Source organism: Proteus sp. TSJ240517, assembly GCF_047921575.1.
Lineage (GTDB): Bacteria > Pseudomonadota > Gammaproteobacteria > Enterobacterales > Enterobacteriaceae > Proteus.
Genome location: NZ_JBLRMH010000009.1, coordinates 115344 through 173014 on the forward strand (window position 1 = coordinate 115344; position 57671 = coordinate 173014).

The following is a 57671-nucleotide window of genomic DNA, read 5'->3' on the forward strand; positions in this document are numbered from 1 at the left end:
TCCAATCGCATAGCCACGGCTCTCTTCATTTAGCCCACTTAAGCGCCCATGAAGAATAAATTCATTTTCATCATGCTGGATCACGCGATTAGCTTGAGAACTACGAAATGCGCGTCCGTGGCCTAACGTGTAAATCGCTTCAAGTATACTTGTTTTACCACTCCCGTTAGGTCCAACAAGGAAATTAAAGCCATCCGCTAATGGCAGATCCGCCTGTTCAATATTTCTAAAATGACGGATCAATAAACGGGATAAAATCATGTTAGTGACTATTATAAACGCATTGGCATTACAACATAAGCAGCCGCAGAACTTGCTACATTCTCTACTTGAACACTTGAAACAGCATCTGTTAGTAGAAGTTTAACTTCTTCACATTTCAATGTATTAAGTACATCAAGGAGATAACTGACATTAAAGCCAATTTCCATTTCTTCACCTTGATATTGAACATCAACAATCTCTTCTGCTTCTTCTTGCTCAGGGTTATTAGCTGTAATTTTCAATTGACCGTTGGTGAGGTTTATACGCACACCACGGAATTTCTCATTGGATAAAATTGCAGCACGAGAAAATGCCTGTTTAAGAATATCACAACCCGCAGTCACTGTTTTCGTTGGATTTTTCGGTAATACACGACGATAGTCAGGGAAACGACCATCAACCAACTTCGAGGTGAAAATAAAATCCCCCACATGAGCACGTATATTATTACTACCGATTTGCAATTGCAGTGAGCTTTCACCACCACCATCAAGTAAACGCATCAATTCAATAACACCTTTACGAGGAACAATAACAGAATGTCCTGGTAAAGATTGCCCAATATCCATTGAACATACCGCTAAACGGTGTCCATCTGTTGCAACTGTGCGTAACTCTGTATTTTCAGTTTCAAACAACATGCCGTTGAGGTAATAACGCACATCTTGATGCGCCATTGAAAATTGAGTGGCCTCAATCAGACGTTTTAATGTTGCTTGAGGCAAAGTAAATTCAACCTCACTTTGCCAATCATCTAAATTAGGAAAATCAGATGCAGGTAATGTTGATAAGGAGAAACGACTACGACCTGAACGCACTAATAGGCGATCACCATCGAGCTCAACACTAATTTCAGCACCTTCTGGTAGCCCACGCCAAATATCAAAAAACTTACGCGCAGGAACAGTTGTGGCGCCAATTTCATGAGATTGGCTAAGATTAACTCTTGCCACCATCTCCATTTCAAGGTCAGTCCCCGTTAGCGATAAGATATTTTCAGTGACCTTAAGCAATAGGTTACCTAAAATAGGTAATGTTGGACGACCACCTAAAGGGCCACTTACTTGTTGTAGCGGCTTAAGAAGCTGTTCACGTTCAATGATAAATTTCATAGCGCTAGGATGATAATGTTCTGATTAAGTTAGAAAAATCTTCTTTGATGTCATGACTTTCTTCACGCAATTGCTCTATTTTTCGGCATGCATGAAGGACTGTTGTATGATCACGACCACCAAAGGCATCCCCGATTTCAGGCAAGCTGTGGTTTGTTAATTCCTTCGCCAGCGCCATTGCCATTTGCCTCGGACGGGCAACCGATCGGGATCTCCGCTTTGACAGTAAATCAGCGACTTTAATTTTATAATATTCAGCAACCGTTTTTTGAATATTATCGATAGTGACTAATTTTTCCTGCAAAGCGAGCAGATCACGTAATGCTTCACGTACAAAGTCGATAGTAATCGCACGACCTGTAAAGTTTGCGTTAGCAATTACTCGGTTTAATGCACCTTCAAGCTCACGGACGTTAGAACGAAGTCTTTTAGCAATAAAAAAAGCCACTTCGTCAGGTAACTGAATTTGGTTTTCATCCGCTTTTTTCATCAAAATCGCCACTCGGGTTTCAAGTTCAGGTGGCTCAATAGCAACCGTTAATCCCCAACCAAAGCGTGATTTTAATCTGTCTTCAACACCATTTATCTCTTTAGGATAACGGTCTGACGTTAAAATAATTTGCTGATTTCCCTCTAACAATGCGTTAAAGGTATGAAAAAATTCTTCTTGTGAACGCTCTTTATTGGCGAAAAATTGAATGTCATCAATTAATAGTGCATCCACAGAACGGTAATAGCGTTTAAAGTCTTCTATCGCATTATTTTGTAATGCTTTTACCATATCTTGTACGAATCGTTCAGAATGCATATACACGACTTTTGCATTCGCTTTGCGTTCCATAATGCTGTTACCCACGGCGTGTAACAAGTGCGTTTTACCAAGCCCTGTTCCACCATATAAAAAGAGTGGGTTATAAGCTCCACCTGGGTTATCAGCAACTTGTCTTGCCGCTGCTCTTGCTAACTGGTTTGACTTACCTTCAACGAAGTTATCAAACTTATGTTTAGGGTTAACGTTAGAACGATAATTGAGTTCAGGCAGCTGAGATACCGGTTGATTATCCCAACTAGGACGAACAGGCTGACTATGTGTTGGAGCGGTATTCACTGTCGGATGTACAACAGCTTTAGGAATACTTTCTGTAGTACGTGCAGATGCGGGTTTATTACCCACTTCAAAACGTAAAGAAGGGACTTCAGAGCCACAAAAATCCACTAATAATGCGTTGATATTATTAATGTATTTTTCTCTCACCCAATCTAAGACAAAACGATTAGGTGCATACAGCGCCAGCGTATTATCGCTTAGTTCTGCCTGCAAGGGACGTATCCACATACTAAATTCAGTGGCAGGTAACTCATCCTGCAATCGGGCAAGACAATGCTGCCAAAGCGAAAGTGACACGGCGAACTCCCCTAAAAAAACAAGACTAAAAAATAAACAGGAAAAATGCAGTTAAACACTGTGCGCCTAAATACAAAGTGCACAACACCGTTCCTCTTCAATTCTTAATAAGGAACAACTCTTGGTGACAACGATTTTTTTACATCGTGACTCACGATCGCAGACTGGCTATTCTGATCGTGACGGGGGATCATATCGCAAAATGAAACGAAGATCCTCTTTCTTTTGCACAGTTTTTATGGTTTTTATCCACAGGCTTGCCGATTTGTGATAATTCACCAAATGAAATATGCAAAGGCGTTCTAGTGTACTTGAGTCGTCCTACAAATAGCAATTGGGGATAACTTTCTCTTTGCATAAATATCTCTTTCTTATAGTAAGTGATCAAATATCTCTCATTTGATCCGCTAAAGATCCTTGCGCTTTCACCGTGAGTCCGTATAATCTTGCACCCTGCGTGCTTGTACCAACAAAGTCACTTATTAAGACTTTTTTAGGTCGCTAATAAGCGTACTCGTTGCGCATAAGTCAGGATTGATTATCGGGTTTGCTAAAAAAGACGACAAAAATCGGTACTTAAAGCGTCATCTTCATTGACGCATTTGAGTGATTTTATTACAATCCCGCATCTTTCCATCATTGATGCTGCGATTGAAGTACTGGTTTGTTTATTTATTGCACGCCTGTCTGTCAACGCATTTGCTGAATCAGTAATTATATTAAGTAGGTAGAAATCGCCATGAAACGCACTTTTCAACCGTCTGTACTGAAGCGCAACCGTAACCACGGCTTCCGCGCTCGTATGGCCACTAAAAATGGTCGTCAGGTTCTGGCTCGCCGTCGTGCGAAAGGCCGCGCTCGTCTGACCGTTTCTTCGAAATAATAAAAGCTAACCATTCCGTGGTTAAGCTCGCTTTTCCAAGGGAGTTACGTTTGTTAACTCCCAAGCATTTCAATTTTGTTTTCCAGCAGCCACAACGTGCGAGTTCTCCAGAAGTTACTATTTTGGGTCGCCAGAATGAGCTGGGGCATCCCCGCATCGGTCTAACAATCGCAAAGAAAAACGTTAAACGTGCTCATGAGCGCAATCGTATTAAACGATTAGCCCGTGAATACTTTCGTTTACATCAGCATGAATTACCGCCGATGGATTTTGTGCTATTAGTAAGAAAAGGGGTTGCTGAACTTGATAACCATCAATTGACGGAAGTGTTGGGTAAATTATGGCGTCGTCATTGTCGCTTGGCTCAAAAGTCCTGATCTTGCTGATTAGGGGCTATCAACTGGGGATTAGTCCTCTGTTGGGGCCTCGTTGTCGTTTTAATCCTACGTGCTCTCATTACGGAATTGAGGCATTGCGCAGGTTTGGAATGATAAAAGGTAGTTGGTTAACAGTGAAACGCATATTAAAATGCCACCCTTTACACGAAGGTGGTGATGATCCTGTCCCACCTAGAAAAAACGACGATAACAGAGAAAATTAACGATGGATTCGCAACGCAATCTTCTATTCATCGCTTTGCTGTTCGTTTCTTTCCTGATCTGGCAGCAGTGGGAGGGTGATAAAGTTTCACAAAACACCACCACTACCGCACAGGTCTCGCAACAAGCGGACGTGCCAAGCAGTGATAGTCTTGCTGTAACTGGTAACAGCAATGAGCAGGCAAAATTGATTACCGTAAAAACTGACGTACTTGATCTTCGCATCAATACTCAGGGCGGTACTATCGATGAGGCTGATTTGTTAGCCTATCCCGCCGAGCTTAATTCGACAACACCTTTCCGTTTACTGGAAACTACACCACAATTCCTGTATCAGGCTCAAAGTGGCTTAATCGGCCCAGATGGTCCAGATCAGAAATCTCGCCCAGTTTATAGTGCTGATAAAAATGAATTCGTACTTGGTGAAAATCAAGATGAATTACGCGTACCTATGACTTTCGTAAATGAAGAAGGCGTAAAATTCGTCAAAACCTTCATTCTGAAGAAAGGTCAGTACGATATCGGTATTGATTACAAAATTGAGAATACAACAGATAAAACATTGACCATGAACTTCTACGGTCAGTTAAAACAATCTGTTAAATTGCCAGAAAGCCGTGATACAGGTAGCAGCAACTTTGCGCTACACACTTATCGTGGTGCGGCATACTCATCAGATGAAACCAACTATAAAAAATACAGCTTTGGTGATATCGAAGATAAAAACTTATCTATAACCACCAACAATGGTTGGGTTGCAATGTTACAACAATACTTTGCAACAGCATGGGTTCCTTCTAAAGAGAGTCAGAACAATAGCTTCTACTCAATCACTTTAGAAAACAAATCTATTGCTCTGATTGGTTATAAATCAGCACCAGTGACAATTGCACCAAATAGCAGTGCTGATATCAGCTCAACATTATGGGTTGGTCCTGAAATTCAATCAGAAATGTCAGCCATTGCGCCACATTTAGACCTATCTGTAGACTACGGTTGGTTATGGTTTATCTCTCAACCACTGTTTAAACTGCTGAAATTCCTTCACAGCTTTATCGGTAACTGGGGCTTCTCCATCATCATGATCACCTTTATCGTTCGTGGTATCATGTACCCGCTGACTAAAGCGCAGTACACCTCCATGGCGAAAATGCGTTTACTGCAACCAAAACTGGCTGCACTGCGTGAACGTATTGGTGATGACAAACAACGTATGAGCCAAGAAATGATGGCGTTATACAAACAAGAGAAAGTGAATCCTCTGGGTGGTTGTTTACCACTAATTATCCAGATGCCAATCTTCCTTGCGTTGTATTACATGCTGATGGGCTCTGTTGAATTACGTCATGCGCCATTTATGTTATGGATCCAAGACTTATCTGCGCAAGATCCGTACTACATCCTGCCATTATTAATGGGTGTGACAATGTTCATCATTCAGAAACTGTCTCCTACAGCAGTGACTGATCCGATGCAACAAAAAATCATGACCTTTATGCCGGTTGTGTTTACTGTATTCTTCCTGTGGTTCCCATCAGGTCTGGTTCTGTACTATATCGTCAGTAACTTAGTGACCATTATCCAGCAGCAGTTAATTTACCGCGGTCTGGAAAAACGTGGCTTACACAGCAGAGACAAAAAATAAGGTCACATGAGGAAAAACCTCTTCCTTGGTTACATTCAAAGGAAAGTGACATAAAATAGCGAAGGCGGTCTACAATGACCGCCTTCTGTTTTTTTATATTGATATGATTATTCTGATTAAGCGAGTACACCATGCATAGCACTGATACTATCGTCGCTCAGGCCACACCTCCGGGAAGAGGCGGTGTTGGTATCCTACGCGTTTCTGGCCCTAAAGCAGCACTTGTGGCACAAACTGTCTTAGGTAAATTACCTAAACCTCGTTATGCCGATTATCTGCCATTTCGCAATGATGATAACTCCGTGCTTGATCAGGGTATCGCTCTTTTCTTCCCAAATCCGCACTCATTTACAGGCGAAGATGTTCTAGAACTACAAGGTCATGGCGGCCCCGTTATTCTGGATTTATTACTAAAACGTATCTTACAAATTCCTGGTGTGCGGATTGCCAATCCAGGTGAATTTTCTGAACGCGCATTCTTAAACGACAAACTCGACTTAGCACAAGCCGAAGCCATTGCTGATTTAATAGATGCCAGCTCAGAACAAGCGGCACGTTCAGCGATTAATTCATTACAAGGTGCATTCTCCTCTCATATTAACGAGATGGTAGAGTCATTAACTCACTTACGCATCTATGTTGAAGCGGCCATTGATTTCCCTGATGAAGAAATTGATTTTCTTTCTGACGGTATCATTGAAGGAAAACTTAACGCTGTTATTGCAGAATTAGATGATGTTCGGGCTCAAGCACGCCAAGGCAGCTTACTGCGTGAAGGGATGAAAGTAGTTATCGCGGGTCGCCCTAATGCGGGTAAATCAAGCTTATTGAATGCATTAGCAGGCAGAGACGCGGCGATTGTTACGGATATTGCTGGTACAACGCGTGATGTATTGCGTGAACATATTCATATCGATGGTATGCCTTTGCATATTATCGATACAGCGGGTTTACGTGAAGCCAGTGATGAAGTTGAACGTATTGGTATTGAGCGTGCTTGGAAAGAGATTGAGCAAGCAGACAGAGTGTTATTTATGGTTGATAGCACCACAACTGATGCAACAACCCCTGAAGATATCTGGCCTGAATTTATGGCTCGTTTACCAAATACCTTGCCTGTTACTGTTATTCGTAATAAATCAGACTTAACGGGTGAGAATGTTGAGATCACGGCTCAAGGTAATTACCCGATGATCCGCTTATCCGCACGCGATGGAATGGGTATTGAATTGCTGCGCGATCACCTAAAAGAAGCTATGGGTTTTAATAGTAATACTGAAGGTGGTTTCTTAGCGCGTCGTCGCCACTTACAAGCCTTAAATACCGCAGCAGAGCACTTACAGCAAGGTCATGAACAATTGGTTTATGCAAAATCAGGTGAATTATTGGCAGAAGAGTTAAGACTAGCTCAACAAGCGTTAAGTGAAATCACTGGTGAATTTACCTCTGATGACTTATTAGGCCGTATTTTCTCTAGTTTCTGTATTGGGAAGTAAAGTAACTCATCAATCAGAGAAATGTGGTGAAATCCTTCAAAACAAATCAAAATAATTAGTTGTTTTCAATGAAAATTATTTATTTTTGATTACGAAGCGGTTTTACTGCATTTCACATACTTTTATTCCGTTTTACTAAAAGTTGATCCCTATTTCCTCCCAGTCAAGCTGATAGAGCCGTCAAGTTCATCATAAAATCACTTTTCGGTGGCTTTTTGATAAAGTAAGTATCCCACCGCTATCATCGGAACGCCCTGATGATATAAAGAAATGTTTTTTTTGATTGCTTTTCAATCTGTGAGTCGTATTTTGATCAAACATGCTTGGTGATCTTGATTATAAAACTATTTCTATTAAAGCATAAGCTTAAAGTTCTTTAATTTTGAGACGAAACTTGGAAGTTTCTGCTTTTGCAAGCAAGCTAAAAACTCATCTTGAGTCATTGGTGGTCTTTTCAACGAACCTCGTTGTTGCTGGGCAGCCTTGACGCAAGCACTGCTATCTAGCTCAAACATATCACATAAAAACTCATCTGGATGTATTGCAGAAAGACCTAGCGGATCAAGCTCCGTTGTAGGGAAGTCTTTTAGATTGAAGGTGATGATAGACTCCGCTCGTCCTTTAATAGCAGCGGCAACAACATGTCTATCATCAATGTCTGGCAAGGTTAAACCATCAACCAATGACTCATAACCTTCAACTAAGCAGTCAGGTACATGAGCGTTCATTAACTGCTTGGTTCTTTCTAGCCGCCCAAGATCGGCATCTGGGTTGTTCTTGATAAGATTACGAATCCATTCATCATGTATTTGCTCTGTCCATCGTGCTCTGAATAGCCCAGTGTTGGATAAATACATTAGGTAACTGCGAAGCGGAGCAGGATACATAACACATGCGTCTAAAATCACCGTATATGATGTCATTAATATCCCATATCCATTTCTTGATCTAATGCGGATAGTTCAGCAAGAGCTGCCAGTCGGTTTTCTTCTAAACGGTTTTTGTATTCCATAAGGTCAGCATAGGCTACCTTCCTACGGTTACCTGTGCGACTAAACGGGATCTCTTTAGAATCTAACAGCTTAATAAATGTAGGACGAGACATATTTAGCATGTCAGCACCTTCTTGCGTTGTTAGTTCAGCATGAATGGGTGTAATGCTAACAGAGTTACCCTGACCTAATTGAGTAAGCACCTCAATCATCATATTTAATGCACTTGATGGGATCATGACTTCATGAGTCTTACCTAATTTATCGATAACATTGATCCTTTGAGCTCCGCCATTGGTTTCCATTACGGCTGACAACTCTTGACTACCAAGCTTAGCCAGCGCAATTTCTTCAGCGCTTGGTAATTTTGTAATAGTATTCATCGTATTTCTCTCTAGTTTCAAATTTAGATTATACAAATCAGTACATCACAACATTATCCGAAATATTCGAAAAAGTCAATATTCGAAATATTCGCAATACCAAGAGAGTTTACTGCATGAGATATCCCTAAAAACTTACCTCCAGAAGCGATTCGTTCCTTTCAATAAAGGGTTCTTCATGGTAAAACCTAACAAAAGGTTGCACTCCACATCTGCGCCAATAGCTTTCTAACACTTTGAGTGGTTTTACATTTTTAGTTTCTGTATCGGGAAGTACTCACTAAGATTGACCTGCTATACCGTGTAAATATGCTTTTAACGGTTATAGCAGGTAAATAATAAGCGATCGACATTGCACTTGGTAACGAATTTTTTCAACAAAGAGCAAATTAAAAAGAATTCACTTATTTTCTTTTTACCTTTTATATTCATATTAATAAATAATAATTGTTTATTTGTTTGCTAATTAACTAATTATTTCAACAACGCAAACGTTTACTTTATCTTCTTTATTTTTTCTAATAAAAATAGATTTTAAATATCGCATAAATACGCATCTTAATTATGCTTTTTAATGATCTAAATATAGTAAATCAACTAATGATAATGCTAAACTTCGTTTTTAGTTAACTGGGTAAATATCCCCCTTTTATTTAAGAGTCTATCGTGAGAACGCTTTACTTTACTGCACTGACAACAGGCATTCTTTCTGCCATTTGGGCATTTGTTGCTAATCAATTTGACTTATTAAGCTGGGCTGGCTTTTTAGGTTGTACCGCCTATTTTGCTTATCCTAAAGAGGGTATTAAAGGATTAGCCGTTACTATGGCAACCATTATGAGTGGCGTAATTTGGGCATTGGCGATTATTTATGGTAGCCAAGTCTTTAGTGATATATCTATTTTTGGGTATGCAGTAACAGGTGTTATTGCCTTTGTGATGTGTATTCAAGCTAAAAGTGCATTACTTGCTTATATCCCCGGTACATTTATTGGGGCATGTACAATATTTGCAGCACAAGGGGATTTAGCTCAAACTATCCCTTCATTAATCGTTGGTGTTTTATTTGGTTATTCGATGAAAATGAGTGGGCTTTGGGTTGCCAATAAATGGCCGAAAACAGCGTAATTTATTTATGCTAACGCAAATCTAAAAGCGGTGTTTAGTCATGCTAAAGCCGCTTTTTTATCTCCTCAAAAGACATTATCTAAAATCAATCTAAGGTATATCCATAAGCGCTAATATTGATATTTTAAATTAATTTAATTAGAAGATAATTTATATTTAAAAAATCATATATTGGTCATTTAAAATGATAAAAATAAAGACATTTGTTATTAAAATTATAATTAACTAACAATATTTAATATTGTGCTTATTTTAAATTTCCGTCAAAAAATAAAGGGAGAAAAACACATTTAAAAGGAAATTAATTATGAGTGCAACACAATCAACAAACTACAATATTATCGTGATGTCAGATCCTCAGCCTTGGAGGCTAGACTTAGATAATAATGATCCTAATGATGATCAATCTCGTTGGGAATCAACGATAAAAAAAGTAAGGGATAGTATTCAATTATTACACCATGAAAAATCTTTTGTTTTTGGCATTATTAATGGTGATTTGACAGAGTTTGGTCGCCGTTATCAACGTGAAAGTTTTCGCTCTTTTTTTGCCCCTTCCCCCTTAGGGTTTATTACTTATGTTGGTCTTGGTAATCACGATTATCAAAATAACGTGGGTGATTGCTCTGAACCCAGTAATTCTGATTTAAGTATGAATGCTTGTGCGCGAGGCATGGTATTTGATATGCATTATCGTATTGAAGAATACCGTGGTTATTCGACTTCAGGTAATTTTAGATATGACAGTAGCGAATATTCAGGCAGTAAAGCGTATTCGTGGGAATATGGTGATATTCATTTTGTCCAATTACAAAATTATCCCACTTATCATGTCGTACTCGACCACTGGGCAGCATCGACTATTAATGTGACAGACTCTATTGATTGGTTAGAAAAAGATTTAATCCAAGCACGGAATCGCAATAAAACTATTATTTTAAACTTTCATGATGGTCACCAACATTTTCCTGAAAACTCCTCACAAGAAGAACTCTCATTCTTTAAATATATGCTTGAGCATTATGGCGTGAAAGCGGTGTTCGTCGGCCATACGCATTATGTTGGGCAAGATAACCGTTATGGTGGTAGTGAAATATTTGGTGATGTTCCCGTTTATAACAGTGGCGCTTTATTTAAAGGGGATTACTTATCTGTTGGAGTTAATGGCTCACAACTCTCTATTGCTGTTTATAACGGACTATCAGGACAACCTCAATTAATCGAACAATGGAACTAATTTTAAACAAGGAGCGTTTGTTATGTATTTAAACCCATTAAAAGTCGCCATTAGTCCTTCATCACTACCCGCAACACAGCCATTAATCTGTATCGACTACCAAGAACTCCAAGAAGGTATGTTGGATATGATTAACCGTAACAGTAATGTCTTACCCACCATTGTAGATAAATTCAATGAGCAAGATCCTTTAAATGCCCCCATGATTGTAGGGCAAACCGTCATCGGGCATATTATTGGCTTAATCCCTGTTGTCGGTGGTGCATTATCAAAAATCACCTCTGCGCTCTTTGGTTTGATGAATAAAAATATGAAAGATAGTTCGTTAGCTAATCAAATTATCGAACATGTCTCTCGTATTATTGACGCTAAAATCGCTGATAATAACGTTAAGATAATCAAACTTACCACAGAGGGAATATCTGACGTTTATCAGTTATTTTCTGATTCACTTGCTCGTTATCTTGATCCCACAATGCGTTATTCGGCTCAACAAAAACAAGATTTACGGGAACAAGTACTCAACCGTTTTGATGATGTCATTACTACTATTGTTTCTCAACAACCCTTAGTATTAAATTTAGCGCAATCAGCAGGCTTACCTTTTTATTGTCACTGTTGCGCCCTTTTTGTTGCGGCACACTACGATATTCTCACCAATAAAGATAAACTCGAGTTAAGTGATAATTACTTTAAAAGCAATCTAAAAACATTAAGAGAAAGTATAGATAAATTTAATAGTGCTATTCACACTACAATTTATCAGCAAACCTCTGGTGTATTTAAAGATGATTACAATAAAAGTAATACCTTTTTATCTGGTATTTATATATCAGGATTATCTTTTTATCAGACTTGGATAAAAAAGAGTTTTGAAATCGAATTTAACACTCCTTTTTCTCGTTGGAATAGCTTAGAGCTATATGGAAACGATTATAGCCATGATCCTAAAATCAGCTATTACAAAGCTTATTTTGATATAGGCAAAGATATATTACACCGAACATCAATGTTACAGAGTATCGAAACCTATTCTCATATTGATGCCGTTATTCGTATTAAACACAACTACTTAAGTATTGAAAAAATAGCAGATAGTTCTCAATATGAAGGCTGTTATGGTGTAACCGGTGATAGCCGTGATGTATTAAAAACAGAAACCTTTTTTACGCCAGATAGCAGTAAGTCATATTTATCACCCAATCAAATTTTACCTTCTGTACGTTATATTTCTGACACCCCTTGGGGCGCATTACACTATATGGTACTTGATGACGTAAACAATAATAGTTTTACCATTGGTCAAGGCGGTCGCGAGAACAAGTCTTATCTCAATATTCCTGGTTACTGTTTTAATGGCGTAAACCTTTATTTAAGCCGACATAATGGCAAACAATGCCATGATGATTCTGGTGCTTGGCTAACAGAATCGGCACCTATATTCCGTTTTTATGACGGTTATGCATCTCTTACGCTAGAAACTAAAAACCACTTACCAATACCACAAAAAAGTTACGAACTGGATTTAAATCATGGGTTTGATACGCAACTAAGTAAAGCTCAGTATGGGTATAGTGATATGCTGGTAGGTAAAAATTGTATTTTGTTAAATCAAGAAGCCTATTTTTGCTTGCCTTCAGAAGAAACTATTGGAAAAACAGATAATTCACAAAAAATGAAGGTGTTATTACAGTGCGCAGCTGAAAGTGAACAGTCACTTTCGGTTTCAGTGAGAACAGGTAATGCCATTAACGGTACCTTAATTGCTTCAAATACATTTTCACTTGGCCTAAATCAGGACAATGTCGTTTATAAAATAACGCCTCTACTTAATCATCCAGTAACAAATAACAAAGCCTATTTTCGTACTTATCAGCTTGAATTAGACTATTTATTCATACGTGAAAACGAATCCAATCTTTATTTTTATTTACACTTTTCTAAACCTGATACGGTATTAGCGGATATTACTGTGCTGTTTTAGCCATCAATTCTAATAAAAACACCTAAGTCAAAATCACGCTTAGGTGTTTTCGTTAGCTCATTAATTTAATTGAAAATCTAATGCAACAATTAAAGGGTTCAATAGGCCTTCGGGTTTAGGGCCAATGGGTTTTACGCGTTTAACCGCCGCAATGGCCGCATTATCAAGAGAAGAAATACCTGAAGTACTTTCTATCTCAACCCTTGAAACCGCACCTTCTGATGTTAGTGAAAAACTCACCACTACCTGACCTTCATGTTGCATGCGACGCGCTTGTGAGGGATAACGTTTATGGCGCTCTATTTCTCGACGCAGTGAACTAATATAGTGATTGTCAGATTCACCTTGCCCTATCCCTTTCTCGCTTAATGCGTGACTTCTTCCTGCTAACGAGCTTGCAGTATGTTGCGTTAAGCTTTCTGCCGATGATTCAGATGTCGTTTGTGCTATTTGGTTTTCTAAATCACGCTGTTTTATTGGCTCTACTTTTTTTTGTACCACAGGCTTTTTCACTGGTGTGATTGGTTTTATGGGTATAGGTTTTTCTTTGGGTTTTTCAGGTATTTTCTTTGGTGCTTCAACAAACTCTCCTTTTTCTGCACTGGGTAAAACAATGGGCGTTTCTTGAGGTTCCGTTTCCACTAAAGGCTCCGGCACGACTGTCGATTGTTGAGGTGGTGAAAATACCACTTGATAGACAGATAATGTATTTTCTTGTTGCTGATGAATATGGTGCGCACTTTCTGTCATAGAAAGTGAACGTAACACCCAACTTAATATGGCGATATAAACTAACGATATCCCTATTAGCCAATAATAAATATTAAACGGATGCCTGACAGAAAGTGCCAACATAAATAAAAGCTCCTTACTCTCTTTTAATTAAAATTGTGCAGTCACACCTAATCGGAACGTTCTTCCTGGTGCAGGCATACCTGATCGCGTTAATGGATCAATGTAATATTCGTTTAATAAATTACTGCCCGTTATTTCAAAAGATAAATTAGGACTATATTGATAGTTAATATAGGCATCAACGGTAAAAACTTTTGCCCAACGCATCGGGTTATTATTTTGACCGTACATGTCTCTTGGTAACTTTTCTTTTAGCCATTTTTCATCTTTATTTTCTACTTCTGATGAATAGAGCCAACGGCTTCCAACTTCTAATTTATTATCTAGCCAACGAGTCCCTAAATGTAAATTAACTGAATATTTAGGTTGAATAGAAGTACGTAAAAAACCTCCAGGATAACCACCCGTCATACACTCTTTAATCCCTAATAACCCAGAAGGATCATAGTTACTAAAGGCATTTTTATCGCACACCTTATTTTTATGACTGTACACAAGAGCAGTATTCATAAAAATAAAACCGTTATCAAAACGTGCTTGAACTTCCAACCCTTCTAATTTTTGCTTTTCAAATTGCCTAATTTGCCAATTAGCATCTCTATCAAACACATTTTCAATATTGGTATAAAAATAATTTATTTTAATATCAGCATGGCGCTCTATATTAAGCCAATCGGTCAAATCAAACACAACACCAAACTCTGTACTTTTGGCTCGTTCTGGTTTTAATTTAAAGCCGTAATAACGGGCTTTTGACCCTGAAAAACCACTGGTGTCTTCAAATAAATTAGGTAATCGCAGTTGCTCAGTATAACGCCCATAAAAACGTAATATCTCGTTGGCATACACCGTCGCAGAAACTAGAGGTGAAAATGCCCCATGCTGATAGCTAGGCTCCGGTGCAAAATTATCTTTATCATCATCAAGATAAATAGGGATTGGCTTTGTCACACCCATTTCATATTTATTAACCCATTTACCTGTAATTGGGTGAACTACTTTTTCATCCATATTAAGATAACCGTTTAACAAAATATTATTACTTTTTAATAACTCTCCATTTTCATCAAACCCCCAATATAATAACTCTGTTTTCATTGGGATCATTGTAGTAGAGTTAACCACAATATTTTCATTTTCATCTCGGAGATATTCTTTATTTTCAAAATGTACTTGTTTTGAAGTTTTTATTATACGATTAATTTCTTTTTTTATATTATCAGGTAATTCTTCATAGTCTGGATGAGTTAATTTATATTCTTGTACTCCCCTTCTTTTTTCTCTAAGTTCAGAATTTCCCATTATTCTTTTATATTTTTCTGGTAATTGTTTTTCCGTAATTCCACATAGAGCACCAATTAAATAACACTCTTCCTGTGTCAATGTTCTGTTATATCTTACGATATATCCTCTAACAGAAGGCGTTCTCTCATAACCCTTTACTTTATTTTTCCGCTTATTATTTAAAAAAGTATCTGTTAAGTGATAATAGTGATATTTGCCGCCAGCAGTAATGGCTAACCAAGAAAGCGGTTTCCAATCTGTGGAAAGGGCTAAATTAATTTCATGACGTTGCCCGCCACGCCCTGAGGTAACAAAATCAAAACCTGCAGGTAAGTCTAATTCATCACTATCTAATTTTTCAAATTGATAATGACTGGAGAATGAAATGGAAAATTGGGGTGATAATTTAAATATCGAAGATAAATCAATACCGTAACGGTTATTTTCTTGATACAGAGAAGAAGTATCAATAAATCCAGTATCATAACTGAGTTCCCATTCGGTATTTCTATTAGCAAACGAATCAACTTTTTTTGGCTCTCTTGGCTTACCACCACGAGTATTGGTATGTCCTGTGGTTAAATTTCCCCACAATCTTAATAATAAATCTGCTTGTTTATCTTCTGGTTTATATTGATAAGTTAATACTCCTGCTTGTTGTGTAATATTTCCTAACGGCCATTGATTTACCAAATTTTTATCATAGCGAACCCAACTTAAACGTGATGGCATAATATCGCCAAACAGTAAATCTGTGTATCGGTAATTAATGGAAAAACGGTGCATTGATTCAGGAAATAATGTTCCCTTAACTAAAATAGAGCGACTGCGATTGGAAGTGTTCGGTGCTTCATTATTTGGGCGATAAATATGAGCAATAAAAGGCAAATAAGGCTCAAAGTTTCTTCCCCCATCTTTTACATGAACTGATTCAAGTAAATCCTTATCTGTTTCACTATAATTTCTAGCATTTCTCTTTCCTGCAAAGTAATTTCCTTTTTCTCGTAATGCATAAGCAAATAATAAATTAAATTTTTCTTTTTCAAAACCTACCCCAAGACGAAATGAATAATCTTGAAAGTTTTGTATTTTACTTTTTTGAGGGGTGATTTCTAAGGCAGGATCAATAATGTAAGCATTTTGCTGATAGAATTTCGGATAATAGCGATAATCTTCAATCATATTTGTATAAACTTCTTTATACCGTGTAGCGTTATTACTAATATCTCCTTTAAAATTAATACCAAAAGAGTCACCGATAGGCACAATATCACGAATATCTAAGGTTTTTATGGCTATACCGCCACCAATCCCTGTTTTCATATCTGGGGTTAATGAAGGGCCTTTTTCAATATAGATACTACTAATCAAATTAGAATCAATATAGTTACGATTAGAGGCACCACTATAACCACGATAAACGGTAATCGCTTGCTCTGTCCCATCAACAGTAACAGGAATTCGCCCTTGCCCTTGAATACCGCGAATATTTGGATCAAGCGCCCCACCATTACGCGCTTCACCACTATAAACTCCAATTGCGCTTTTTAGTAAGTCCGCTGGCGATACCCCTTGATAACGCTCTAATAGTTCTTTGCCTAAATAAACATTAGAGACATCTTTTTCATAAACTTGAGCATACCCTTGTTTATCTTTTTCTTTATTATCTGAAATCTGAATATGACCAAGATCGGTTTTATCTTCTTTGGCTTGCAGATAAAAACACGGGGAAAATAGCGAGAGAGAAACGAAGATTGAAACAATTTTCCGCTTTCTAAAAAGCATTATATGCATTGTTTTACCTATTCAATTGATAAAGGAAGTAACTTATTTAATTAAAATTGTTTTTCTAATTTAAATAACACTTCATGTTGCTGATACTGATATAACCAATCCACATTGCTTAATCTTCGGGTATAACGTAATTCTATTGCGGGATAAAACCCTAAAATAAAGGGTGATTTATTTTTAATATTGGTTGTAAAAACAAAGCTATTATCTTTTCTTCTCTTTTTTAATAAAGGGTTATAGTTATTAAAGTGTTTAAATTGATACTGTAAAAAAAGAGATATATGCCAATCTTCTAACAATGGATAATAAACACCTATTTTTATACCATACAGCTGATAATTTAATAAAGTGTTTTTTTTACGACCTAATTGATAATTTAATTGATTAACTAAATGAACTCTATTATTTAAATAATAGTTATGATTAGCACTATAACTAAGTCGCTGACTATTTAAATTATTTAACGCTTCTTGATATTTCTTTATTTTATAATCTACACTTAAATTAATAGTTTGCTTTTTATTAAAAAAATAAAAAAATTGTGTTTCACTTCCCCATGCTTGATATTCATATTGAGTTTGTGATTTTTTTATTTCGTAATAAGGTGTTATTAACCATTGATATTGAGGCTTTTGATAGCGATAACCCAATTGTGTATATAATGCAAAAAAATTAGCGCTACGGTGGGAGTGATAATCTATATATCGTACATAATTATAAGAAGAAAAAGTATGGTAAGAATAAATGATAAAAGGCTGATAAAAAGAAAAATAATGAGTAAGGCCTGTTGATGCAATGGGTTTAGCACCTCTTAGTGTTATTTTTCTTTGAGTGGAATGCGAGATGATTTGCTCAGGTAAATCAGGAGCATGGTTAATATTATCATCATAAAAGAAGCTAAGTTGATAGAAACGTTGGCCTTGAAAATAAGAGGCTAACTTAACCCTATAAAACTCAATAGAGTGGATAATATCTTTAGATAAATCAACCACATTGCTCAGTTGATTAAGTTGTACTTGTGCTTTTTTATATTCTCGCAAATGAAAATAAAGCTGAATTAGCCCTGTTTGAGCTGGGATAAAATCGGCTTTTTGTTTAAGTTGCTGCTGATAATAAAATTCAGCATTTAAAAAATCGCCTCTGTTTTGTGCCAGTAACGCCTTTGCATAATTGACAAGTAAGACTTCATATTGAGGCAGCTGTTGATAATAAAGCAGTAATTTTTCTGCTTTCTGCCACTGCTGTTGTTGCAAATAGTGATAAAGTTGCTGACCAATTTCCGCGACACTTCTTTTATAAAATTGCTCACGCAATAATTTATCATTATTTTCTATCGCCATACTATTCAATGATAATAAAATGAGTAGTAAAGCCAATAACCGTCTTATTAAAAGTCGATAATAATTCATGGTATATCCTTATAATAAAAACCGACCTATCCCTTAAGATTGGTTTATTTTTGATAAAAAAAAACAGATAACCCTATACCAGATTATCTGTTGCTAACATTTAGCTTAATGACCACTAATACCACTTTTAAAAGAATTAACCGATTGTATTACCAAACAAATTTATAATATTATTTTTGAAAAAATTAAGAAGCATCCGTGCTTGCTGTTGTTTCTTCACTTTCACTGCTATTTTTCGTACCACCAAAACCGATATCTTTTGTGTGATCCGAACTAAACACCACAATACCCGCTAACACTTCTGCGCTTTCACCAAAGAAAGCACCTTCAACAACCCCTGATGTTGTGCCTTCTTTCGCATCTGCAGAAAACGTTACTTGGTTATTTGCGGTATAAAGATTTCCACCTTCTAACTCAACTGTGCGTTGGCTATTCGCTAATGAACCTTCGATTTTCTTTTGTGAAAAATCAACATCAAACGTACCTGAAAGTAGGTTACTACCAGTGTATTGACTCATACCAGTTACCGTATAAGTCGCACTATCTGTCGGTAATGTGGTTGTCACATCTTTACCGACATAATAGGTTTGATGTGTCGCATCCGTTGCTGATGTTGTTTTTGCCCAGTCACCAAAATAGACATTAGCATCCGTGATTTTAGCAAAATGAAAAACACCCATATTACTGTGACTTGCAGGAGAATTAGCATTAGGTTGGATAGTATAAACACCATGAGTATCCGCTCCACCACTCATTCTTGCTGATGTTAGCGAAGCAAAACCAATTTTTTTTCCACCTCCTACGGTACTAATACCAACACCCGGTTCTCCACCTGGCATTTGATGATTGCCATGTTGCATGGGATCACTTGCCCCCACTTCCATCGTCGTTAATGGCCCGCTTTGATTAGAATGGATTTCTGCTTGTACAGCATGAGTGCCCATTAATATAAACAGTGCACCCATTAATTTATTCAGTTTCTTCATAATAATTTCCATATTATTTGTTTGAGGGTGTGGCTACTTATTATAAATAACAAGTAGCCACTTACAGAGATATTCATATTTTATCTTTACAGCTTCACTTTCGAATATAAAGCTTGCTGTTTCTGGCGTAGGTAATATTAAATAAATCGTTTTTATTGTAAATAACACATTTTAATTAAAAAGATTTTAATTAACCCTACTTATATGAGGAGAATTAAATTAATTAAATGATTTAACTTAATTTTTTATTTAAACACATAAAAAAACAACAAATATTCCATGTTTATTTTTGTGAACAAACTCGCAATTATTTATCTTTATTTCTTTTAAAACTAATTAATATTTATTAGGTATCTTAGCTTTATTATAAGTTATATATTGAAAATATAATCATAATTAAAATTAAAACCTTTTTTTATTCATTATATTTTATTTATTTCCTCAGAAATTATTTTTATAAAAATATCACGATCTTTATTCTGAATATTATTATTCCAAATAACACCTATTTTCCATTGTGTATACAAACCCGATAGCGGCAATAAAGTGACTTTTTGCTTGTCACAAATAAGTTCTGCATTTTTAGGCACCAATGCCATTCCTAATCCAGCAGCAACTAACGCTAACTGCGTTTGAATATCTTGCGATTGCTGTAATACACGGGGTTTGATTTGATGATGCTGCAAAAAATCATCGATTTGTTGATGCAGTTTTTTTCCTTTTTCAGGCACCAACTGAATAAGCCCAAGCGTATTAAAGTAGTGTAATGGATCATCATCAACCTCTAACACCCGAATAGTTTGCGTGGGGATTGCTAACATCAATCGCTCTTGTACTAATGAAATACCTTTTAATGGCGCTGTAACGGGTAAGCGTGAAAATGCAAGATCAAGCTCACCTAAAAGCAACTTATCTTCCATTTTGTTAGAAGGCATATCATCAATATGGACGGTAATATCAGGGTGAGCGTGATTAAATTTTGCCAATACTGGTGTAATAAAATTTAATGAGGATAAACTCAATCCTGCATAAAGTTCTGCTTTTTGGGGTTCACTTAATTGACGAGCCTGTTTTTCTAGAACTCGAGCTTCTCTCAAAACTGATTGAGATTGATTCAGTAAATACTGACCTTCAGGCGTTAATTTTGCACCATGACGTCCACGTTGAAAAAGAGTGATACCTAATTGAGATTCCAGCGTTTTTATTTGTTTAGTGAGTGCCGGCTGGCTAATACAAAGCTTTAATGAGGCTTCACCAAAATGTTCTGTTTCCGCTAAAACAACAAATGCGTTCAATAAACGTGTATCCATGATTAATCATTAATCCTACATTATTTTCCTTTATTATTATTCTAACATAAAATAAATAAATAAAATTAATAACCAAAAAATGCATTGATAAGCACTTATTCTTTACTTTTGATCACCTTTTGGAATGAAATAAGATAACAGCTAGAAATAACAGGGTTATACATCTCTGTTTCACGGAACAAATACCTTATTTTTTGGCATCATAATGGCAATCAAGGAGTATTTATGTCTGCTAAGTCCCTATTTATAATTCTTTCATTATTAGGATTATCGTTCTCTTGTTATTCAGGAGATGGACTGGTGGATAGAACATGGGGATCTTCTAGGCTTGATACGCAAAGTTATCGACAAGCATTAAGACAACCGACCGCAACCTCTCGATATACTCTTTTTAATATCACGCCAGATATGCCTGTTCCAGGTGGTGCAAGCCATTCTGATCCTCAAGGTATCCGTTATATTGCAATGAAATATGGCCCTTATGGTCAGCCTGAACACTATAAAACCTACCAAATTATGTTTTCTCACTATTCAAATAGTAGTACAAAAAAAGTTCGCTATTTAGGTGAGTTATATACTGTTGTCGGTGATATCTATTTAATTGATCCTTTTGCAACAACCAATGAATGGCAACGTGGTCGTAGCCAAATCGTTGAAGAGTACTATGAGATATTAGATACTCACGGAAATAGAACCGGCAAAGGATTACGCTTTAATAATTGGGATAAACCAATTCATATAACTAAATGGTCATCAAATTAATATATTCTTAATCAATATTCCTTTTTATTAACTCTCTCTTAATGTCGTCATTTTTCCTTTTATTAAAATAAGTATTTTGAATATTAACCCACGTTAATACTTTCTAATTTTATATAAATAAAAAATATCAGCATATCAATAACTGACATTATTCTCTTAATTTCTATTTAATTTAATTATTTCTTTAGATAGAAGTTTAACTCACAGAAAAATTAGTTTTTATTTCACTTATCTATTTAAAATAATCATTAGCTTATGAAAATCATAGAATACTACTTCAAACAGTTTCGAACTATCGCATTACCTGATCGAGTGTATTTAAAGAATAAGTTTATTCGTAACTTAGGCTATCAACCAAACTTTAAAAAACCAACGTCACTTAATGAAAAAATCAATGCACGTATGTTATTCGATAGAAACCCAATTTATACGCGCTTAGCAGATAAAATCAAAGTCAGAGATTATGTAATAGAAAAGATTGGCCCACACTATCTGGTTCCTATCATTAACACCTATTCTCATCCTGATGAAATCGATATCACTCAACTTCCTTCACGTTTTGTACTCAAATGTAATCATGATAGTGGTAGTACAATTATCTGCCTTGATAAAGCAACGTTTGATTTTGAAAAAGCAAAGAAAAAGCTTCAATTTCATTTAAAACGTAATCTCTATCCCGTCACGCGTGAATGGCATTATAAAAATATCAAAGCTCAAATCATCTGTGAAGAATATATTGATTTATTTGACACACAAAATCCAATGATACCAACGACTTGTCGTCTTCACTGTTTTAATGGTCAGCCTCATTATGCTGAAATTGATCTTTCTGATACCAAAGGGAATGAGTATATAAATGTATATGATACAAATTGGCAGTTACAACCCATCACATTAGAAGCGCCCAACACACCAGAACTGGTTGAAAAACCAATTCAATTTGAAAATATGTTGCAATTAGCCACTAAAATGGCAAATGACTTTAATTATTGTCGAGTTGATTTTTTAATGTCTGAGAATAGGCTTATCTTTAGTGAAATGACCTTTACCCCAAATGCAGGACGTATCCCCATCAAACCTAAAGAGTGGGATTACAAGTTAGGGGCATTGTGGCCATAAAAAAGAAAAATTAAACAGGTGCCAATCGTTACATAAAAAGATTACACCTGTTTTTAAATTTTTCATTTTATTTAGTCAGTCAGTCGTTGTGGATGAGTAAAGACCGTAGCTCTTCCGCGACGGCAAAACCCCACCAGCGTAACATTATATTTATTAGCAACGTCAACCGCCAAAGAGGTCGCAGCAGAAACAGCAAATAAAATTTCTGCACCACACATAGCCGCTTTTTGTACCATTTCATAGCTTGCTCGGCTTGAGACCAATACCGCGCCTTCATACCACTTTTCTTGTGCTTTCATACCTAAAAGCTTATCAAGTGCGACATGACGCCCGACATCTTCACATCCTCCTTGCATTTCACCTTCTGGCGACAACCAAACAGCAGCATGTGTACAACCCGTTAGCTCACCGATTTCTTGAACGGTTGTCATCTGCTCTAAGGCTTTATCAAGATTTGAAAGTGAGAACGTTTGTGTAAAAGGTAACGGTGCGATAGGTCGGAAAATCTCTTCTAGCTGTTCAGTTCCACAAATACCACAGCCAGTACGTCCTGTCATATTGCGGCGTCGCTCTTTTAATCCCATAAAGCGTCGGCTTGATAATTCAACTTGAACTTCAATGCCTCCGTTACAACTTTCCACAATTTCAATACTGCGAATTTCATTAGAAGACTCTATAATGCCCTCGGATAAAGAAAATCCGACAGCGAACAACTCTAAATTTTTAGGGCTTGCCATCATAACAACGTGAGAGATTCCGTTGTACACTAATGCAACAGGAACTTCGAGTGCAATATAATCGTCTTCTTGTATGCTAAGCGATCCTTTGTGTTGCACAATTGTTTGATCTATGCCAATGATTACACGTTTAGTTAACAATTTTGTCGATTTTGTTTCATCCATAAGATGAATTCCTAAATTTATTAATACATAATAACAATACGGGTAAAACGATTTTACACTACCTATCAGGCAATGAACCTGATCCTATTAAGGATAATAGGAATAAAAAAACAATCAGCTCCATTTTCGTGAAGAAAATCAGAGTCAGTAAAAGCAATGTATGATGAGGAGAGACCCCATGCAGGTCAGCAGAAGACAGTTCTTTAAGATCTGTGCTGGCGGTATGGCAGGTACTACAGCGGCGGCGCTCGGTTTTGCACCAGCAGTTGCGCTAGCAGGCTCACGTCAGTATAAATTACTGAGAGCCCGCGAAACCCGCAATACCTGTACGTACTGTTCTGTCGGTTGTGGACTATTAATGTATAGTCTGGGCGATGGCGCGAAAAACGCAAAAGAAACAATATTCCATATTGAAGGTGACTCAGACCATCCAGTAAACCGCGGTGCATTATGCCCTAAAGGTGCTGGTCTTGTGGATTTCATCCACAGTGAAGGTCGTTTAAAACACCCTGAATACCGTGCACCCGGCTCGGATAAATGGGTAAAACTCTCATGGGAAGAAACGTTTGATCGTATTGCGCGCTTAATCAAAAAAGACCGCGATGCCAACTTCCAAAAATTCAATAAAGAAGGTGTTGAAGTCAACCGTTGGTTAACAACGGGTATGCTTTGCGCCTCTGCAGCAAGCAATGAAACTGGGTTTTTAACTCAGAAATTCTCAAGAGCTCTTGGGATGCTGGCTGTCGATAACCAAGCGCGTGTCTGACACGGACCAACGGTAGCAAGTCTTGCTCCAACATTTGGTCGCGGTGCGATGACCAACCACTGGGTTGATATGAAAAATGCCAACCTTATCGTTGTTATGGGCGGTAATGCGGCAGAAGCACACCCTGTGGGATTCCGCTGGGCTATGGAAGCTAAAATCCATAATAACGCCAAGCTAATTGTTATTGATCCTCGCTTCACCCGTACTGCGGCTGTTGCGGATTTCTATACGCCTATTCGTTCTGGTACTGATATTACGTTCTTATCGGGCGTTATCTTATACCTGCTCGAAAATAAGAAATATCAAAAAGAATACGTTGAGGCCTATACCAACGCCAGCTTGATTGTCCGTGAAGACTATCATTTTGACGATGGTCTATTCAGTGGCTATGACGCTGAAAAACGTAAATACGACAAAACCACTTGGAACTACGAGATAGATGAAAATGGTTTCGCAAAACGCGATACCACATTACAACATCCTCGTTGTGTCTGGAATCTGTTAAAACAACACGTTAGCCGTTACACGCCTGATGTAGTTACTCAGATTTGTGGTACACCAAAAGATGATTTCTTAAAAGTCTGTGAATATATTGCTGAAACAGCAGCGAAAGATAAAACAGCATCTTTCCTGTATGCATTAGGCTGGACTCAACATACCGTTGGTGCTCAAAACATTCGTACCATGGCAATGATCCAATTACTGTTAGGTAATATGGGTATGGCTGGTGGCGGTGTTAACGCACTACGTGGTCACTCCAATATTCAAGGCTTAACTGACCTCGGCCTATTATCTCAAAGCTTACCAGGCTATATGACGCTGCCTTCTGAAAAGCAGACTTCATTAGAAACCTACTTAGCTGCAAATACGCCAAAAGCGACAGTACCGGGACAAGTTAACTACTGGGGCAATTATCCTAAATTCTTCGTCAGCATGATGAAGACATTCTATGGCGATAATGCTCAACGTGATAATGATTGGGGCTTCTCACTATTACCTAAGTGGGATAAACCTTACGATGTTCTGCAATATTTCGAGATGATGGATAAAGGTGAAGTTAATGGCTATATCTGCCAAGGCTTTAACCCTGTTGCCTCATTCCCGAATAAGAACAAAGTTATTCGTTCATTATCAAAACTGAAATTCCTTATCACTATGGATCCGCTAAACACTGAAACAGCGTGTTTTTGGCAGAATCACGGTGAAGAGAACGACGTTAAAACAGAAGATATTCAGACCGAAGTCTTCCGTCTACCAACAACCTGTTTCGCAGAAGAAGACGGTTCTATCGTTAACTCTGGTCGCTGGTTACAGTGGCACTGGAAAGGCGGTGATGCACCAGGTGTTGCTATCCCTGATGCTGAGATTTTATCTGGTATTTTCCATCGTTTACGCCAACTCTATAAAGAGGAAGGCGGTGCGATGCCAGAACAGGTGTTGAATATGACTTGGGATTACTTTGATCCTGATAATCCAACATCTGCAGAAGTTGCACAAGAAAGTAATGGTAGAGCATTAGTCGATTTAAAAGACGCTGATGGCAATATCATTCTGAAAAAAGGTCAACTGCTTAGCTCGTTTACTCAGTTACGTGATGATGGTACAACAGCAAGTGGCTGTTGGATCTTCGCAGGTAGCTGGACAGAGAAAGGTAACCAAATGGCTAACCGTGATAACTCAGATCCATCAGGGTTGGGTAACACATTAGGTTGGGCATGGGCATGGCCTCTTAACCGTCGCATTATTTATAACCGCGCATCGGCAGACCCACAAGGTCAACCTTGGGATCCTAAACGTAAATTAATCGAATGGGATGGCAGCAAATGGACAGGTATTGATGTACCTGACTATAGCAACGCTGCACCAGGTTCTGATGTAGGGCCATTTATTATGCAGCCGGAAGGTATGGGACGTCTGTTTGCTATCGATAAGATGGCAGAAGGTCCATTCCCTGAACACTATGAGCCAATTGAAACACCATTGGGTACTAACCCACTGCACCCGAATGTGGTTTCAAACCCAGCTGCGCGTATCTTTAAAGATGACTGGGAAGATATGGGTAAAGCCGAAGATTTCCCATATGTCGGTACAACTTATCGTCTGACAGAGCATTTCCACTTCTGGACTAAGCACGCGCGCTTAAATGCGATTATTCAGCCACAACAATTTATTGAAATTGGTGAGCGTTTAGCCGCAGAAAAAGGCATTGTTCAAGGCGATACCGTTAAAGTCAGCTCAAAACGTGGTTATATCAAAGCCAAAGCGGTAGTCACTAAACGTATTAGAACCCTTGATGTTGATGGGCGCAAAGTGGATACCATTGGTATTCCTATTCACTGGGGCTTTGAAGGTGTTGCAGTGAAAGGCTTTATTGCGAATACGTTAACGCCATTCGTGGGTGATGCGAATACACAAACGCCTGAGTTTAAAGCGTTCCTTGTTAATGTGGAAAAGGTGTAAGGAGATAAATTATGTCACTGCAATCCCAAGACATTATTCGTCGCTCTGCCACCAATTCCCTTACTCCCGCGCCACAGGTGCGGGATTACAAGGAAGAAGTGGCAAAACTTATCGACGTAACAACCTGTATTGGCTGTAAAGCCTGTCAGGTTGCTTGTTCTGAATGGAACGATATTCGCGATAAAATTGGCACTAACGTTGGTGTTTACGATAACCCAACTGACCTAACGGCGAAATCATGGACAGTGATGCGCTTCTCTGAAGTTGAAGAGAACGGCAAACTGGAATGGTTGATTCGTAAAGACGGTTGTATGCACTGTGCTGATCCGGGCTGTTTAAAAGCATGCCCAGCAGAAGGTGCTATCATTCAATACGCTAATGGTATTGTTGATTTCCAATCAGAACACTGCATTGGTTGTGGTTATTGTATCGCTGGTTGTCCTTTCAATGTGCCTCGCATTAATGAAGAAGATAACCGTGCTTACAAATGTACGTTATGTGTTGACCGTGTAGAAGTCGGTCAAGAGCCTGCATGTGTGAAAACTTGCCCAACAGGCGCGATTCATTTTGGTTCGAAAGAAGCCATGATCAATCTTGCAGGTGAGCGAGTTGCAGAACTGCAAACTCGTGGTTACGACAACGCGGGTCTTTACGATCCACAAGGCGTGGGTGGTACGCACGTCATGTATGTTCTCCATCATGCTGACAAACCAAATCTGTATCATGGTTTACCAGAAAACCCAGAAATTAGCTCAACCGTTAAATTCTGGAAAGGTATCTGGAAACCATTAGCCGCAGTTGGTTTTGCCGCAACCTTCGCGGGTGCTATTTTCCATTATTTAGGTGTCGGTCCAAACCGCACAACTGAAGAAGATGAAGAAGAAGCGCTCAAAGAGATGGAAGCATCTTCTAAAACACAGACCTCTGTGAATAAGGAGGAGCAGAAATGATGAAGAAGAAAGGTGATAAAATTCTTCGCCATACCGCATCAGAGCGTATAAACCACTGGGTCGTTGTGATTGTCTTTCTGTTCACAGCAATCAGCGGATTGGGTTTCTTCTTCCCATCTCTGAACTGGTTCATGAATATTTTAGGTACACCAGAACTGTCGCGTCTGTTACACCCATTTGTGGGTAGTGCAATGGCCATTCTCTTTCTCTTTATGTTCTTCAGATACTTGAAGTATAACTTTATTGATAAAGATGACTTAGTCTGGGCTAAAAATATTCATAAAGTACTGCAAAATGAAGAAGCTGGCGATATTGGTCACTACAACCTTGGTCAGAAAGGTATTTACTGGATGTTAAGTATCAGCCTTATCTTACTGACTGTCAGTGGCATTATCATTTGGCGCCCTTATTTTGCAGAATATTTCTCGATCCCAGTGATTCGAATCGCCTTATTAGTTCACTCATTATCAGCAATCTTACTGATAATCACCGTATTTGTTCATGCTTATGCGGCGTTCTGGGTGAAAGGTTCAATTCGTAGCATGATTGAAGGCTGGGTAACTCGTGGTTGGGCTAAAAAGCATCACCCTCGTTGGTATCGTGAAATTCTCGAAGAAGAGAAAAAAGAAGCCGAAAAGCAGTCACAGAAATAATGCCCTAAAGTGTATTTCTGAACAAACGGAGGCTTGTTAGCCTCCGTTTTTTATTCAATTTACGCCCGTTTTTAAGACGTAAAAAACAATAAAATCACGCTATTATTACCCACTGTCATGGCTTCGTGTTTGCATTTGATTTATTCTGAAGCCAAATCCTGTGGGTATTCACTATAAAATTTATGATAATAGGAAGATAGAACGTTATGAGTATTCGCATCGTTCCTAAAGAGCAATTAGGTAAAGAGCAATCAGAAAAAGGAATTAGTTTTATTCCACCCGTATTATTCCCTAATCTGAAAAACCTTTATCAACGTCGTGCTGAACGTTTTCAAACACTAGCAAAAGATAATCCTTTCGCAGATTACCTTGAATTTGCGGCAGAAATTGTCAAGGCTCAAGAAAAAGCACTTCATGACAATCCATTAGTCGTCGATCTTGCCCCACTCCTTACACAGCAAGTCGGTGTAGCGCCTTTAGATAGAAAAACATTCAAACGCAGTAAACATTGGCATGCTTTATTAGCCTCGATTATTGCTGAATTACGTCCAGTTGTGCCTGAAAGTGCTACTATCACTTTAGAAAATCTCTCTAAAGCTTCTGAAACTGAATTAGAAGAAATGGCAACTGCGTTACTCAATGATGAATATTCAAAAGTCTCAGCAGATAAGTCTGTCTTTATTTGGGCAGCCTTGTCTCTTTACTGGGCACAATTAGCGGCGAATATTCCTGGTAAGGCTAAAACAGAATACGGTGAAAATCGTCAATTCTGCCCAGTTTGTAACAGTATGCCTGTGGCAAGCATGGTACAAATCGGCACAACACAAGGTTTACGCTATTTACACTGTAATTTATGTGAAACGCAGTGGCATGTTGTACGCATTAAATGCACCAACTGCGAATTAACAGGTAAATTAAATTACTGGTCTTTAGACAGCGAAAATGCGCCTGTAAAAGCAGAAAGCTGTGGTGATTGTGGAAGCTATCTGAAAATTTTATATCAAGAAAAAGATGCCAATGTGGATGCTATCGCTGACGATTTAGCGTCTATTGTTCTTGATGCAAAAATGGAAGAAGAAGGCTTTGCTCGTAGTAGCATTAATCCATTCCTGTTCCCAAATGAATAATAATTAGGTATTAGCATGACAAATGATATGCGCTCACTTTACAGCCAACTACCGTCTATTGATAAGTTACTGCACCAAGCCGACATTCAAGCCCTAGTGGCTTCTTATGGTCAGACATTTATTGCAGAGCATTTACGAAAGTTACAAGAAGAAGCGCGTATCATTATTCGTCAAGAAAATGAGTTACCACAATGGCATAACCATTGGGTGGATGAATTAAAAAATCGCATTACATTACAACGAAAATCCTCGATTAAACCTGTTTTCAATTTAACAGGTACCGTTTTACACACTAATCTAGGGCGTGCATTAATGGCAGAATCCGCCATTGAAGCAGTTAGCCAAGTTATGCGCTCACCAGCAACCTTAGAGTATTCTCTTGATGGCGCATCAAGAGGACACCGTGATCGTGCTATCGCTGATTTGTTATGTGAGTTAACGGGGGCAGAAGATGCCTGTATCGTTAATAACAACGCTGCTGCCGTTTTACTGATGCTCGCAACTGTTGCACCCAATAAAGAGGTTGTTGTTTCTCGTGGTGAATTAGTTGAGATTGGCGGTGCTTTTCGTATCCCTGATGTGATGACACAAGCAGGCTGTACACTCAAAGAAGTGGGAACAACAAACCGTACTCACCTTAAAGATTATCGTAACGCCATTAATGAGAATACTGGTTTGCTAATGAAAGTTCATACTAGCAACTATTGTATTCAAGGCTTTACCGCCGAAGTGCATGGCGATGAACTTGCCGCACTTGGTAAAGAAATGAACTTACCGACTGCTATCGATTTAGGCAGTGGCTCAATGACTAATTTAGCCGCATTAGGCTTACCTTCAGAGCCAATGCCTCAAGATTATCTACAACAAGGTATCGACCTTGTTACCTTCTCGGGTGATAAATTATTAGGTGGCCCACAAGCGGGGATAATCTTAGGTAAAAAAGTATGGATTGAGGCTATTCAACGCCATCCTTTAAAGCGTGCATTACGCGTTGATAAAATGACATTAGCTGCTTTAGGCGCCACATTACGCCTTTATCAGCAACCTGAAAAAATGGCTGTTGAAATTCCAACATTACGTTTGTTAACTCGGACACAAACAGAAATTAATGACATGGCGCAACGGTTATTGCCTCATTTTCAGGCATATTATGGGGATAATTACCATATCACGATATCCTCATGTGCTTCTCAAATAGGCAGTGGTTCGTTACCTATTGAAAGCTTACCGAGTGCAGCACTTACCTTTGAAGCCAAAAATGGAAAAGGTAGCCAGTTAGATGCGTTAGCCGCGCATTGGCGTAATTTAGAAAAGCCGATTATTGGTCGAATTACTGATGGTCGCCTGTGGCTTGATCTGCGCTGTCTTGAGGATGAAAATGCATTAATACAGGCACTTTAACTATGATTTTTGCGACGGCAGGTCACGTAGACCACGGAAAAACCACACTTATACAGGCAATTACTGGGGTAGATACTACCCATTTACCTGAAGAGAAAAAACGAGGCATGACCATTGATTTAGGTTATGCCTATTGGCGTCAAGACGATGGAACTTCAATTGGTTTTGTGGATGTTCCCGGTCATGAGAAATTCCTTTCAAATATGCTTGCTGGCGTTGGAGGGATCTCTCATGCGCTATTAATTGTGGCTTGTGACGATGGCGTTATGGCACAAACCATCGAACATATTTCTATTTTACGTCTTGCTGGCTGTCCTCAAGTTACCGTTATTCTCACCAAAGCAGATCGTGTTACCCCAGAACGAATAGAAGAAGTTCGCTCACAAACAACCGAGATGTTAGCTAATTTAGGTTGGTACGATCCTCAAATTTTTACCACCTCAGCCCCATCAGGGGAGGGAATTTCAGAGCTTCGCCACTATCTTGTTGATCTGCATCAGCAAGAACAACAACACCCTCAATGGCATAAGCGTTTTCGTTTAGCAATAGACCGTGTGTTTAGCATTAAAGGCGCGGGATTAGTTGTCACAGGAACTGCGCTTGCGGGACAAATTTCTGTTGGCGATACCTTTTGGCTAACGGGTGCAGATAAACCAGTAAGAATAAGAGCCTTACATGCACAAAATCAGCCCGTAGAACGTGCGGGTGCAGGTCATCGTATTGCAATAAACATCACAGGTGATGTCAGTAAAGAAAACGTCTCTCGTGGTGACTGGTTGCTTTCTCAAGCGCCTAATTATCAATCTTATAAAATATTAGTCAGTTTAATTGTGGATGAACCTTTAAAGCATTGGCAGCCTGTACATATTCACCACGGTACACGTCATATTACGGGTCGTGTTGCTCTTTTAAATGATGCTAATGAAACACCACAGTTAGCGGAGCTTATTCTAGATGAACCCCTTTGGCTGGTGGATAACGACAGACTTATCTTGCGTGATATCAGTGCTCAACGCACCTTAGCCGCAGCGAAAGTCTTATCTTTACACTCGCCACGTAGAGGCAAACGACAAGCTGAATTCCTAACTTGGTTACACCAACTTGATAATGCAGACAGCGTCAGTGCCAATTTAGCGTTATGTTTACCAAAAGGTGAACTCTCTCTAAGTCAGTTTTCTTGGGCTCAACAATTAACTGAAAGTGCGCTGACTCAGTTATTAGAAACCTTTGACCTAGTGAGCGTTGCTGGCGTTATTCTTTCCAAAGAGAATGCTGATAACGCAAAACAGAAATTACTCGATACACTTGAGGAATATCATCAACAACATAATGATCAAATGGGTGTGGGTCGTTCTCGTTTAAAACGGATGGCACTACCTACTTACCATGATGAATTGGTCTATTACTTAATTGATCAGTTACGTAAAGAAGGTGCTATTAGCCAAAGTCGGGGTTGGCTTCATCTTCCAACTCATGGTCTTGCTTTTTCTCCAGAACAAGATGCGCTATGGCAAAATGCTAAAGTCTATTTTGAGCAATCTGAACCTTGGTGGGTACGTGATCTAGCAAATGAAATGAAAAGTGATGAGAAAGTGATCCGCTCATTATTACGTAAAGCAGCACAATTAGGTTTAATTATTCCAATTATTGCTGACCGCTACTATACACACCAATCAATAGAAAAATTTGCCTCTATCATTGTGAAATATAATGAAAGTAATGGCAGTGTCACCGCCGCGGACTTCCGTGATGAGTTATCTGTTGGGCGTAAATTAGCAGTACAAATCTTAGAGTATTTTGACCGCACTGGATTTACTCGCCGCAAAAAAGATCTTCATATTTTACGAGACAAAGGATTATTCTAAATCCAAATGTTAACTTAGGCTAAGTAAAATTATTTAGCCTATTTAAGGTTATCGCCTACAATATTTGTAAAATATCCCCTTGATTATTTATCGCTATACTCGGAAGAGATATGAAAAAAATATTAGGATGTGCTTATCTTGCACTTATTCTTATTGCCTCACTCTTTATTGTTTTTGAGAAAGCAACGTTTGTTTATACTGCACTTCTTTCCGTAGGTGCTTATTTTATTCTTTTTTCTCTTTGTTTTCTTTTATCAGCTCGTGTCTTATTTTCGGTTATTACCACCGGCACACTTTTCCTGATAACTAAGTTTATTAATCAACTCAAAGTTCATTATTACAAAGAAACATTAATGTTCTCTGATTTTGATTTGGCTTTTGATAGCTCTAATTTAGGGACATTAGGCCATTATTGGGAAGCCGGCGTTGCATTGGTTGCAATGCTAATATGGCTGATTATCAATATGTCTATTGCGTGGCATTTTTCCAAAAAATCACGCCCAGTCTTGCGTATAAGTAGCTTACTCTTAATGGTTATTGGGTTTACTACTATCCATTTCACCGTAGAAAAATGGCAAGCTGAATGGGAAGGCACACTTCCAGGAGGACGAGGTACTGTCACTAATTTAATCATGTCTGGTTACCAAACGGCTTATCACCCTCCTTATTTCAAGGAAAATGCAGATTATTTCCTTGAACAAGCGAATAAAACCTTATTGCCAGAAACGCAAACTGACATAAAACCTGATATTGTCGTTTTATTACAAGAGTCGACGGTTAATCCTCATATTTATCAATTTGATACAGATGTTGCACTGCCTGATTTATTTATGTTTCAAAAAGATGAAAATGTCAGTGCACAAAGCCCTTTACGTGTACAAACCTTTGGTGGTGGTACTTGGCTTTCTGAATTTTCAGTATTAACAGGGTTAAATACGGATGACTTTGGTGCGCGTAAAAACTCTGTATTCTATTTTGTTGTCGATAATCTTAATGAGAGTTTATTCCGCCAACTCAAAGCAGAAGGTTATTACACGGTTTTACTCACTCCGTTTAATCGTAGTGCTTACCATGCAGGTTACGCTTATGAAAAAATGGGAATTGATGAAATCATTCAACCTCAAGAGCTTGGCTACCCTGGAATATTAGAAGAAAATCTCTGGAAAATATCGACGGTAGATATGCTAGGTTACGTTGAAGAGGTATTGAAAAAACGTACTGACAAGCCACTGTTTATATTCTCATTAACCATGTATGAACATGGTCCTTATGATGAATCACACAGAGATATGTACCAAATTACAGGTCATACAGAAAGCAGTAATGCACCGGGTAAATTTAGCCACTATATGGAAAAGATCATCACCAGTGATCCAGCAATTAAAGATTTCTCTAATTTTGTTACACAAAGAGAAAAACCGACGATGTTCCTCTATTTTGGTGATCACCAACCCAATATTGAGCTAAAAAATTATCAATCACCTTTTAATAACCCTGCGTATATTACTCAGTTCACCTTAAGAGATAATCTATCGCAAGGTGCGCCAATAACAACGGGTGAGTTAACTGATATTAGCTTCTTAGGTGGCATGATCTTAGAGCGTGCTCGTTTGCCATTATCCCCTTTCTACAAAGCAAACATTCAAATGCGCCATTTATGTGAAGGCAAATTAAATGACTGTGAAGACGAGAAATTAGTTAACAGTTATAAAAATTATATCTACGACAAACTAAAAGTCGCTGGTGATACTGATAAATAATTTTAGTAACCTTGCATAAAAGGTGATCGGGATTATAAATCTAAAAAGATAAGTAATATCAAAAAGAAAGAGGCTAAATATTTAGCCTCTTTTTATATTTTAAGAGAATAGCGTCTCGATTATTTGCGTGTTGCTACAATCACACTGGATGCTTTCACTAACGCTAAAACATCACTGCCTTTTGCCAATTTCATCTCTTGTAAGCTTTCATTGGTGATAACCGCAGTCAGTTCTAAACCTTTCGCCGTTTCTAAATGAACAGTTGAGTTCACTGCACCCTGTACGATTTGAGTCACTTTTCCTGCAAATTGGTTACGTGCAGAGAAATTTAAACCGCAATCAGGCAGTGCTAATACAACCCACGGCGCTTTAATAATCGCAATAGCTTCGCCATCTTTTTTAATATTTAAGCTTTCACAACTTTCTTTGGTGATGATTGTAGCCAGTTTCTCACCGTGTGCTAAAGATAAAATCACTTCACTATTGACGGCACCATCAATAATATCAACAACTTTACCGACTAACTGATTGCGTGCTGAAACTTTCATTTATCCACCTCTATTGTTGATGAAAAATTATATTAATAACATTATCAAGTTATTGGGATAACTTTAGCATAAATATCATTAAATAAATTATTCTTAGATCATAGATTAAAGTTTATTTATTATTTAAATAACATAACGTTATAAACAAATAGAGATAGCGAATTACAATTAACTTATTAAAGTCGAATAAGTATAAATAATTTAGAAATTTATTTTTTTAGCACTATCGATATAAAAAATAGATAACTTAATGCCTCTCTGTATTAAAAGGAATTTAAGCTATCTATCATTCAATTTAACTAAATATACTTATTGCCCATTCTGAGCAAATGCCGCTAATAAGTGTAAAGCCGAAGAGTAATAATCTGTATCTTTACTTAAATCGACATCTTCAATAGGTGTTTTCATTGTTAAATCTCTCACTGCCATCATACCAGGAGTAAGGTTATATTCAGCGCGCTCTTGAGCATCAATACTTACCCAAGCAGGCGTCTTATAACGATCAAATTGCTGCCAATACTGCACAAAAGGTTGTAACGCTAATTCATCGTGTGCCCAAGCCAAATAAAGCGGAATACGTATTGCATCAAAGCTAAATCGTGCAGGCCATTTTTCACTAGGCTCTATCTTTCCATCTGGAAACAAACTTACCCAATCTGTTGGTAATTGATATTCACCAAACCGCATATTTCTAAGTAAAGACTGGCTATCATTAATTAACTCTTTCCAACGAACATCTTTGCTCGTGCGGTAAAAATCTTTCCATGCAGGGAAAATAAAATAGGATGGGTTAATAATAATTTCTTCTGGCGTTTTGAAGCCATTAATACCGGGTAAAAGTACAGTATAATTTTTTGTCTTAACTAAAGTATGTTCCAAAATAGCGTGTTGAATAGAATCAGAAGCTGAAAGATAACTTTCATCATTCCATTTCTCACCAGCTTTTAATAATGCCCACGCAATTAAGATATCACCATCTGTTGCATTATTAGGATCAGGAGTATGTTCACTATTTTCGGGTTCATAACGCCATTTAAATAAGCCTAAATCGCCACGATAAAGAGAAGCAGCTGTCCAGTGCCATAACTTATTAAATGTTTCATGATCATCACTCATCACAGCCATTAACATGCCATAGCCTTGACCTTCAGAGTGTGAAATATTTTTGTTAGCGCTGTCTATAACTCGCCCATCATCCTGAATATAGCGCTCTTTAAACTGTTGCCATCCTACTTGAGTATCTGCTGCCTGTATTGAGGGAGAAACCATAAGCAACAAACCTAAAAAAAAGGTAGAAAATAGATAATGACAACGAGATAAGTGCCAAAAAGACATTGCCTTTCTCTCCTGCTATTGCCGACCACCATCTTATCTCGGTCGGCATATTGCACATTATTTCAATATAAACTCAAAAGATAGCAACTATCTTTTGTGCTTCACTTACTTCATCTTCTTCTATGACTTCTGTTCTGGGTAACAATGTTTTTTCACAAAAGTCCCGCATCCAAGAAGAAAATTCTTCTTTTAACACAGAATTATGGAGGCCATACTCAACAAAGGCTTTCATATATCCTAGCTTATTACCACAGTCATGTGATTTACCCACTAAGGTATATGCTTCAGCGACTTCTTTTTTCAATAATAAATCAATCGCATCTGTTAATTGAATTTCACCACCAACACCAGCAGGTAGACCATCTAATAATTCCCAGATAGCTTCAGAGAAAACATAACGTCCAACAACAGAAAGGTTAGAAGGTGCATCTTCAGGATTTGGTTTTTCCACAATACGACGAATAGGCGCCCAATTACCTTGAGGGCAGAAAACACCTTCACAATCTACAACACCATATTGTTGCACTTGGCTCATTGGCACAGGTTCAACCATAATTTGGCTACGTTCTGTTTTTTCAAAACGTTTTATCATTGCTGATAAATTATCATGTTGAGGATCGCAATAATGTGAATTTAATAAAACATCAGGCAGTAAAACAATAAATGGATTATTGCCAATAACTGGGCGTGCACAACAAATTGCATGACCTAAACCTAAAGCATGGCCTTGGCGAATTTGGACAATCTTGACATTGTTAGGACAAATTGAACGTACTTCTTCTAATAATTTATTTTTAATACGCTGTTCCAGCATATTTTCTAATTCAAAACTGGTATCAAAGTGATCTGCAATTGAATTTTTAGAAGAGTGAGTAACTAAAATAATTTCCTCAACACCTGCCTGAGCACACTCTTCAACAATATATTGAATTAAAGGGCGATCAACAATAGGCAGCATTTCTTTAGGAATTGATTTCGTTGCAGGTAACATACGAGTACCTAATCCAGCAACAGGGATAACCGCTTTCATCATAATAAAATCCTCTAATAGATATTTATCTAAAACTAATATTTAGTATTATTTTAAATTTACTCTTATATTTCATCAGGAATGCTAGATATATTTAAAAAACAGTTACCCCCCTCTTCGTTAAAAAGAGATAACGTTACTTTTAATATATCTTTACTAAAAAAATTTCTATTTAAAACCTTTTATTTAAAATCCGGAATAAAACCCATATTTATTACCACCCATTTCTTTTATAGAATAAAGTGTTTCATCTGCAGATTTTAATAATTCAGATAATATTTTTCCATCTTTAGGATATTCAGCAATACCTAAACTAATTGAAGGAGTTAACATAAAATCCGAATTAATATTGATGGGCTTTTCCATTGATTTCCAAAGTGATTCTATTATTTCTAGCAAAATCACAGAACAAGAACGTAATCCTTTAGGGAAAAGCACAGCAAACTTATCGCCACCAAGTCGCCCACAATAGACTTCATTATTTTCTAATTGTGACAACCGTTTAGATATTTCACACAATACCTTATCGCCTGCATGATGCCCGAATTGATCATTAATAGATTTGAATTTATCGCAATCTATAATACCAAGGCAAAATGAAGAAGGCTGTAAAACATTTAATCGTTCATTTTCAATTTTTTCGACAATACTTAGTCGATTAGATATTCCAGTTAATGAATCAATATAGCTTTTATTAAATAATTCATTTCTTAGCTCTACCTTATCAGTAATATCCAAGCTAATAAATACATAATGAGAAATTAAATCACTTTCATCAAATACAGGAATAATACTAATATCTTCCCATATATCTTGTTGAGTATCGTTATTTCTTTTGGCTTCTAATCGATATACTCCTTTATTATCATTATTACCATTTACACAACAATTGATTTGATTCTCGTCAATTAAGTTAAATAAGCTATATTTTTTACCTTTTATATTTTCAAAGTGAACATTATTGAATTCACAATATTTTTCATTTGCATAAATAATAATGCCATTAATATCTGTTACTAACATCATGAAAACATTATTAGTAAATTGCTTTATTAATAAGCATTTAGAATTATCATCATTAAATATCATTTCATTCATTTTTGACCTCCTATGCTCATCAATAAAGCATATATATTATTATTCGGCTGATGAGTTATGCGCATAGCGGAAAATAAAGACATCTTTTGCATCAGTAGGTTGGCGATGCACTTGCATTTTGGCATTACCACCTTGATTCGTTAACCAACCTTCATATAACCCTTCTAAAACACCCGCACTTGCAACACGCCACTGAGCATCATCTTGACTTTGCGTAAAATGAGGCCATGCACAATGAACCAGTAAAAGTTCGCTCATTGCAGGAGATATAGTGACAAACCCCCATTTAAATAGTGTTAATACGCGATTAATATGTGATTCAAGTAATTGAATATTTTCGCTTTCAGGTAAAGGATAACGTAAGGCAATATCTTTACCTATATTCCTTAATTTATTTCCAGCAGTAGAAATATCATTGTCATTTAAAATTTGAAAAAATAATAATTGAGTTAGATCTTGCCAGCCACTTTCAAAAGGTAATTGTAAGATATCACTGTCATGCTTATTCATTATTTGTCTCCTTAATTATTTAGACAGGAAGTCTGGGGTATATTTTAAGTGTAACCACATATTATCTTCAGCATAATCACCCGATGTATCATGCGATAAGCTGACACCTAACTCGGTTTCTTTGTTTAAATAATATTTCGCGTCTAAACCTAATCTATAAGTAATATTCGTTTCGTCTTGTTCTTCGTACTGAGATTTAATACGAGGATCGCTCGCATTCTGTTTATTTAATGCATTTTGCATATAACCATGCGTTGGGAAATAATCACTGCCTTTTTGTTTGTAACTTTGTATCCCTATAGCACCATTTAATGAGACTTCACCTTTTTCAAAACGACGGGTATAAGCAACAGGTAATGAAACAGACACATAATCTTGTGGACTAAAGTAACCACCGTGTCCTAATGAGAAGTAGTTTTGGTTATTTCTGAAGTTCATATAATCAACATGCACACCTGCTTTTACTTCTTGTTGATCATCTTTATAGAACTTAGCATAAGAGCCAATCCACGCTTTCACTTCATCATTACTCGCAACACTTTTACCTTCGTAGTTATAGAAACCACCACCAGCATAAGCCCCAATTTTTCCATCATCCCAAGCATATTGAACTTTAGCGCCGTTACGTGTTACACGGCCCCAACTTTCGCCTGTCATTGGATCAGTACGCCCCATATAAGAAAGTAGACTATCTTTTATGGCTCTGCGCTCTGCTGTCAGTGTTAATTGCCCATTTTGGCTAATTTGAGGTGAATATGTGATACCACCGACAACCGTTGCCGTATCTTTACCTAATGGTGTTGAGCCCACATCAAAACTGACATCCTTGTCCGATAAACGCAGTCCTAATTCAACACCAGAAGCACGTTGACTACCGGCTTCATCGGCATTAATTTTGTTTTTCTCATCATGGTTATCGCTATTTTTAGCAAAGCGTTCAGCATGTTGAAGCTGACCAGAACCAAAGCGGTTAGCTCTTTCGCCTGAAACCGAACCACTTGTCATCGAAACAGGGTTAACACTAAATTCCCAACGGAACTCTTCTCCAGGCACACTCGAAATACTGATTGGCGCTGAAATTTCAGTGATGTTAGATAACCCTTTATCACCATTACGATGACGAACAGAAACACCACCTTGTACCCAAGGTGAAACTTTTTCTTCAAGTTCACGAATAGAACGTTGAACCGATGCCATCTCTTTACGTTCATAGATAGAACCCGCAATAACAGGATTATCACTTCCTCCTAATGCGTTTAATTGACCCGCAGAGGTTTTTAATGTGCTATCACTGTTTTGCCATTGCGCACTACGCAGTAACGTTAATGCTTTGCGATTCTCACCATTTAATTGCGCAATTTGCGCAGCTTGTAATAAATAAGCGGGTTGTGAAGATGAAGGAATTTGCTGCAATAATTGTTGTGCTTTTCTTCCATCTTTTTGTGCTAATGCCACTTCGATTTGAGCTTGAATTAATTTGCTATCTTTTCCTTGCTCTTTTTCTAAATAAGAAAGAATTTTGTTTGATTGTTCAGGCATTGATTGCGCTAAATAAACACGACTTAATGCCATTAATAAATAGGGATCATTCGGTGATGTTTTTAAAGCAACCACTAACGTGTCGTAAGCTGCTTTAATTTCGCCTTTTTCACGTAGGCTATCTGCTTGCGCAACTTTAGTGGCAACTTCTAAACGTTTCTTCTCAACAATCGGTGTTTCTTGTTGTAAAGCAGGATCATTAATCAAGCTAGATGCCTGTGTATAATGACCTAACTCATTGAGAACGTTGATATGACCAGCGTAGTTACCTACTGAACCTTTAGTGCCTTTTGCAATATCACTTTCAACCAATTTCAACGCTTCATCATTTAATCCACTATTAACTAATTTTTCAGCCAATTCACCCACATCATTTGGATAATCAGCCACTTGATTAATTAATGGACGTAAAATATTACGCATTGCAACAAGGTTTCCTGCCTGACGATAATGGTCAGCTTGCGCAAGTTGACGATGAAAACGAGCACGCTGTAATAACTCTTTTTCAGCTTCAGTTTGTTGATTATGGCTACTTAGTAAGTTAAAAACTTTATCCCACTCTTTTTGCTCAACATAAAACAGCGATGCCACATAATCAGAATCTCTTGTTCTACGGTTTTGTAGCTGTGAGATAATATTTTTTGCGCCAGCACTGTCACCATCAGCGGCCATTAAGCGCGCTAAATCGAGGTAAACCCAGTTATTTTGCGGGTTTTTACGCTGAGCTTGTAAAAGCAATTGTCTTGCTTGAACACGATTACCATTTTCTAACGCTTTTTGCGCGTCACGGCGTAATTTCTCAGAAGGATCTGTATTTGCAGTAAGTTTTTGACGCAAAGAGGCTGATTGTTGAGCCAATAATTGTTCTGCTTTTGTATTCTGCCCTTCCTGAACTAATAAATAGTAATAAGCAGAAATCACTTTCTCATTATGGCTATTTTGCTGATAAAGCCCTGACAGCAATTGGTGAGCCGCGGGTAAATTACCTTGCTTACGTAATAAGTCAGCTTGTAATAAGTTGGCAGACAACCCTTTTTCACCTGAAGCACCCGCTAATGGGGCTAATTGATCGAGAGCTTGTTGAATATTCCCTTGTTTAGCGCGTTGTTGTGCACTGCGTAATTGCGCATAAAAACCCGCATCTTCCGCTTGTTGTTTCCATTTGCTGCCTTGTTCTCCACCTGATTGTGCAGCTTGGTTTAATAAACGCTGACCTGTGGTTAAATCACCTGAGCGTAATGCGATATAACCTAACCCCGCTAAGGCTTGCGCATCATTGTTATCTGCCGCTAAAGCTTGTTTGAAATAACCTTCGGCTTCTTTCAATTTACCTTTATTTAATGCGGTATAACCTGCTTGGCGTGCATTACCTTGAATAGCACCTTGGAAATGCTCTGCAACAGCTTTATCGTTCGGGTTTGCTTGCAAATAAGTCTTATATAACACTTCATCATCAGGACGAACATTCAGCCATAACAGTGCTTGACGCATACCTTTTTTGGCTGATTCATCACCCGAGATATTACCTAAAATAGTTATACCTTCACGGCGAGTCTCTTCGTTATAAGTTAGCGTTAATCCTAATGCTTTTTGCGTTTCTTTATTATCAGGCATTAATGCAGCACGTTGCTTTAATCCCGTAATAGCTTGAGGCAACATTGCGGGTACACCCGCCATGGTTTGATAATATTCTAACGCTAGTGTTTCAGGTGGCTCACTACTAACAAATAAACGTTGATACGCTTTTATTGCTTCTTCATGTTGCCCTTTTTTCGCTAACTCTCTGGCATATCCTAATTGTTGTTCACTAAATTGTGATGATCGGATATTTTTTAATCCTTCAATTCGTGGATCTTGCGGTGCAATTTGCGCAAGTTTTTCTCGCCAATATGTTGCTTGTTTTTCATTACCTTGTTGCGCAGTAAAGAATGCCATTAAATACAGCGCGTCCTGATTATTGCTTTCCATAATCAGTACTTTTTGCAGTGCTTCTACTGCACGTTCATCGTGTGCTCTACCGTGCCAATAATTAGCTTGCTCAATAAGAGAACTGACAATATTTGGATCAGTTGCTGTTGTATTTGCCTCAACTGCGGTTGCTTGTACTTGGCTTGATGCCCCTAGAATACAACCTGCATAGATGACTTTAACGATGATATTAAGTGCGTGATTTTTCATCTTATATCCCCCCTTATTTGTCTGAACGATGCTGTGATATCTGATGTAAACGACGAGTTGAACGACGTTGTAACCAGTAATAAGTCACGAAGCCCGTCAACGCACAAAAACCAACAGCTAAAAGACCCAGCAAATATACGTGTCTAGAGCTATACCAAAGGAATTGTTGTAAGAAAGGTAAGTCACCTTGCGAAAAGTGTTCACCTAAATGGAAACTTTTTACGGTGTCTTTACCACTAATAAGAGTGATGTCGCCTTTAATAGCCGCATTTATTTGGGCTAAATTTAAGTCATTGATAATGGTTTTTATCGAAGCATTACCTTTAGCTGTAACCAATACGACAACTCTGTTGCTTGCCCAAGGTGAGATAAAACTCATCATGCCACGCCAATCTTTCAGTGAAGATAAGTAACTTGCAGCATCACCACTTTGAGATAAATAATCGCCAGCAATCCAACCTTTTGCCTTGTCAATCAATGATTGTGGTTTGATTTCGACGTTTTTATTTAAAAATGAGAACGTTTGTTGTGAAAAACGAGCAGGTAGAAATCCCTCACTATTTAATGAGCCAATCGCTAGCACATCGTGTTGAGAGAGGTTATTTTTCTCGAGCTCTTTAGCACCTAAGAAAACCGAAGCATGAGAAACAGGTGTTCCTGTGGCATAACCTGATCTCGCCATTAAGTTCACTAAGGTATAAAGCTCTTCTATTGTTGGACTTTCAGGTAATAGCAGTGTGGTTTGTGAAAAATCCGCACGGCGACTAAATGGGAATGACGCTCCTGAAAAATAAGCCAAGTTCGGCATTCTTGAGTAGTGCCAAGTATTTTTAAATTGCAGTGTTGATTGCGGATCAATTTGGCTAATTAAGCTACTGCCATCCGTTAAAATACACGGTGAATCATCAGGCTCACGTAAATCAAAATAAAACTGTAATTGATTCTGACTATAAATTTGACGAGGATTTAAATAGAGCGTGCTATTTTGCTGTTCGCTCTCCATTCCCAGCCATTGTCTTAACATACCTAAAGGTTCTGAACGCGCCGGATACAATGCACCTAAGAATTGGTTATTCAAAGAGACAATTAATGAAGAGCGACGACTATTTAGTTTATCCGAATGAGGAAAAACATATTTCAAATCTAACGGCAGTGCATCACCATCCCACCAAAAGAGATCGGGAGAGACACGAAACGAAAACTGATTTGGTGCATGGTTAATGCCTTGGCGTGAGAAATCATCACTACCATTGGCAATTTGACTTAACGAAACAGGTTTATTGGTATTTAACCAACGAGGTGCATCGTAATCCGCACTCATTGCAAGCGTTTGAGAAGGCACCACTAAGTGATCGTTTTGTGGCAATTTACCGTTGTTTAATGCCCATACAGCTTGGCGAAGAGATTTCTCATTATCACCGCTGATCAGTAATAATTTGAAAACAGGATCGACTGGGTTATCAACAATGGTTAATTGCCCACTATTTCCTGAAGGTAATGTAATACCCGCAATAGTCTGCCCTGAATAACCAACTAAAATACCATCACTTTCAGGTAACTGATTCATTAAAACCGGTAAATCAACTTGCTTAATATCATGGCTAAAACTGCCAAACCATGATGCAGCAATGGCTGCTGTTGTTACCTCTGCATGGTCAGGTTTATCTGACAATATGATAGGTAACGAGGTCGCTGTCATTCTGTCAGGATCAAAGAACGGTAGGGGCAATCGTTCCAGACTATACCCGCCATTAATCCAGCGACCTCGATAATCTAATGATGAATCTGGTGAAATAACCAAACTTAATTCTTCAGCCAGTGGAGGAATACATTGGCTTTCATCCAATGCATCACGATTGGCTAAACGAAAGCTGAGATTATTCACATTCGTCAACATCATTTCAGGAATTTCTAAAACATATTCATGCTCTTGCCCACCTTCTTCTAAAGGTAGAAATCCCATAGGTTGACCATTTAGCATTAAGTGAAGTGTTTGATCAGATTGAATTAATCCTTGAGATGCTTTCACTTTCATTGTTAATGTGGCGTTATCAATAAATAAATCGTTCGCCATATTAAAAGTCACACCAGAAAGTAATTTTCTTCCTGATAGCACGATAGGCGATGGACTTCCCATTTGTGCTAATGTTAATTGCTCTTCAATATTACGCGCTTCAGACAATACGCCATCTTCAAGTTGGATCGGGTTATTCGCATTTTGTTGCACTGGCGAATGTGTATAAGCAGTCGGATCAGGTAAAAGCTCCCCTCCTAGCTCTAACATTCCGGTATCTGCTTGAGAAAGATTAATACTTGCGATCGCTATTGCCGTCAGGCTTAGCATTAATGTCAGTTTCTTTTTCATGCTTAGTCATCCCCGTTAATTGATTGCACAGAGAGTGAAGCTTTTGCTTTCGTTCTTATTGCTGGCGCTTTCACTTTTTGGCGACGACCAAAGAACAGTTCGAAAATACAACGTGTAATACCGGCCAATTCTTTAAATGGCTTGTCTTTATAATCTGCTTGATGGATCCATGCATCAGCACGACCAAAGACAATGCGCACCAATTTACGGCGAAGATTTAAATCAATAGGTAAGAATTCAAGACGTAGTTGATTGCTTTCTAAACTCACCATATCAACAGGAACGGTAACTTCATCTCGTTGTACATTCAGGGTGATTGAAGTGACATTACGTTGGCGAAGTTCAGACATTTTATTCGCGGCAATGCGAACGCCACCCATTGAAATATCTTCTGTGGTAGTTGTTAATTCAGCGCCATCATCAAAATGTAACGTAATCGGTAAAGATGCATTGATTCGAGTATTTTTACGAATTTGTCGCGTCTCTTTACCTACTGCGATAGAGGCAAGAATGATAAATAAACTGTATGTCGCCCAAGCAAGGTTTAAAACAATAACCAGCGGGTCAATACCTTGGAAGTCATTTAATAGGTAACGGACAACAACCCATGAAATCCCGGTGATAAGAAGAAGTGCAGTGATAATTAATGGACGTACAGTGAGGTAATCCATATAGCTTTTATCAAGCAAGTCACCTTTATCTGTTACGTTAAATTTACCTAATTTTGGTGAAACTAAGCTCAGTAAAGTAGGGAGTACCAAACTAAATGCCATGACGGTTTCATAAATTTCACCCCAAAAAGAGTAACGGTATTTACCGATATTTTTCGAGTTTACATAAACCGACATGATTAAGTGTGGTAATGCATAGGCAAATATCATGCTGGCGGATGAAGCGATAATATTAAGGTTAAATAACATAAACAGTAACGGCGCAGTCAAGAAGATGATACGAGGCAAACCGTACTGAAAGTGGAGCATGGCATTGAGATAACATAAACGCTGAGGGAATGTTAAACCACGCCCCAACATTGGATTATCAACACGGAATATCTGTGTCATTCCTCTAGCCCAACGAATACGCTGGTTAACGTGTAATGCTAAACGTTCTGTTGCAAGACCTGCGGCTAAAGGAATATCAATAAATGCAGAGTTCCAACCTAAGCGTTGTAATTTAAGCGCAGTGTGTGCATCTTCTGTTACCGTTTCAACAGCAATGCCACCAATTTCTTCAAGAGCACTACGACGCATAACAGCACATGAACCACAGAAGAATGTCGCATTCCAGTTATCATTACCACGTTGAACAGGGCCATAGAAAAGTGCGCCTTCATGCGGTGCATCTTTAGCCGCACTTAAATTTCGTTCAAATGGGTCTAGCGAGTAGAAATAGTGTGGTGTTTGGATCAACGCTAATTTTGGATCTTCAAGGAAGCTTCCTACTGTTGCTTGCAAGAAAATACGCGTGGAAATATGGTCACAGTCAAAAACGCAGATTAGCTCACCGTCTGTTAATCCCATCGCATGATTTAAGTTACCTGCTTTAGCGTGATCATGAACTTCACGTTCAATGTAAGTTACACCAACATCACCAGCGAATTGTTTAAATTCTTCACGACTACCATCATCCAATATATAAACTTTCATTTTATCTTGTGGATAATCGATAGCTTGTGCAGCAAGGACCGTATCACGTACAACATCCAAGCTTTCGTTATATGTTGGAATATAAATATCAACAGTAGGCCATTGAGAAATATCTTTAGGTAAAGGTGCTATTTTTCTATTTAATGGCCATGACGTTTGGAAATAACCTAGGACTAATATTATCCAAGAATAAATTTCAGCCATAAATAAACCACTACCTAAAACAGCCTCGATAGTTGTATTAAAATTTAAGGTATTTGTTGCACGCCAGTAGAGATAACGCGTTGACATCAACAATGAAATAAAAACCATTGTTAATAATCGTTTTTTTGATTTTTTAAAACCGATAACAAATAACAGCAATATATTGATAAGACCGAATATATATTGTTGTTCGGCGCTCATTGGCATAACAATGAGTGAAAACATCGTTATCAATAAAAAAGCCGTAATTAATGTTTTAAATATTTTATTCATAAACCCATACCTTTGTCATCGCCATAGATCTTTTCTTAAGACAAAGGCACCCTATCGACATTAATAAATATCGAAAAGAAATAAACCTATCTTAAAAAATAAAATAACAATGGCTAAAGATTGACACCAGTCAATATTATTTATTTACACAAAGAGTTTTGCTTATTCAGATTAGATAGAGGCAATAAATGACAATATATCTTTTAGTGATATATTTTCATGAGCATGAACTCTATCAGTTTCTTTGCTATCAAATATTTTATTATCTGCTAACAAATTTTGCTTACTCTTAATTAAATTGTCTTTCTTTGCTTTAACAACTAAAGCATCCTGGTGATAAGAAGGGATAGACGATGAAGTAACAGGCTGTTTTGGTTCGTTTTTCACTATAAGTGAAGTTTCAGAAAACGTATTATTACTTAAATTACTAATTTTATTATTATCTTCTTTATTTATAACTACTGGTTCTATTTTATTATCAACATCTTGTATTGTAGAGGAAGAAAACTCTTGAAAAGCAAAGGCATCTTCCTGAAACTTATCTTTTAGGTTACTAATATCATCATACATAGTGTGGCCCCTTTAATAACAGTACTCTAAACCTTGTTCAATAATTTGATGCTCATCCAAAATAAGGAGGAGAGAACCTTATAGATAATTTTCACAATAAGTTAAAAATATATCTCTATAAATTCATATTTAAACTCTCATTAAATCATCAATTAATGAACATCAACTATGTAGGGTAAAATAATCTTATAAATACTAATTTATTTAATTACAAATAAACATCATCCAATTAGGAGCAATGATTATTTAAATTAAATTGTATAATTATTTTAATGAAAAAGACAACATCAAAAAAAGTGTAAAAAGTAAAACGCCACTCATTTTCACTTTATAAAAATGGGTACTTTTACTTAATTTCATATTTATTATTACTATCAAAAATAGCGTCTTTTTTACCTAAAAAAACAAGTTTAAAAACCAGATAATAACTAGAGTTAATTAATAACAATTTGTATAAATTTTATAAATATAAAATTCTAAAATAATTATTTATTGATATTATTTCTTCTAAAAAGCAAAGAGCCCATCAAGATCAATTTTAATAAACCCTCTTTTTTCTATTCCAAAAAAGACTAAAAAAATAATAACTAAAAATGGAAAGGATTATTTATTCATATTGATCATCATCAAAATAGGTTCCTTTTTTACACCTAAAAAGTGTGTTTATTGCTTTTTATCATATTACGATCGTTCTATTTTATTAATAAAAAAATAAAACACATCAGTATTGGTTAAGTTTTAGAAAAAAACATTAAAATAAAAGACAAAAGTAGATAATCAATCTATGATTAGTTTTATTATTTACTTATAGTAAATACCGCTAAGAATAACCTGTATTCCAGAATAATTAACTTAAGTAATATTTTATCTATAAAATGATATTGTTAATTTAGCTTAACAAATACACAAGCGTGATTTAGTTCAAATAATAAATGTAACAATGAAAACAAGTATCTCAATTAACCTAAGTTATTAAATTAATTAAGTAATAGCTATTTTATTAGTTATAAATACCAACAATTAGTATAAATACCAATAAATGTGCTTTTTTATATTAAAAATACTTAATTAACTACACCTTTATACTAAGTAAGTAGTATCGTTTTAAGATTATCTTTTTGTGTGATTATATAAATAAAGAAACTCTTTAGTTCGATTTTTTTAAGAGTAATCCTAGTAATCTAAGCTCTATTTTTTTTATCATTCAGTAAAAACAAATCTAATTAAGATTAATTTAATAAGAATAATTTGAAAATAGCGGAATCGCTTCACCTATAAGCAGAATAGCAAAAAGGCACTCTATCCTTCTTTACTTCTATGCTATCTTTATTAAGTGAATTAGGAGTATTCAACATAACGGAAAAAAAGATGGATTTAGAACAATTAAAAAAAGAATTTCGTGCAGGAAAGAAAATAAAGTACATCTACTTTTGGGGACACAAAAGTAAAGGTAATGACATCGCAAAAAGTTGTTTTAGCCAATGGTATCCAGCACCTTTTATATTAGATGATGTGCGTTATGCCAGCGCTGAGCACTATATGATGGCTGAAAAAGCAAAGCTATTTAATGATATAGAAGTCAGAAAGCGCATTATTACTGCATCTAACCCAGGCTCTGCAAAAGCATTAGGCAGAGAAGTCAAAGGATTTGACCAAGGTATTTGGGAACAACACCGTATGGATATTGTTATTCGTGCCAATATCGCTAAGTTTTCCCAAAATGAAGAACTCGGTAAATTTCTGATTTCAACAGGCAATCGTGTGCTTGTTGAGGCAAGCCCCGTTGATAAAATATGGGGAGTCGGTTTAAGTGAGCAAGACAATGAGATTAACAATCCTCTTCTTTGGAATGGATTAAATTTATTAGGCTTTGCTCTAATGAAAGTACGTAGTGTTTTGATTGAAAGTAGTAATCAATAGATAAAGAAAACTCAACTGTCACCAATCACTGTTCTTCTTTAACCTAGTGTATATAAGCAGTAGAGATAACTTAAGTATTGACTGAAATAGAAATGGCCACGTAACGACACCCTTGTCGTTGCTATAAATAATATTTACAGAATAATTAAGAGACTGATATGTATTATGGTTTTGATATGGGCGGCACAAAAATTGAGCTTGCCGTTTTTGATAAAGATCTGACTCAAGTATGGCAAAAACGTGTTCCTACACCTAAAAATGATTATCAGGCGTTATTGAATGTTTTTAAGGAACTAACCTTAGAAGCTGACATTGAATTAGGGTGTAAAGGAAAAGTAGGCGTTGGTGTTCCTGGTATTGTGAATGCAAAAGAAGGAACGGTATTTACCACTAATGTTCCAGCCGCTAAATACAAGCCAATGGTTCATGATCTTGCACATATACTCAATAGACCGGTTAAAGTTGAAAATGATGCTAACTGCTTTGCCTTATCGGAAGCATGGGATCCCGAATTTCGTCATCATCCTTCTGTACTTGGACTTATTTTAGGTACAGGTGTTGGTGGCGGTTTTGTTATTGATGGCAAAGTATTATCTGGCAAGAATGGGATTGCTGGTGAAATCGGTCATATGAATCTGAATGTGGATGCAGATAACGTGATTGGCGAAACAATGCCAAAAATCATCTGCGGTTGTGGTAAAAAAGCGTGTTTTGAAACTTATTTATCTGGTCGTGGTTTTGAACGTATGTATAAGGCATTCAATCATACTCCCAGAAGAGCCGTTGATATTGTTGAGCAATACTATGCTGGAGATAAGAAAACAGAAGAGCACGTTGATCGTTATATGAAAGTGTTAGCGATTTATCTAAGTAATATTCTTACTGTACTTGATCCACATTTAATTGTTATTGGTGGTGGATTATCGCAATTTAATGCACTGTATGACCAATTACCTGAATATCTCTCACACTGTGTCTATGGAAATGCTCAAATTCCAGCAATAGAAAAAGCTCGTCATGGTGATGCAGGTGGCGCTCGCGGAGCTGCTTGCCTTAATTTATTAGACTAATAAATAAAAAAGAGCCTTTCTTCTTTTTATTAGAGGCTCTTCTATTTATAGCGTTTTATCAACGTCATTACATTATTAAGGCTACGTTATGGATAAGGTTTGGTTTAAAAAAAGGCTCACCTTTCTTGGTGGGTTAACTATCATATTAGTCTTACTTCAACTTATTAACTCACTATTACCCATATCTCTTTTTCAATGGGGTATTGTTCCAAGAACGGGTGAAGGTTTAATTGGTATTTTTATCGCACCTTTCATTCATGGATCTTGGTCCCATCTATTTAGTAATCTACTCCCGCTTCTTATTCTTAGCTTTTTATCCATGACACAATCTCTACGAGAATATGTACTATCCAGTATATTTATTATTATCGTAAGTGGTTTATTAGTTTGGATTTTTGGACGAAATGCTATTCACGTTGGTGCAAGTGGGTGGATTTTTGGGTTATGGTCTTTACTTATTGCTCACGCTTTTACTCGACATAAAATTATCGATATTGTAATTGCACTCTTTGTTCTATTCTATTATGGATCAATGGCCTATGGCTTAATTCCGGGACAATTAGGTGTATCAACAGAATCACATATTTCAGGTGTCGTTGCAGGGTTGCTTTACGCATGGTGTGCAAGAAAACTAATACGCCGTAAAAGCCAAGTAGTAGAAGTGGCTAAATAGCCACTTCTGTATAAAGCGGTTACTTGTGACCAATTGGCAGTATTGTTCTGCCATACATCTCATTTAATACTTCAGCCATTGCAAGATAAAAAGCACTGGCACCACAAATAATACCTTCAAAACCTGCAATTTTTAAAATCAGTGCATTACCTGTGATATTTCCTATTGCCAGTAATGCAAATAAAATAGTCAGACTTAAAAAGACAAACTGGAGTGCTCTATTGGCTTTTAACGTGCCAATAAACATGAAAAAGGTAAAAATTCCCCATAACGCTAAAAACACACCCAAAAAGAGAGGTGTTGTGGGTTCACTTAAGCCCATCACGGGTAATAACCAAATACCTACTAATGTTACCCAAAAGAAGCCGTAAGAGGTAAATGCAGTGGCTCCAAAAGTATTGCCTTTTTTGAACTCAAAAATTCCAGCAATAACTTGTGCGATCCCACCATAAAAAATTCCCATACTCATAATAACTGAGACTACTGGGAAAAAACCGGCATTATGTATGTTCAACAAAATCGTTGTCATACCAAAACCCATTAAACCTAATGGACCCGGATTGGCAATGCGTTCGTTAGTCATAAAACCTAAAACCTCTAAAAATAACAGGGGAAAATTAAAAAAAATTTGAAGGCGCTGGATGATAAGAGGTAATACATCTAAAAACAATGATCCTACAAGGTATATTTTTGAATAACGGTCTACACTGATCCAAAGGGGAAATAACCAGAAGATTTAACTTAAAGAAAAGAAGTACTTAGTGATAGATGCTTATATTGAAAAAAACAACACTATAAAATATAACTCTAGTTTTAAAATAGTAATATCAATCATTTGATGTATTAATATCTAGATTTACCTTTATATGCTGTTTTATACATGAAGTTGAAATAAAATAAGTACTATACTTAGTTATATTTTAAACAGAAAGCGAGCTTGATATGAAAAAAATTCTTGTATTATTAATTGGTAGTACGTTGGCCTTTGCATCTCAAGCCAATACAACATCTCATAATGGTGGTTTTGTTTCTCCTCAAGGCACTATTCAATCAAGTGCAGATCAAGGAGGATTTAAAGGTCCTTCAATTAGCGAAACCTCCGTTGCAAAAGCAAAAGATCTTTCTGATGACACTTGGGTTATTTTAACGGGTAAAATTACCAAAAAAATTGGTGATGAGCTGTACGTTTTTGAAGACAGCACAGGCGGTATCAATGTAGATATCGACAATAAAAGATGGCGTGGACAAACAGTTACACCAGATAATACCGTCAGAATTGAAGGTAAAGTTGATAAAGAATGGACAAGCACTGAGATCGACGTAAAACAAATTACTATTATCAAATAATCGCCATCAAATAATTTGTTTTTAAATTAAAAATACACCTATTTATTTTAAAGCCAATACATTGAAAATATTGGCTTTTTTATTTTTATATTCTCTATATTTTATTTTCATCAATAAAATTGGATCCCTTATACAAATTTCTCCGCTTTAACCTCAAGTTAAGTTTAGGTTTATAGTTATTCCAAGTTAAAGCACAAACACTCTTCGCAAGAGGTGATTTAACTTATGAGATACCCTCATAGTCGTTTACATCCTAACTACTCTACGTTTACCCTGTTTTCTCCATTTTAAGCCTGCTATGCAGGCTTTTTTTCTTCTTATATCAAGTCATATTCTCGAAAAACATCAAAAAAGGATAAGCAAAGTATTATTTATATCTTTGTTTTCTATAAATATTTTTTTACAAAACTCTACACGTTTATACCTTAATTAAATTGACCTTCCAGTAGGGGTAAAGATTATTGTTTCATCTATCAATTTAGTGAAAGGAATAAACAATGAAAAAATTATTACTGCCTTCTATTATTGCAATCTCCGCTTTTACAAGCACGGCTTATGCATCTAATCATAATGTTATTGAGGTTTATAAAACTGACAGTTGTGGATGCTGTACGTTATGGGCTGATGGCGTAAAAGAAGCAGGCTTCAATGTTAAAGTGAATATTGTTTCAGAGACAGAGTTAATGCAGAAATATCAACAAGCCGGTGTACCCAATAATTTATTAAGTTGCCACTTTGCGACTTACCAAGGTAAAGATTTAGTAGGACATATCCCCGTTGATAGTTTAAAAAATATCGACTTAGTAGATAAATCTAAATCAGGTATTGCCGTTGCAGGTATGCCAGCGGGAAGTTTAGGTATGTATGCAGGTGATTACAAAGAGCCTTACCAAGTGATTGCCTTTGATAAATCAGGCAACCAATCCCTGTTTAAGTCTTACAACTAGTTTTGTTCTTACTGTAGTGTTGTTTTAATAGCAATATATCTCTCCGATTGTGTTATTTTCCTCTGCCTGTTATCGATTTGCGGGCAGAGTTTTATTTTCTAGGCATAAAAAAACCAGCCTGCTTTTTACAGCATGACTGGTTCTTTTAGAATAAAGTTAACTTTGACTTTATTTATTCAACTGTAACCGATTTTGCTAAGTTACGAGGTTGGTCTACATCTGTGCCTTTAATTAAGGCAACATGATAAGACAACAACTGTAATGGTACAGTATAGAAAATAGGTGCGATAAGCTCTTCAACATGAGGTAAAGAAATTAACTTCATCGTTTCGTTTTCTTCAAAGCCTGCATCTTGATCCGCAAATACATACAGTAAGCCACCACGCGCACGTACTTCTTCAATATTAGATTTTAATTTCTCTAATAACTCATTGTTTGGCGCAATGATGATAACAGGCATATCCGCATCAATTAATGCTAATGGACCATGTTTTAATTCACCAGCAGCATAAGCTTCAGCATGAATATAAGAGATCTCTTTTAGCTTTAATGCACCTTCTACCGCAATCGGGTATTGGTCGCCACGACCTAAGAATAAAGCATGGCTTTTTTCTGAGAAGTCTTCAGCTAACGCTTCAATCACTTTATCTTTCGATAGCATGCTTTCAATACGGCTTGGTAATGCATGTAATGCTGTTGAAACGTCTTGCTCTAATGTCGCGACACCTTTAATTCGTCCCATATATGCCACCAGCATTAATAGAACGGTTAACTGTGTGGTAAATGCTTTGGTTGATGCAACACCAATTTCAGCACCCGCTTTAGTCATTAAAACAAATTCAGACTCACGAACCAAAGAAGAGCCTGCAACGTTACAAATAGCTAAAGAAGATAAATAACCTAACTCTTTAGATAACCGCAATGCAGCTAATGTATCTGCTGTTTCACCTGATTGAGATAATGTAATCAGTAAACTGTTACGGCGAGTTGCTGGTTTACGGTAGCGATATTCTGATGCAATTTCGACATCACAAGGAATACCCGCTAAAGACTCAAACCAATAACGTGAAACCATACCTGCGTTATAAGAAGTACCACAAGCTACAATTTGAATATGTTCAACTTTAGATAAGATATCTTCAGCTTTAGATCCTAGTTCACTTAGATCAATCGTTTCTGATTTTAAACGACCTTCAAGCGTGTTTTTAATCGCCAGAGGCTGTTCATAGATCTCTTTTTGCATGTAGTGACGGTAAACACCTTTATCACCCGCATCGTATTGAACATTTGATTCAATCGTATCACGAACAACTTCTTCGCCATTCACATCAAAAATATGAACATGACGACGAGTGACCTCGACAATATCCCCTTCTTCAAGATAGATAAAGCGACGGGTAACAGGTAATAGAGCCAACTGGTCAGAAGCAAGGAAGTTTTCACCCACGCCAAGACCTACCACCAGCGGGCTACCAGAGCGAGCAGCGACTAATAACTCAGGTGTACGGCTATCCATAATAACGGTACCGTAAGCACCACGTAATTGAGGAATAACACGTTGTACAACTTCACGTAATGTACCACCTTGGCGCTGTTCCCAGTTAACAAGGTGAGCAATCACTTCAGTGTCAGTTTGAGAAGCAAACTGATACCCTTTTTTAATTAATTCTGCTTTCAGTTCTTGGTAGTTTTCGATAATGCCATTATGTACAACTGCAATCGTACCTGATACATGAGGATGTGCATTATCTTCACAAGGTTCACCATGTGTTGCCCAACGAGTATGAGCAATACCTGTACCACCAATCACTTGTGTTTTTTCTGCTTCTTCCGCCAGCATTTGTACTTTGCCAGCTTCACGCAGACGTGTCATTTTACAGTCATTATCCACAACCGCTAAACCCGCAGAGTCATAACCGCGGTATTCTAAACGACGTAAGCCTTCAATTAAGATTTCAGCGATATCGCGTTGTGCAACTGCACCTACTATTCCACACATTGTGTTATTCCTAAAACTGTGCGTTTATTCGCACTTGGATGTCTTATACCTGATTGGTCTGTTCCCCAAGCCATTGTAGAAAGCGGGGATATTTTTTGTTTTTAGAATAATAGCGTACAAGAAAAGGGCGCTAATGAAATATACGCCCTTTTCTTAAAATTATTGTTTTTTCTTCACTGGACGTTTCCATCCACTAATATGAGTTTGCTTAACTCGACTGATCACTAATTCATTTTCATTCACGTTTTTAGTGAGTGTTGTTCCTGCACCAATTGTTGCACCATTAGCAACCGTAACTGGCGCTACTAATTGGGTATCTGAACCAATAAAGACGTCATCACCAATAACTGTTTTGAATTTATTCGCACCATCGTAGTTACAAGTAATAGTACCCGCGCCGATATTAACATTAGCGCCTACTTCAGTGTCGCCTAAGTAAGTCAGATGACCCGCTTTAGAGCCAACACCTAAGCTTGCTTTTTTCATCTCAACAAAGTTACCAACGTGAGCTTTATCCGCTAATTCACTACCCGGACGAAGGCGTGCAAATGGCCCAACAGTACACTCTTGAGCTAAGTTTGCATCCTCGATCACCGTATAGGGGCTGATAATAGAATTATCACCAATCACACAGTTTTTCAGGACACACCCTGTACCGATTTCAACGTTGTTACCTAAAGTGACATTACCTTCAATAATCACGTTAGTGTCAATGACGACGTCTTTACCGTGAGTTAGCGTACCACGTAAATCAAAACGAGCAGGATCAAGCAACATGACGCCTTCTAATAATAAGCGTTCAGCCTGTTCTGTTTGGTAAATACGTTCTAATGTAGCCAGTTGTAAACGGTTATTCACGCCTTCCATTTCACTATGACGACGAGGATGAGCCGTTTCAATTTTACGACCTTCTTTATACGCTAACGCGATAATGTCAGTAATGTAATACTCTTTTTGTGCATTATTATTATTGAGCTTACCTAACCAACGTTTTAAATCACCACCATTAGCGACCAAAATACCCGTGTTGATTTCAGTAATTTTGAGTTGTTCTTCAGACGCATCTTTTTGTTCGATAATGCCCGTCACTTCGCCATTTTCACGAACAATACGACCATAGCCAGTTGGGTTATCTAAAATAACTGTTAATAAACCAATACCGCCTTCTGGTTTGACTTCAATTAAACGTTCTAACGTTTCTTTAGTGATAAGTGGAACATCACCGTAAAGCATCAGGATATCTTCATCATCAGCAAAGAAAGGCGCAGCTTGTTGCATTGCGTGACCTGTTCCTAGTTGCTCTGCTTGTAGTACCCAATTAACAGGTTGTGAACCTAATTTTTCTTTCATTAGTTCACCACCATGCCCATAGACAAGGTGTGTTTGTTGAGCGCCTAATGACTTGGCAGTATCAATCACATGTTGAACCATGGATTTACCTGCAAGTTTATGAAGAACTTTAGGTAACTGTGAATACATGCGGGTGCCTTTTCCCGCAGCAAGAATAACAACGCTTTTAGCTGAATTAGACATAATTAACCCGATAACTCCCGTAAAGAATGGCAAGTAAACCTGTTTATGCCAAATAATACTACATATTTCGTCACACAAAATATTTCATGACGCAAAAAAGCCAGTTAGCGAAGAACCAACTGGCTTTTTTATTCATAGACTGCCTATTTACATCAACGTCGAGTCAATTCGATTACACGTAGTTTTGCAATCGCTTTGGCTAATTCTGCTGATGCTTGAGCATAATCAACATCACCATGAGAGGATTGAATGTGTTCTTCAGCTTTACGCTTAGATTCCAACGCTTTCGCTTCATCCAAATCACGACCACGGATAGCTGTATCTGCCAGTACAATGACGCCTGTCGGTTGAACTTCGA

Annotated in this window: 46 protein-coding genes (2 of these 46 cut by a window edge); 22 read left to right on the forward strand and 24 right to left on the reverse strand. The window is 37.3% G+C overall.

Annotated features, from left to right (window positions below):
• The 3 genes in view from recF to dnaA are tightly spaced (at most 11 nt apart) and all read right to left on the reverse strand, a layout consistent with a single transcriptional unit that may run on beyond the window.
• Positions 1-261 carry the 5' portion of a DNA replication/repair protein RecF gene (gene recF / locus ACNARN_RS15360; RefSeq protein ID WP_109373358.1) on the reverse strand. 828 nt of this gene lie to the left of the window's left edge, so the window shows 261 of its 1089 coding nt (coding positions 1-261); the start codon lies at positions 259-261; its stop codon lies beyond the left edge, outside the window.
• 11 nt (positions 262-272) lie between these two features.
• Positions 273-1376 carry a DNA polymerase III subunit beta gene (gene dnaN, locus ACNARN_RS15365; RefSeq protein ID WP_416304645.1) on the reverse strand — a complete coding sequence of 368 codons (1104 nt, stop codon included), beginning with the start codon at positions 1374-1376 and terminating at the stop codon, positions 273-275.
• A gap of 4 nt (positions 1377-1380) precedes the next feature.
• Entirely contained in the window at positions 1381-2781 is a 1401-nt protein-coding gene (gene dnaA, locus ACNARN_RS15370) for a chromosomal replication initiator protein DnaA (protein WP_311752653.1), read from the reverse strand.
• A gap of 739 nt (positions 2782-3520) precedes the next feature.
• Here dnaA and rpmH point away from each other — a divergent pair.
• The 5 genes from rpmH to mnmE all read left to right on the forward strand — a co-directional run bounded on the left by rpmH (position 3521) and on the right by mnmE (position 7404).
• Positions 3521-3664 carry a 50S ribosomal protein L34 gene (gene rpmH / locus ACNARN_RS15375; RefSeq protein ID WP_004246509.1) on the forward strand — a complete coding sequence of 48 codons (144 nt, stop codon included), beginning with the start codon at positions 3521-3523 and terminating at the stop codon, positions 3662-3664.
• Positions 3665-3681: 17 nt separating this feature from the next.
• Positions 3682-4041, forward strand: a complete 360-nt coding sequence (rnpA, locus tag ACNARN_RS15380; RefSeq protein WP_071788569.1) for a ribonuclease P protein component — start codon at positions 3682-3684, stop codon at positions 4039-4041.
• Positions 4005-4265 (forward strand): membrane protein insertion efficiency factor YidD, encoded by a 261-nt coding sequence (yidD, locus tag ACNARN_RS15385; protein WP_072070482.1) that lies wholly within the window; start codon positions 4005-4007, stop codon positions 4263-4265. Before rnpA ends, yidD begins: the two co-directional genes overlap by 37 nt.
• 2 nt (positions 4266-4267) lie before the next feature.
• Entirely contained in the window at positions 4268-5908 is a 1641-nt protein-coding gene (yidC, locus tag ACNARN_RS15390) for a membrane protein insertase YidC (RefSeq protein ID WP_023583364.1), read from the forward strand.
• A 131-nt stretch (positions 5909-6039) separates the two neighbouring features.
• On the forward strand, positions 6040-7404 hold the full coding sequence (gene mnmE, locus ACNARN_RS15395) for a tRNA uridine-5-carboxymethylaminomethyl(34) synthesis GTPase MnmE (RefSeq protein ID WP_196533655.1): 1365 nt from the start codon (positions 6040-6042) through the stop codon (positions 7402-7404).
• A 353-nt stretch (positions 7405-7757) separates the two neighbouring features.
• On the opposite strand, the gene ACNARN_RS15400 is transcribed toward mnmE, so the two are convergent.
• Complete coding sequence (locus ACNARN_RS15400; protein ID WP_198620291.1) at positions 7758-8327, reverse strand: PIN domain-containing protein; 570 nt, start codon at positions 8325-8327, stop codon at positions 7758-7760.
• Entirely contained in the window at positions 8327-8779 is a 453-nt protein-coding gene (locus ACNARN_RS15405) for a helix-turn-helix domain-containing protein (RefSeq protein ID WP_416304646.1), read from the reverse strand. Before ACNARN_RS15405 ends, ACNARN_RS15400 begins: the two co-directional genes overlap by 1 nt.
• 666 nt (positions 8780-9445) lie before the next feature.
• On the opposite strand from ACNARN_RS15405, the gene ACNARN_RS15410 reads away from it, so the two are divergent.
• The 3 genes from ACNARN_RS15410 (at position 9446) to ACNARN_RS15420 (ending at position 13128) form a co-directional block, all read left to right on the forward strand.
• Positions 9446-9907 (forward strand): DUF1097 domain-containing protein, encoded by a 462-nt coding sequence (locus tag ACNARN_RS15410; RefSeq protein ID WP_109373355.1) that lies wholly within the window; start codon positions 9446-9448, stop codon positions 9905-9907.
• A gap of 307 nt (positions 9908-10214) precedes the next feature.
• Positions 10215-11144, forward strand: a complete 930-nt coding sequence (locus tag ACNARN_RS15415; protein WP_109373354.1) for a metallophosphoesterase — start codon at positions 10215-10217, stop codon at positions 11142-11144.
• 22 nt (positions 11145-11166) lie between these two features.
• Positions 11167-13128: a hypothetical protein gene (locus tag ACNARN_RS15420; RefSeq protein ID WP_198620290.1), complete on the forward strand. Its 1962-nt coding sequence runs from the start codon at positions 11167-11169 to the stop codon at positions 13126-13128.
• Between the two features lie 60 nt (positions 13129-13188).
• On the opposite strand, the gene ACNARN_RS15425 is transcribed toward ACNARN_RS15420, so the two are convergent.
• The 5 genes from ACNARN_RS15425 to ACNARN_RS15445 form a co-directional block, all read right to left on the reverse strand.
• On the reverse strand, positions 13189-13983 hold the full coding sequence (locus ACNARN_RS15425; RefSeq protein WP_198620289.1) for an energy transducer TonB: 795 nt from the start codon (positions 13981-13983) through the stop codon (positions 13189-13191).
• Between the two features lie 27 nt (positions 13984-14010).
• Positions 14011-17061, reverse strand: coding sequence for a TonB-dependent receptor domain-containing protein (locus ACNARN_RS15430; protein WP_416304647.1), 3051 nt, complete (start codon positions 17059-17061; stop codon positions 14011-14013).
• A gap of 41 nt (positions 17062-17102) precedes the next feature.
• Complete coding sequence (locus ACNARN_RS15435) at positions 17103-18467, reverse strand: surface lipoprotein assembly modifier (protein ID WP_368927769.1); 1365 nt, start codon at positions 18465-18467, stop codon at positions 17103-17105.
• 185 nt (positions 18468-18652) lie between these two features.
• Positions 18653-19453 (reverse strand): Slam-dependent surface lipoprotein, encoded by an 801-nt coding sequence (locus ACNARN_RS15440; RefSeq protein ID WP_198632485.1) that lies wholly within the window; start codon positions 19451-19453, stop codon positions 18653-18655.
• Positions 19454-19875: 422 nt separating this feature from the next.
• Complete coding sequence (locus ACNARN_RS15445) at positions 19876-20763, reverse strand: LysR family transcriptional regulator (protein ID WP_198630096.1); 888 nt, start codon at positions 20761-20763, stop codon at positions 19876-19878.
• A 225-nt stretch (positions 20764-20988) separates the two neighbouring features.
• Here ACNARN_RS15445 and umoA point away from each other — a divergent pair, with 225 nt between their 5' ends.
• Positions 20989-21525, forward strand: a complete 537-nt coding sequence (umoA, locus tag ACNARN_RS15450; protein WP_416304648.1) for a UmoA family flagellar biogenesis regulator — start codon at positions 20989-20991, stop codon at positions 21523-21525.
• Between the two features lie 255 nt (positions 21526-21780).
• Complete coding sequence (locus ACNARN_RS15455; RefSeq protein ID WP_416304649.1) at positions 21781-22644, forward strand: ATP-grasp fold amidoligase family protein; 864 nt, start codon at positions 21781-21783, stop codon at positions 22642-22644.
• A 71-nt stretch (positions 22645-22715) separates the two neighbouring features.
• Here the strand turns inward: ACNARN_RS15455 and fdhD are convergent, their stop codons facing one another.
• Positions 22716-23546, reverse strand: coding sequence for a formate dehydrogenase accessory sulfurtransferase FdhD (gene fdhD / locus ACNARN_RS15460; RefSeq protein WP_416304650.1), 831 nt, complete (start codon positions 23544-23546; stop codon positions 22716-22718).
• 178 nt (positions 23547-23724) lie between these two features.
• Here fdhD and fdnG point away from each other — a divergent pair, with 178 nt between their 5' ends.
• The 7 genes from fdnG (at position 23725) to ACNARN_RS15495 (ending at position 34528) form a co-directional block, all read left to right on the forward strand.
• Entirely contained in the window at positions 23725-26772 is a 3048-nt protein-coding gene (fdnG, locus tag ACNARN_RS15465; RefSeq protein ID WP_416304651.1) for a formate dehydrogenase-N subunit alpha, read from the forward strand.
• 11 nt (positions 26773-26783) lie between these two features.
• Positions 26784-27722, forward strand: a complete 939-nt coding sequence (gene fdxH, locus ACNARN_RS15470) for a formate dehydrogenase subunit beta (protein ID WP_023583348.1) — start codon at positions 26784-26786, stop codon at positions 27720-27722.
• On the forward strand, positions 27719-28375 hold the full coding sequence (gene fdoI / locus ACNARN_RS15475; protein ID WP_109373343.1) for a formate dehydrogenase cytochrome b556 subunit: 657 nt from the start codon (positions 27719-27721) through the stop codon (positions 28373-28375). The genes fdxH and fdoI overlap by 4 nt, the downstream gene beginning before the upstream one ends.
• A 206-nt stretch (positions 28376-28581) precedes the next feature.
• On the forward strand, positions 28582-29502 hold the full coding sequence (gene fdhE / locus ACNARN_RS15480; RefSeq protein ID WP_109373342.1) for a formate dehydrogenase accessory protein FdhE: 921 nt from the start codon (positions 28582-28584) through the stop codon (positions 29500-29502).
• 15 nt (positions 29503-29517) lie between these two features.
• Positions 29518-30903: an L-seryl-tRNA(Sec) selenium transferase gene (gene selA, locus ACNARN_RS15485; RefSeq protein WP_198620281.1), complete on the forward strand. Its 1386-nt coding sequence runs from the start codon at positions 29518-29520 to the stop codon at positions 30901-30903.
• A 2-nt stretch (positions 30904-30905) separates the two neighbouring features.
• Positions 30906-32768, forward strand: a complete 1863-nt coding sequence (gene selB, locus ACNARN_RS15490) for a selenocysteine-specific translation elongation factor (RefSeq protein ID WP_416304652.1) — start codon at positions 30906-30908, stop codon at positions 32766-32768.
• 110 nt (positions 32769-32878) lie between these two features.
• Positions 32879-34528, forward strand: coding sequence for an LTA synthase family protein (locus ACNARN_RS15495; RefSeq protein WP_416304653.1), 1650 nt, complete (start codon positions 32879-32881; stop codon positions 34526-34528).
• Positions 34529-34647: 119 nt separating this feature from the next.
• Here ACNARN_RS15495 and ACNARN_RS15500 read toward each other — a convergent pair whose 3' ends face one another.
• The 9 genes from ACNARN_RS15500 to ACNARN_RS15540 all read right to left on the reverse strand — a co-directional run bounded on the left by ACNARN_RS15500 (position 34648) and on the right by ACNARN_RS15540 (position 47824).
• Positions 34648-35076 carry a TOBE domain-containing protein gene (locus ACNARN_RS15500; RefSeq protein WP_196533626.1) on the reverse strand — a complete coding sequence of 143 codons (429 nt, stop codon included), beginning with the start codon at positions 35074-35076 and terminating at the stop codon, positions 34648-34650.
• 309 nt (positions 35077-35385) lie between these two features.
• Positions 35386-36411: a glycosyl hydrolase family 8 gene (locus ACNARN_RS15505; protein WP_196533624.1), complete on the reverse strand. Its 1026-nt coding sequence runs from the start codon at positions 36409-36411 to the stop codon at positions 35386-35388.
• 73 nt (positions 36412-36484) lie between these two features.
• Positions 36485-37444 (reverse strand): UTP--glucose-1-phosphate uridylyltransferase GalU, encoded by a 960-nt coding sequence (gene galU, locus ACNARN_RS15510; protein ID WP_232797629.1) that lies wholly within the window; start codon positions 37442-37444, stop codon positions 36485-36487.
• A 183-nt stretch (positions 37445-37627) separates the two neighbouring features.
• On the reverse strand, positions 37628-38539 hold the full coding sequence (locus ACNARN_RS15515; RefSeq protein WP_416304654.1) for a diguanylate cyclase domain-containing protein: 912 nt from the start codon (positions 38537-38539) through the stop codon (positions 37628-37630).
• A 39-nt stretch (positions 38540-38578) separates the two neighbouring features.
• Positions 38579-39049, reverse strand: coding sequence for a cellulose biosynthesis protein BcsD (gene bcsD / locus ACNARN_RS15520; protein ID WP_109373335.1), 471 nt, complete (start codon positions 39047-39049; stop codon positions 38579-38581).
• Positions 39050-39064: 15 nt separating this feature from the next.
• Positions 39065-42766: a cellulose biosynthesis protein BcsC gene (locus ACNARN_RS15525; RefSeq protein ID WP_198632481.1), complete on the reverse strand. Its 3702-nt coding sequence runs from the start codon at positions 42764-42766 to the stop codon at positions 39065-39067.
• A gap of 13 nt (positions 42767-42779) precedes the next feature.
• On the reverse strand, positions 42780-45131 hold the full coding sequence (bcsB, locus tag ACNARN_RS15530; protein ID WP_416304655.1) for a cellulose biosynthesis cyclic di-GMP-binding regulatory protein BcsB: 2352 nt from the start codon (positions 45129-45131) through the stop codon (positions 42780-42782).
• 2 nt (positions 45132-45133) lie between these two features.
• Positions 45134-47254, reverse strand: a complete 2121-nt coding sequence (bcsA, locus tag ACNARN_RS15535) for a UDP-forming cellulose synthase catalytic subunit (protein ID WP_416304656.1) — start codon at positions 47252-47254, stop codon at positions 45134-45136.
• 171 nt (positions 47255-47425) lie between these two features.
• Positions 47426-47824, reverse strand: a complete 399-nt coding sequence (locus ACNARN_RS15540) for a hypothetical protein (RefSeq protein ID WP_196533614.1) — start codon at positions 47822-47824, stop codon at positions 47426-47428.
• 1368 nt (positions 47825-49192) lie between these two features.
• Between ACNARN_RS15540 and ACNARN_RS15545 the strand changes: the two genes are divergently transcribed.
• The 3 genes from ACNARN_RS15545 (at position 49193) to ACNARN_RS15555 (ending at position 51487) form a co-directional block, all read left to right on the forward strand.
• Complete coding sequence (locus ACNARN_RS15545; RefSeq protein ID WP_100157808.1) at positions 49193-49744, forward strand: NADAR family protein; 552 nt, start codon at positions 49193-49195, stop codon at positions 49742-49744.
• A 158-nt stretch (positions 49745-49902) separates the two neighbouring features.
• On the forward strand, positions 49903-50814 hold the full coding sequence (nagK, locus tag ACNARN_RS15550) for an N-acetylglucosamine kinase (RefSeq protein WP_198620272.1): 912 nt from the start codon (positions 49903-49905) through the stop codon (positions 50812-50814).
• Between the two features lie 88 nt (positions 50815-50902).
• The gene (locus ACNARN_RS15555; protein ID WP_196533611.1) at positions 50903-51487 is read left to right on the forward strand and encodes a rhomboid family intramembrane serine protease; all 585 of its coding nucleotides are present in this window, start codon (positions 50903-50905) and stop codon (positions 51485-51487) included.
• Positions 51488-51506: 19 nt separating this feature from the next.
• On the opposite strand, the gene satP is transcribed toward ACNARN_RS15555, so the two are convergent.
• Complete coding sequence (gene satP / locus ACNARN_RS15560) at positions 51507-52070, reverse strand: acetate uptake transporter (RefSeq protein WP_072065220.1); 564 nt, start codon at positions 52068-52070, stop codon at positions 51507-51509.
• 359 nt (positions 52071-52429) lie between these two features.
• Here satP and ACNARN_RS15565 point away from each other — a divergent pair, with 359 nt between their 5' ends.
• Together ACNARN_RS15565 and ACNARN_RS15570 are read left to right on the forward strand one after the other, a co-directional pair.
• Complete coding sequence (locus tag ACNARN_RS15565; RefSeq protein ID WP_109373328.1) at positions 52430-52834, forward strand: YgiW/YdeI family stress tolerance OB fold protein; 405 nt, start codon at positions 52430-52432, stop codon at positions 52832-52834.
• 497 nt (positions 52835-53331) lie between these two features.
• On the forward strand, positions 53332-53781 hold the full coding sequence (locus ACNARN_RS15570) for a DUF411 domain-containing protein (protein WP_198626385.1): 450 nt from the start codon (positions 53332-53334) through the stop codon (positions 53779-53781).
• 172 nt (positions 53782-53953) lie between these two features.
• Here ACNARN_RS15570 and glmS read toward each other — a convergent pair whose 3' ends face one another.
• From glmS to ACNARN_RS15585, 3 genes are all read right to left on the reverse strand, one after another.
• Positions 53954-55780, reverse strand: a complete 1827-nt coding sequence (gene glmS / locus ACNARN_RS15575; RefSeq protein WP_198620269.1) for a glutamine--fructose-6-phosphate transaminase (isomerizing) — start codon at positions 55778-55780, stop codon at positions 53954-53956.
• Between the two features lie 159 nt (positions 55781-55939).
• Positions 55940-57313 (reverse strand): bifunctional UDP-N-acetylglucosamine diphosphorylase/glucosamine-1-phosphate N-acetyltransferase GlmU, encoded by a 1374-nt coding sequence (gene glmU / locus ACNARN_RS15580; protein ID WP_198620268.1) that lies wholly within the window; start codon positions 57311-57313, stop codon positions 55940-55942.
• 152 nt (positions 57314-57465) lie between these two features.
• Positions 57466-57671: the end of a F0F1 ATP synthase subunit epsilon gene (locus tag ACNARN_RS15585; RefSeq protein WP_109373324.1), read on the reverse strand. The gene runs 211 nt beyond the window's last position; the window shows 206 of its 417 coding nt (coding positions 212-417); its start codon lies off the right edge, out of view; its stop codon occupies positions 57466-57468.

Coding starts and splice junctions, on each gene's coding strand:
- fdhE (WP_109373342.1), top strand. CDS start 28,582: ATGAGTATTCGCATCGTTCCTAAAGAGCAATTAGGTAAAGAGCAATCA.
- mnmE (WP_196533655.1), top strand. CDS start 6,040: ATGCATAGCACTGATACTATCGTCGCTCAGGCCACACCTCCGGGAAGA.
- bcsD (WP_109373335.1), bottom strand. CDS start 39,049: ATGAATAAGCATGACAGTGATATCTTACAATTACCTTTTGAAAGTGGC.
- selA (WP_198620281.1), top strand. CDS start 29,518: ATGACAAATGATATGCGCTCACTTTACAGCCAACTACCGTCTATTGAT.
- ACNARN_RS15565 (WP_109373328.1), top strand. CDS start 52,430: ATGAAAAAAATTCTTGTATTATTAATTGGTAGTACGTTGGCCTTTGCA.
- ACNARN_RS15400 (WP_198620291.1), bottom strand. CDS start 8,327: ATGACATCATATACGGTGATTTTAGACGCATGTGTTATGTATCCTGCT.
- ACNARN_RS15495 (WP_416304653.1), top strand. CDS start 32,879: ATGAAAAAAATATTAGGATGTGCTTATCTTGCACTTATTCTTATTGCC.
- ACNARN_RS15570 (WP_198626385.1), top strand. CDS start 53,332: ATGAAAAAATTATTACTGCCTTCTATTATTGCAATCTCCGCTTTTACA.
- umoA (WP_416304648.1), top strand. CDS start 20,989: ATGTCTGCTAAGTCCCTATTTATAATTCTTTCATTATTAGGATTATCG.
- ACNARN_RS15420 (WP_198620290.1), top strand. CDS start 11,167: ATGTATTTAAACCCATTAAAAGTCGCCATTAGTCCTTCATCACTACCC.
- ACNARN_RS15540 (WP_196533614.1), bottom strand. CDS start 47,824: ATGTATGATGATATTAGTAACCTAAAAGATAAGTTTCAGGAAGATGCC.
- ACNARN_RS15515 (WP_416304654.1), bottom strand. CDS start 38,539: ATGAATGAAATGATATTTAATGATGATAATTCTAAATGCTTATTAATA.
- ACNARN_RS15455 (WP_416304649.1), top strand. CDS start 21,781: ATGAAAATCATAGAATACTACTTCAAACAGTTTCGAACTATCGCATTA.
- yidD (WP_072070482.1), top strand. CDS start 4,005: ATGGCGTCGTCATTGTCGCTTGGCTCAAAAGTCCTGATCTTGCTGATT.
- nagK (WP_198620272.1), top strand. CDS start 49,903: ATGTATTATGGTTTTGATATGGGCGGCACAAAAATTGAGCTTGCCGTT.
- ACNARN_RS15435 (WP_368927769.1), bottom strand. CDS start 18,467: ATGAATTATTATCGACTTTTAATAAGACGGTTATTGGCTTTACTACTC.
- rpmH (WP_004246509.1), top strand. CDS start 3,521: ATGAAACGCACTTTTCAACCGTCTGTACTGAAGCGCAACCGTAACCAC.
- ACNARN_RS15425 (WP_198620289.1), bottom strand. CDS start 13,983: ATGTTGGCACTTTCTGTCAGGCATCCGTTTAATATTTATTATTGGCTA.
- ACNARN_RS15525 (WP_198632481.1), bottom strand. CDS start 42,766: ATGAAAAATCACGCACTTAATATCATCGTTAAAGTCATCTATGCAGGT.
- dnaN (WP_416304645.1), bottom strand. CDS start 1,376: ATGAAATTTATCATTGAACGTGAACAGCTTCTTAAGCCGCTACAACAA.
- satP (WP_072065220.1), bottom strand. CDS start 52,070: ATGACTAACGAACGCATTGCCAATCCGGGTCCATTAGGTTTAATGGGT.
- fdhD (WP_416304650.1), bottom strand. CDS start 23,546: ATGGATGAAACAAAATCGACAAAATTGTTAACTAAACGTGTAATCATT.
- ACNARN_RS15445 (WP_198630096.1), bottom strand. CDS start 20,763: ATGGATACACGTTTATTGAACGCATTTGTTGTTTTAGCGGAAACAGAA.
- ACNARN_RS15505 (WP_196533624.1), bottom strand. CDS start 36,411: ATGTCTTTTTGGCACTTATCTCGTTGTCATTATCTATTTTCTACCTTT.
- fdxH (WP_023583348.1), top strand. CDS start 26,784: ATGTCACTGCAATCCCAAGACATTATTCGTCGCTCTGCCACCAATTCC.
- galU (WP_232797629.1), bottom strand. CDS start 37,444: ATGATGAAAGCGGTTATCCCTGTTGCTGGATTAGGTACTCGTATGTTA.
- fdoI (WP_109373343.1), top strand. CDS start 27,719: ATGATGAAGAAGAAAGGTGATAAAATTCTTCGCCATACCGCATCAGAG.
- ACNARN_RS15440 (WP_198632485.1), bottom strand. CDS start 19,453: ATGAAGAAACTGAATAAATTAATGGGTGCACTGTTTATATTAATGGGC.
- yidC (WP_023583364.1), top strand. CDS start 4,268: ATGGATTCGCAACGCAATCTTCTATTCATCGCTTTGCTGTTCGTTTCT.
- ACNARN_RS15430 (WP_416304647.1), bottom strand. CDS start 17,061: ATGCATATAATGCTTTTTAGAAAGCGGAAAATTGTTTCAATCTTCGTT.
- glmS (WP_198620269.1), bottom strand. CDS start 55,780: ATGTGTGGAATAGTAGGTGCAGTTGCACAACGCGATATCGCTGAAATC.
- selB (WP_416304652.1), top strand. CDS start 30,906: ATGATTTTTGCGACGGCAGGTCACGTAGACCACGGAAAAACCACACTT.
- ACNARN_RS15545 (WP_100157808.1), top strand. CDS start 49,193: ATGGATTTAGAACAATTAAAAAAAGAATTTCGTGCAGGAAAGAAAATA.
- ACNARN_RS15555 (WP_196533611.1), top strand. CDS start 50,903: ATGGATAAGGTTTGGTTTAAAAAAAGGCTCACCTTTCTTGGTGGGTTA.
- ACNARN_RS15415 (WP_109373354.1), top strand. CDS start 10,215: ATGAGTGCAACACAATCAACAAACTACAATATTATCGTGATGTCAGAT.
- bcsB (WP_416304655.1), bottom strand. CDS start 45,131: ATGAAAAAGAAACTGACATTAATGCTAAGCCTGACGGCAATAGCGATC.
- glmU (WP_198620268.1), bottom strand. CDS start 57,313: ATGTCTAATTCAGCTAAAAGCGTTGTTATTCTTGCTGCGGGAAAAGGC.
- bcsA (WP_416304656.1), bottom strand. CDS start 47,254: ATGAATAAAATATTTAAAACATTAATTACGGCTTTTTTATTGATAACG.
- ACNARN_RS15405 (WP_416304646.1), bottom strand. CDS start 8,779: ATGAATACTATTACAAAATTACCAAGCGCTGAAGAAATTGCGCTGGCT.
- ACNARN_RS15500 (WP_196533626.1), bottom strand. CDS start 35,076: ATGAAAGTTTCAGCACGCAATCAGTTAGTCGGTAAAGTTGTTGATATT.